At 72.2% G+C, this 55,420-nt stretch carries 53 protein-coding genes (2 of these 53 only partly in view); 27 read left to right on the top strand and 26 right to left on the bottom strand.

Going from position 1 to position 55,420, the window contains the following annotated elements; all coding sequences use genetic code 11:
- A protein-coding gene (locus FVE25_RS43955; protein ID WP_157253467.1) for an NAD(P)/FAD-dependent oxidoreductase crosses the window boundary here: on the top strand, window positions 1–271 show its 3' end. The gene continues 1,379 nt to the left of window position 1, outside the view; the window shows 271 of its 1,650 coding nt (coding positions 1,380–1,650); the start codon falls outside the window, past its left edge; it ends in the stop codon at window positions 269–271.
- Window positions 268–1,755: an ATP-binding protein gene (locus tag FVE25_RS43950; protein ID WP_157253466.1), complete on the top strand. Its 1,488-nt coding sequence runs from the start codon at window positions 268–270 to the stop codon at window positions 1,753–1,755. Before FVE25_RS43955 ends, FVE25_RS43950 begins: the two co-directional genes overlap by 4 nt.
- Here the strand turns inward: FVE25_RS43950 and FVE25_RS43945 are convergent.
- The 4 genes from FVE25_RS43945 to FVE25_RS43930 all read right to left on the bottom strand — a co-directional run bounded on the left by FVE25_RS43945 (window position 1,752) and on the right by FVE25_RS43930 (window position 6,591).
- Window positions 1,752–3,458 carry a glycosyltransferase family protein gene (locus tag FVE25_RS43945; RefSeq protein WP_157253465.1) on the bottom strand — a complete coding sequence of 569 codons (1,707 nt, stop codon included), beginning with the start codon at window positions 3,456–3,458 and terminating at the stop codon, window positions 1,752–1,754. The genes FVE25_RS43950 and FVE25_RS43945 overlap by 4 nt on opposite strands.
- A gap of 62 nt (window positions 3,459–3,520) precedes the next feature.
- On the bottom strand, window positions 3,521–4,735 hold the full coding sequence (locus FVE25_RS43940) for an alpha/beta fold hydrolase (protein ID WP_246268410.1): 1,215 nt from the start codon (window positions 4,733–4,735) through the stop codon (window positions 3,521–3,523).
- Complete coding sequence (locus FVE25_RS43935) at window positions 4,701–5,651, bottom strand: LysR family transcriptional regulator (protein ID WP_157253464.1); 951 nt, start codon at window positions 5,649–5,651, stop codon at window positions 4,701–4,703. Before FVE25_RS43935 ends, FVE25_RS43940 begins: the two co-directional genes overlap by 35 nt.
- A 19-nt stretch (window positions 5,652–5,670) precedes the next feature.
- On the bottom strand, window positions 5,671–6,591 hold the full coding sequence (locus tag FVE25_RS43930; RefSeq protein WP_157253463.1) for a carbon-nitrogen hydrolase family protein: 921 nt from the start codon (window positions 6,589–6,591) through the stop codon (window positions 5,671–5,673).
- A 67-nt stretch (window positions 6,592–6,658) separates the two neighbouring features.
- Here FVE25_RS43930 and FVE25_RS43925 point away from each other — a divergent pair, with 67 nt between their 5' ends.
- The gene (locus tag FVE25_RS43925) at window positions 6,659–7,714 is read left to right on the top strand and encodes an LLM class flavin-dependent oxidoreductase (RefSeq protein WP_157253462.1); all 1,056 of its coding nucleotides are present in this window, start codon (window positions 6,659–6,661) and stop codon (window positions 7,712–7,714) included.
- Window positions 7,715–7,765: 51 nt separating this feature from the next.
- Window positions 7,766–9,286: an AMP-binding protein gene (locus FVE25_RS43920; RefSeq protein WP_157253461.1), complete on the top strand. Its 1,521-nt coding sequence runs from the start codon at window positions 7,766–7,768 to the stop codon at window positions 9,284–9,286.
- Here FVE25_RS43920 and FVE25_RS43915 read toward each other — a convergent pair.
- Window positions 9,271–9,861: a TetR/AcrR family transcriptional regulator gene (locus FVE25_RS43915; RefSeq protein ID WP_246268408.1), complete on the bottom strand. Its 591-nt coding sequence runs from the start codon at window positions 9,859–9,861 to the stop codon at window positions 9,271–9,273. The genes FVE25_RS43920 and FVE25_RS43915 overlap by 16 nt on opposite strands.
- Window positions 9,862–9,938: 77 nt before the next feature.
- Between FVE25_RS43915 and FVE25_RS43910 the strand changes: the two genes are divergently transcribed.
- Complete coding sequence (locus FVE25_RS43910) at window positions 9,939–11,069, top strand: cytochrome P450 (RefSeq protein WP_157253459.1); 1,131 nt, start codon at window positions 9,939–9,941, stop codon at window positions 11,067–11,069.
- Here FVE25_RS43910 and FVE25_RS43905 read toward each other — a convergent pair.
- The gene (locus tag FVE25_RS43905) at window positions 11,066–11,950 is read right to left on the bottom strand and encodes a cyclase family protein (RefSeq protein WP_157253458.1); all 885 of its coding nucleotides are present in this window, start codon (window positions 11,948–11,950) and stop codon (window positions 11,066–11,068) included. The two genes, FVE25_RS43910 and FVE25_RS43905, sit on opposite strands and share 4 nt — an antisense overlap.
- 29 nt (window positions 11,951–11,979) lie before the next feature.
- Here FVE25_RS43905 and FVE25_RS43900 point away from each other — a divergent pair, with 29 nt between their 5' ends.
- On the top strand, window positions 11,980–13,188 hold the full coding sequence (locus tag FVE25_RS43900; protein ID WP_157253457.1) for a serine hydrolase domain-containing protein: 1,209 nt from the start codon (window positions 11,980–11,982) through the stop codon (window positions 13,186–13,188).
- A gap of 13 nt (window positions 13,189–13,201) precedes the next feature.
- On the opposite strand, the gene FVE25_RS43895 is transcribed toward FVE25_RS43900, so the two are convergent.
- From FVE25_RS43895 to FVE25_RS43885, 3 genes are read right to left on the bottom strand one after another with little or no spacing between them, the layout of a single operon-like run.
- Window positions 13,202–13,996 (bottom strand): SDR family NAD(P)-dependent oxidoreductase, encoded by a 795-nt coding sequence (locus FVE25_RS43895; RefSeq protein ID WP_157253456.1) that lies wholly within the window; start codon window positions 13,994–13,996, stop codon window positions 13,202–13,204.
- Window positions 13,997–14,036: 40 nt separating this feature from the next.
- A complete protein-coding gene (locus FVE25_RS43890; protein ID WP_246268407.1) occupies window positions 14,037–14,627 on the bottom strand; it encodes a cysteine hydrolase family protein in 591 nt (196 codons plus the stop codon).
- A 50-nt stretch (window positions 14,628–14,677) separates the two neighbouring features.
- Window positions 14,678–16,264 (bottom strand): BCCT family transporter, encoded by a 1,587-nt coding sequence (locus FVE25_RS43885; protein WP_157253455.1) that lies wholly within the window; start codon window positions 16,262–16,264, stop codon window positions 14,678–14,680.
- A 110-nt stretch (window positions 16,265–16,374) separates the two neighbouring features.
- Here FVE25_RS43885 and FVE25_RS43880 point away from each other — a divergent pair, with 110 nt between their 5' ends.
- The 6 genes from FVE25_RS43880 to FVE25_RS43855 are packed head-to-tail and all read left to right on the top strand — an operon-like array spanning window position 16,375 to window position 23,003.
- The gene (locus FVE25_RS43880) at window positions 16,375–18,015 is read left to right on the top strand and encodes a serine/threonine-protein kinase (protein ID WP_157253454.1); all 1,641 of its coding nucleotides are present in this window, start codon (window positions 16,375–16,377) and stop codon (window positions 18,013–18,015) included.
- A 45-nt stretch (window positions 18,016–18,060) separates the two neighbouring features.
- Window positions 18,061–18,276, top strand: a complete 216-nt coding sequence (locus tag FVE25_RS43875) for a Zn-ribbon domain-containing OB-fold protein (RefSeq protein WP_157253453.1) — start codon at window positions 18,061–18,063, stop codon at window positions 18,274–18,276.
- Window positions 18,273–18,596, top strand: a complete 324-nt coding sequence (locus tag FVE25_RS43870) for a VOC family protein (protein WP_246268401.1) — start codon at window positions 18,273–18,275, stop codon at window positions 18,594–18,596. The genes FVE25_RS43875 and FVE25_RS43870 overlap by 4 nt, the downstream gene beginning before the upstream one ends.
- Window positions 18,597–18,612: 16 nt before the next feature.
- Window positions 18,613–20,142 (top strand): class I adenylate-forming enzyme family protein, encoded by a 1,530-nt coding sequence (locus FVE25_RS43865; protein ID WP_157253452.1) that lies wholly within the window; start codon window positions 18,613–18,615, stop codon window positions 20,140–20,142.
- Window positions 20,135–22,267: an acetate--CoA ligase family protein gene (locus FVE25_RS43860; RefSeq protein WP_343046183.1), complete on the top strand. Its 2,133-nt coding sequence runs from the start codon at window positions 20,135–20,137 to the stop codon at window positions 22,265–22,267. Before FVE25_RS43865 ends, FVE25_RS43860 begins: the two co-directional genes overlap by 8 nt.
- Window positions 22,254–23,003, top strand: coding sequence for a glucose 1-dehydrogenase (locus FVE25_RS43855; RefSeq protein ID WP_157253451.1), 750 nt, complete (start codon window positions 22,254–22,256; stop codon window positions 23,001–23,003). Before FVE25_RS43860 ends, FVE25_RS43855 begins: the two co-directional genes overlap by 14 nt.
- Window positions 23,004–23,023: 20 nt before the next feature.
- Here FVE25_RS43855 and FVE25_RS43850 read toward each other — a convergent pair whose 3' ends face one another.
- A complete protein-coding gene (locus FVE25_RS43850) occupies window positions 23,024–23,707 on the bottom strand; it encodes a GntR family transcriptional regulator (RefSeq protein WP_157253450.1) in 684 nt (227 codons plus the stop codon).
- An 81-nt stretch (window positions 23,708–23,788) separates the two neighbouring features.
- Window positions 23,789–24,421 (bottom strand): PaaI family thioesterase, encoded by a 633-nt coding sequence (locus FVE25_RS43845; RefSeq protein ID WP_157253449.1) that lies wholly within the window; start codon window positions 24,419–24,421, stop codon window positions 23,789–23,791.
- A gap of 236 nt (window positions 24,422–24,657) precedes the next feature.
- Between FVE25_RS43845 and FVE25_RS43840 the strand changes: the two genes are divergently transcribed.
- Window positions 24,658–26,628, top strand: a complete 1,971-nt coding sequence (locus FVE25_RS43840; RefSeq protein WP_181019906.1) for a CHAP domain-containing protein — start codon at window positions 24,658–24,660, stop codon at window positions 26,626–26,628.
- A 2-nt stretch (window positions 26,629–26,630) separates the two neighbouring features.
- On the opposite strand, the gene FVE25_RS43835 is transcribed toward FVE25_RS43840, so the two are convergent.
- Genes FVE25_RS43835 through FVE25_RS43825 form a run of 3 tightly spaced genes read right to left on the bottom strand, consistent with a single transcriptional unit; the run spans window position 26,631 to window position 29,466 of the window.
- Window positions 26,631–27,452, bottom strand: coding sequence for a TIGR03619 family F420-dependent LLM class oxidoreductase (locus FVE25_RS43835; protein WP_157253447.1), 822 nt, complete (start codon window positions 27,450–27,452; stop codon window positions 26,631–26,633).
- Window positions 27,449–28,372 carry an acyl-CoA dehydrogenase family protein gene (locus tag FVE25_RS43830; RefSeq protein WP_157253446.1) on the bottom strand — a complete coding sequence of 308 codons (924 nt, stop codon included), beginning with the start codon at window positions 28,370–28,372 and terminating at the stop codon, window positions 27,449–27,451. The genes FVE25_RS43835 and FVE25_RS43830 overlap by 4 nt, the downstream gene beginning before the upstream one ends.
- On the bottom strand, window positions 28,369–29,466 hold the full coding sequence (locus FVE25_RS43825) for an acyl-CoA dehydrogenase family protein (RefSeq protein ID WP_157253445.1): 1,098 nt from the start codon (window positions 29,464–29,466) through the stop codon (window positions 28,369–28,371). The genes FVE25_RS43830 and FVE25_RS43825 overlap by 4 nt, the downstream gene beginning before the upstream one ends.
- A gap of 57 nt (window positions 29,467–29,523) precedes the next feature.
- Between FVE25_RS43825 and FVE25_RS43820 the strand changes: the two genes are divergently transcribed.
- The 3 genes from FVE25_RS43820 to FVE25_RS43810 are packed head-to-tail and all read left to right on the top strand — an operon-like array spanning window position 29,524 to window position 30,563.
- Entirely contained in the window at window positions 29,524–29,712 is a 189-nt protein-coding gene (locus tag FVE25_RS43820) for a hypothetical protein (RefSeq protein ID WP_157253444.1), read from the top strand.
- Entirely contained in the window at window positions 29,687–29,920 is a 234-nt protein-coding gene (locus FVE25_RS43815; RefSeq protein WP_246268399.1) for an SDR family oxidoreductase, read from the top strand. The genes FVE25_RS43820 and FVE25_RS43815 overlap by 26 nt, the downstream gene beginning before the upstream one ends.
- Window positions 29,921–29,951: 31 nt before the next feature.
- Complete coding sequence (locus tag FVE25_RS43810) at window positions 29,952–30,563, top strand: VOC family protein (RefSeq protein ID WP_157253443.1); 612 nt, start codon at window positions 29,952–29,954, stop codon at window positions 30,561–30,563.
- On the opposite strand, the gene FVE25_RS43805 is transcribed toward FVE25_RS43810, so the two are convergent.
- The 3 genes from FVE25_RS43805 to FVE25_RS43795 are packed head-to-tail and all read right to left on the bottom strand — an operon-like array spanning window position 30,551 to window position 35,216.
- Complete coding sequence (locus FVE25_RS43805) at window positions 30,551–31,291, bottom strand: ABC transporter ATP-binding protein (protein WP_157253442.1); 741 nt, start codon at window positions 31,289–31,291, stop codon at window positions 30,551–30,553. The genes FVE25_RS43810 and FVE25_RS43805 overlap by 13 nt on opposite strands.
- Entirely contained in the window at window positions 31,291–33,975 is a 2,685-nt protein-coding gene (locus tag FVE25_RS43800; protein WP_157253441.1) for an ABC transporter permease subunit, read from the bottom strand. The genes FVE25_RS43805 and FVE25_RS43800 overlap by 1 nt, the downstream gene beginning before the upstream one ends.
- Window positions 33,972–35,216, bottom strand: coding sequence for an ABC transporter substrate-binding protein (locus FVE25_RS43795; protein ID WP_157253440.1), 1,245 nt, complete (start codon window positions 35,214–35,216; stop codon window positions 33,972–33,974). The genes FVE25_RS43800 and FVE25_RS43795 overlap by 4 nt, the downstream gene beginning before the upstream one ends.
- Before the next feature lie 110 nt (window positions 35,217–35,326).
- Between FVE25_RS43795 and FVE25_RS43790 the strand changes: the two genes are divergently transcribed.
- Window positions 35,327–36,418, top strand: coding sequence for an alcohol dehydrogenase catalytic domain-containing protein (locus tag FVE25_RS43790; protein ID WP_157253439.1), 1,092 nt, complete (start codon window positions 35,327–35,329; stop codon window positions 36,416–36,418).
- Between the two features lie 36 nt (window positions 36,419–36,454).
- Here FVE25_RS43790 and FVE25_RS43785 read toward each other — a convergent pair whose 3' ends face one another.
- Window positions 36,455–37,645 (bottom strand): serine hydrolase domain-containing protein, encoded by a 1,191-nt coding sequence (locus FVE25_RS43785; RefSeq protein ID WP_157253438.1) that lies wholly within the window; start codon window positions 37,643–37,645, stop codon window positions 36,455–36,457.
- A 181-nt stretch (window positions 37,646–37,826) separates the two neighbouring features.
- Here FVE25_RS43785 and FVE25_RS43780 point away from each other — a divergent pair, with 181 nt between their 5' ends.
- Both FVE25_RS43780 and FVE25_RS43775 read left to right on the top strand, forming a co-directional pair.
- A complete protein-coding gene (locus FVE25_RS43780; protein WP_157253437.1) occupies window positions 37,827–38,501 on the top strand; it encodes a GbsR/MarR family transcriptional regulator in 675 nt (224 codons plus the stop codon).
- Window positions 38,502–38,524: 23 nt separating this feature from the next.
- Window positions 38,525–39,367 carry a phosphotransferase gene (locus FVE25_RS43775; protein WP_157253436.1) on the top strand — a complete coding sequence of 281 codons (843 nt, stop codon included), beginning with the start codon at window positions 38,525–38,527 and terminating at the stop codon, window positions 39,365–39,367.
- On the opposite strand, the gene FVE25_RS43770 is transcribed toward FVE25_RS43775, so the two are convergent.
- Window positions 39,364–39,882: a TetR/AcrR family transcriptional regulator gene (locus FVE25_RS43770; protein WP_157253435.1), complete on the bottom strand. Its 519-nt coding sequence runs from the start codon at window positions 39,880–39,882 to the stop codon at window positions 39,364–39,366. The two genes, FVE25_RS43775 and FVE25_RS43770, sit on opposite strands and share 4 nt — an antisense overlap.
- Before the next feature lie 96 nt (window positions 39,883–39,978).
- On the opposite strand from FVE25_RS43770, the gene FVE25_RS43765 reads away from it, so the two are divergent.
- Together FVE25_RS43765 and FVE25_RS43760 are read left to right on the top strand one after the other, a co-directional pair.
- Window positions 39,979–42,189, top strand: coding sequence for an MMPL family transporter (locus FVE25_RS43765; RefSeq protein WP_157253434.1), 2,211 nt, complete (start codon window positions 39,979–39,981; stop codon window positions 42,187–42,189).
- Between the two features lie 24 nt (window positions 42,190–42,213).
- Entirely contained in the window at window positions 42,214–43,428 is a 1,215-nt protein-coding gene (locus FVE25_RS43760) for a Gfo/Idh/MocA family protein (protein ID WP_157253433.1), read from the top strand.
- Here FVE25_RS43760 and FVE25_RS43755 read toward each other — a convergent pair.
- Window positions 43,342–43,683 (bottom strand): hypothetical protein, encoded by a 342-nt coding sequence (locus tag FVE25_RS43755; protein WP_157253432.1) that lies wholly within the window; start codon window positions 43,681–43,683, stop codon window positions 43,342–43,344. The two genes, FVE25_RS43760 and FVE25_RS43755, sit on opposite strands and share 87 nt — an antisense overlap.
- Before the next feature lie 19 nt (window positions 43,684–43,702).
- Between FVE25_RS43755 and FVE25_RS43750 the strand changes: the two genes are divergently transcribed.
- A complete protein-coding gene (locus FVE25_RS43750; RefSeq protein WP_157253431.1) occupies window positions 43,703–45,277 on the top strand; it encodes an SMI1/KNR4 family protein in 1,575 nt (524 codons plus the stop codon).
- On the opposite strand, the gene FVE25_RS43745 is transcribed toward FVE25_RS43750, so the two are convergent.
- The 3 genes from FVE25_RS43745 to FVE25_RS43735 all read right to left on the bottom strand — a co-directional run bounded on the left by FVE25_RS43745 (window position 45,272) and on the right by FVE25_RS43735 (window position 49,473).
- A complete protein-coding gene (locus FVE25_RS43745; RefSeq protein WP_181019905.1) occupies window positions 45,272–47,218 on the bottom strand; it encodes a protein kinase domain-containing protein in 1,947 nt (648 codons plus the stop codon). The genes FVE25_RS43750 and FVE25_RS43745 overlap by 6 nt on opposite strands.
- Before the next feature lie 105 nt (window positions 47,219–47,323).
- Window positions 47,324–48,640: a serine/threonine-protein kinase gene (locus tag FVE25_RS43740; RefSeq protein ID WP_157253429.1), complete on the bottom strand. Its 1,317-nt coding sequence runs from the start codon at window positions 48,638–48,640 to the stop codon at window positions 47,324–47,326.
- Window positions 48,641–48,660: 20 nt separating this feature from the next.
- A complete protein-coding gene (locus FVE25_RS43735; RefSeq protein ID WP_157253428.1) occupies window positions 48,661–49,473 on the bottom strand; it encodes a TIGR03619 family F420-dependent LLM class oxidoreductase in 813 nt (270 codons plus the stop codon).
- A gap of 97 nt (window positions 49,474–49,570) precedes the next feature.
- Here FVE25_RS43735 and FVE25_RS43730 point away from each other — a divergent pair, with 97 nt between their 5' ends.
- Both FVE25_RS43730 and FVE25_RS43725 read left to right on the top strand, forming a co-directional pair.
- Window positions 49,571–50,818 carry an LLM class flavin-dependent oxidoreductase gene (locus FVE25_RS43730; RefSeq protein ID WP_157253427.1) on the top strand — a complete coding sequence of 416 codons (1,248 nt, stop codon included), beginning with the start codon at window positions 49,571–49,573 and terminating at the stop codon, window positions 50,816–50,818.
- A complete protein-coding gene (locus FVE25_RS43725; RefSeq protein WP_157253426.1) occupies window positions 50,815–51,663 on the top strand; it encodes a TIGR03619 family F420-dependent LLM class oxidoreductase in 849 nt (282 codons plus the stop codon). Before FVE25_RS43730 ends, FVE25_RS43725 begins: the two co-directional genes overlap by 4 nt.
- 12 nt (window positions 51,664–51,675) lie before the next feature.
- On the opposite strand, the gene FVE25_RS43720 is transcribed toward FVE25_RS43725, so the two are convergent.
- Both FVE25_RS43720 and FVE25_RS43715 read right to left on the bottom strand, forming a co-directional pair.
- Window positions 51,676–52,218 (bottom strand): hypothetical protein, encoded by a 543-nt coding sequence (locus FVE25_RS43720; RefSeq protein ID WP_157253425.1) that lies wholly within the window; start codon window positions 52,216–52,218, stop codon window positions 51,676–51,678.
- On the bottom strand, window positions 52,202–52,612 hold the full coding sequence (locus FVE25_RS43715) for an SRPBCC family protein (RefSeq protein ID WP_157253424.1): 411 nt from the start codon (window positions 52,610–52,612) through the stop codon (window positions 52,202–52,204). Before FVE25_RS43715 ends, FVE25_RS43720 begins: the two co-directional genes overlap by 17 nt.
- A gap of 63 nt (window positions 52,613–52,675) precedes the next feature.
- On the opposite strand from FVE25_RS43715, the gene FVE25_RS54680 reads away from it, so the two are divergent.
- Genes FVE25_RS54680 through FVE25_RS43700 form a run of 3 tightly spaced genes read left to right on the top strand, consistent with a single transcriptional unit; the run spans window position 52,676 to window position 54,457 of the window.
- The gene (locus tag FVE25_RS54680) at window positions 52,676–53,245 is read left to right on the top strand and encodes a TetR/AcrR family transcriptional regulator (protein WP_246268391.1); all 570 of its coding nucleotides are present in this window, start codon (window positions 52,676–52,678) and stop codon (window positions 53,243–53,245) included.
- Between the two features lie 10 nt (window positions 53,246–53,255).
- Window positions 53,256–54,068 (top strand): HipA family kinase, encoded by an 813-nt coding sequence (locus tag FVE25_RS43705; RefSeq protein ID WP_157253423.1) that lies wholly within the window; start codon window positions 53,256–53,258, stop codon window positions 54,066–54,068.
- Complete coding sequence (locus FVE25_RS43700) at window positions 54,065–54,457, top strand: DUF3037 domain-containing protein (RefSeq protein ID WP_157253422.1); 393 nt, start codon at window positions 54,065–54,067, stop codon at window positions 54,455–54,457. Before FVE25_RS43705 ends, FVE25_RS43700 begins: the two co-directional genes overlap by 4 nt.
- Here FVE25_RS43700 and FVE25_RS43695 read toward each other — a convergent pair.
- Window positions 54,416–55,420: the 3' end of a penicillin acylase family protein gene (locus tag FVE25_RS43695; RefSeq protein WP_157253421.1), read on the bottom strand. The gene runs 1,242 nt beyond the window's last position; 1,005 of the gene's 2,247 nt are visible here — the last part of the coding sequence; its start codon lies off the right edge, out of view; its stop codon occupies window positions 54,416–54,418. The genes FVE25_RS43700 and FVE25_RS43695 overlap by 42 nt on opposite strands.

The following is a 55,420-nucleotide window of genomic DNA, read 5'->3' as shown; positions in this document are numbered from 1 at the left end:
CATCGGGGCCGAGCCGTACACCGAGTGGATGGGCGAGGCGGTGGAGCGCGACCCGCGCGGCTTCGTGCTCACCGGGCCCGACCTGGTGCAGGGCGGCAAGCGGCCACGCAACTGGACGGCGCGGCGGGAGCCGTACTTCCTGGAGACGAACGTGCCCGGGGTGTTCGCGGCCGGCGACGTGCGTGCCGACTCGATCAAGCGGGTGGCCTCGGCCGTCGGCGAGGGGGCGATGGCCGTCTCGCTGGTGCATCGGTACCTGGAGAAGCAATGACGAACCAACACGGTGAACAGCCGGATGCGGGGTGCGGCGTGGTCGAGGGCGGTTACGGACCTATCGACATAGACGAGCTGCGCAAGCTCTTCCTGTTCGAGAAGCTCACGGACGGGCAGCTCACCAAGCTCGCGACCAGCGGCAAGGTGGTGGCGTTCGAGGCCGGGCAGGACGTCATCACGCAGGGCGAGCCGGCCGAGTGCTTCGCGGTGCTGATCTCCGGCGAGATCCAGATGATCCAGGAGACGGTGAGCGCGGGCACGGTCGCCATGCCGCGCACCTCCCAGCCCGGTGTGTACGGCGGCGCCACCTCGGCGTACCTGGCCGACCGGGCGCCGGACACCTACCAGCACACGCTGCGCGCCACCGCCCCCACGCACATGTTCATCCTGCCGGCCAAGAAGTTCGCGCACATCGTGACCGAGTGGTTCCCGATGGCGATGCACCTGCTGGACGGCGTGCTGTCCGGCGGCAGGATGCAGCGGGAGATCATCGACCGGCGGCAGCGGCTGACCGCGCTGGGCACGATCACCGCCGGGCTGACCCACGAGCTGAACAACCCGGCCGCCGCGGCGGTGCGGGCGGTGGGCGAGTTGCGCCAGCTCATCAAGGAGTCCCGCATGCAGCTCGCCCAGCTGGCCGAGGACGGGATACCGCCGCAGAAGCTGCGGACCATGATCGAGATGCAGGACGCGTGCGCGAGCGCCGTCGGCCGGCTCGCGCCGCGCAGCCCGCTGGAGATCTCCGACGCCGAGGACGAGCTGGGCGAGGCGCTGGAGGCGATCGGCGTGGACGACGCGTGGGACCTGGCGCCCGCGCTGGTCAACGCCGGGTTCGACCAGATGAACCTGGACAAGATCGTGCAGAAGGTGGGCCGGGAGCACGTGCCGGGCGCGGTCCGCTGGCTGGCGGACGCGGTCGAGATCTCCCAGATGCTCAACGAGGTGACCGAGGCCACCGAGCGCATCACCAAGCTCCTGGCCTCGGCCAAGCAGTACTCGCAGATGGACCGGGCGCCGTTCCAGATGGTCGACGTGCACGACCTGCTGGACAGCACGGTGACGATCTTCCGCGGCAAGATCGGCCCGGGGATCACCGTGGTCACCGACTTCGACCGCACGCTCCCGGAGATCCCCGCCTACGCCGGCGAACTCAACCAGGTGTGGACGAACCTCATCCACAACGCCCTGGACGCCATGGGCAGCGAGGGCACGCTCACGATAAGGACCGCCCACGACGAGGACGAGGCGATCATCGAGATCGGCGACACCGGCCCCGGCGTCCCCGACGCCATAAAGGACCGCATCTTCGAGCCGTTCTTCACCACCAAGACGGTCGGCCAGGGCACCGGCCTCGGCCTGGACATCTCCTACCGGATCGTGGCCGGCCGGCACGGCGGCGAGCTGAAGTGCCGCTCGGTGCCGGGCGACACCTGGTTCGAGGTACGGCTGCCGCTGAAGGAGACCGTCCAGACCCAGCCCTAGCAGGCCGACCAGGTCACCCAGCCCTGGCCGGCGCCGCTGACCCGCCAGCCCGCCGGGGGCGCGCCCGCCTCCGGCGCGGCCACGACCGTGCACACTCCCCGCGGGATGGGCTGATCGGGCAGGTTGACGCGTTCCAGCTCGGTCCAGTGGACGCGGTGGATCAGGTGCACCCAGGTCCTCCAGCTCACCCGCGTGTCCAGCGCGACCCGGCCGTGGCTGATCCGCGGTAGCCCGTCCTGGCCCGCCGCCGGGGCGGACTTGGGGGCCAGGCCGGCGGCGAAGGCCACGTTCGGCACCGCCAGGGCGGCGGCCGCCAGCAGGACGACGGCCTTTCTGCGCAGCACGGCGGCGGCGGTGATCCCGGTCAGGAGGACCAGCGCCGCGACCGAGGCGCCGCCCATGTCGAAGCGGTCGCGGACGCCGGTGAGGAAGGCCGTCTCGGGGAAGTCGAAGGCGATGTAGTGATAGCGGCTGAGCCGGTCACCGGCGTACCAGGCGGCCAGGCCGCCGCTGACGGCCAGCGTTCCGGCGGAGGCGGCCGCCGCGGCCAGGACCGTACGCCGCCGGGCCCGCACCAGCACCACCAGCCCGGCCAGGGTCCAGGCCACGGCGACGCAGGCCAGGTAGCGGCCGTAGACGTAGTTGCCGACGCGGTGCTCGTCCGGGAGGGCGGCCGACGAGGTGTAGGCGATGCCGAGGGTGAGCGCGAGGAGCGCCCCGGCCGGCACCGGCAGGGCACGCGGCCGCACGGGCGGCCAGGTCGCCTCGGACCCGCGGGCGCGGCGCAGGCTCCTGACCACCAGGACCACGGCCGCTGCGATGCCGATCCCGGCCAGCCCCCATGTGGCCGCGATCAGGTACCAGAGCTGGCCCAGGGCCCCGGCCACCGACCGGAGTTGCCCGTCGAGGCCGGTGAGCCGGTCGAGCGCCAGGCCGGACAGGTCCCGGGGGCCGCCGGGGTACAGCGCCGCCTTGAGGTGCCCGTTGAGGAGTGTCCCGGCGCCCGCGGTCAGCAGGCCGGAGCCCAGCGCCACCAGCCCGGGCCGTAGCGACCCGCGGCGCAGGGAGGCCAGGACGGTGACGGTGAAGACCCCCATCACCACCGTCCCGCGCAGGTGCATGGTCATCGCGAGCCCGGACAGCGCCCCGGCCACCGCCCCGGCGGCCCAGGAGCGCCGCTCCAGCAGGTCGTGCAGGGCCAGGAGCCAGCCCAGCACCAGCGTGGGGAGCACCGCGTCCACCAGGGCCAGCCCGGAGAACACCAGCACCGAGGGCGCCAGCCCGGCCACGAACGCCAGGGCGAGCGCCGCCCGGCGGCCCAGCGACAGCCTGCGCAGCACCAGGTACGCCAGGGGGAAGGCGAGGGCGGCGGCCAGGGAGCCGATCACGACGACCAGCCGGTAGACGGTCACGGGGTCGCCGGTCACCCAGTAGACGGGTGTCAGCAGCAGCGGATATCCACCCTGGTAGAAGGTGGAGCCCGAGTAGTCACCGCCGGGCCCGCCGGCCAGCAGGCGCGCCGCCAGCAGGTAGCCGACCTCGTCGGGGTTGGCGACGGGCCCGGTGTGATAGCGGAACATCCACAACCGCAGCAGCACCTGGGCGAGCCAGCCGCCGGCCAGCAGCCAGATGGGGCGGAGGGCACGGCGGCGGGGTTGCGGAGCAGGCCCGGTTGTCGGGCGATCGATGACAGACGACTGCATAGTCCGGCGATTCCATCGATCACCGCCTAACTCGCCTGTAACCCGATCAGGTTATGCGGGGGTTAGACCTGTCCCGCGATCATGTCCATGAGCCGGGCGGTGACCTTCTCGCCGTCGGCGCGGAAGCCGTTGTGCTCGTACTCGTTGGTGATCCAGGTCCGCACGTTCCCGACCCGGGCCGCGGTCTCCAGGGAGAACCCGGCGTCGACGTACATGTCGTCGTGGTAGACCACCGCGGCCACCGGCACCTGGTTGGCGGCCAGCCGTACCGGATCGTAGAGGGGACCCCAGGTGGCGTCGGCGGCGAGCGCGTGGGCGGTCTCCTTGTAGGGGCGCAGGGCGCGGATCTCGTCGAACATCCAGGGGTAGATCATCTCGCCGGTGAACGTGCCGGGCTCGTCGAGGTCCTTGGGGCGCAGCCGCTCGGCCGACCACGCGGTGGCGGCGCCCTGGGCGTAGGTGGGCTCGTGCATGAGGGCGTAGAGCGGTGACCCGATGAAGCCGGTGATGGCCATGACCTGGTAGAGGAAGACGTCGGAGAGCCGGTCGCCGTGCCACGCCTCGTCGAGCAGCCAGTGGACGCTCTCGTAGCCGTCGCTCATGCCGAACTGCTGGCCGAGCGTCTGGAAGCGGCGGTGGGTGAGGCGGTCGCCGTCGGGCAGCAGGACCTCGTTCGCCTCCAGGTGGTGCGCGATGCGCTCGACCTTGACGGCGTCCCCGGGGTAGCGGCGGTAGTAGGCGGCGGTCTTGTCGCACACGCGCGGGTAGGTGCGGGCGTAGACCTCGTCGGCGGTGGCGTCCAGCCCGGCCAGACCGCCGGTGACGTGGCACGCCCTGAGCCCTTCGGGGGCCAGCGACAGGTAGGTCAGCGTGATGAAGCCGCCGTAGCTCTGGCCCCAGGTGTCCCACTGGGGGATGCCGAGCGCCTTCCTGATGTGCTCGCAGTCGCGCACGATCGCGTCGGCGCGGAAGTGGCGGTAGTAGTCCGCGCCGGCGGGCTGCGCGGGGGTGCTGCGGCCGGTGCCGCGCTGGTCGAGCAGGAGCACGCGGTGGGTTTTCAGGATGTGCCGGAAGTGCGCCTGCCCGGACAGCCGGGGTGACTTGCCGCCGGGACCGCCCTGGAGGAAGACCGCCCACGGCAGGTCGTCGCCCGCCCTGGCCGGGTCCGCGATCTCGCGGGCGAAGACCCGGATCGAGGCCCCGCCGGGGTCGTCGTGGTTGAGCGGGACGGTGAACTCGTGGTCAACGGCCGTCAGGCCGGGCATCGTCACTCTCACGCCGTAACCCTAACCAGCTCACGTATCGGGGACGTTCCCGGGCATGCGCCGCGAAGATCTCCGCGCCCAGCCGCCGTACCTCCTCCGCCCGCGCGGCCACCTGCCCGTCCGGGTGCCACACCAGCAGGTGGCGCATGGTCAGCGGCGTCCCGGCCAGCGGCCTGATGACCAGCCCGGGGCTCTCCGCGAACGTGGCCCGGCACGGCGCGACGGCGCCGCCGTTGGTGACCATCTCCCGGATGACCCAGCCGTCGGAGGCCTTGTGCGGGGTGCGCGGGGCGAACCCGGCCCGCACGCAGGCCAGCAGGAAGCACTCGGGCCACCCGCCGCCGTCGGGCGGCGCCAGCACGAACGCCTCCCCGGCCAGCTCCGCCAGGCCGACCTCCTCCTGTACGGCCAGCCGATGCGTGTCCGGCAGCGCGATGAAGACCGGCTCCTCGGCGATGACCGTGGAGCGCAGCGGCTTCGGCGGCCGGAGTTCGTGCTCGCGGTAGTCGGCCACGACCGCGGCGTCCAGCCGGCCGGCGGCGACCAGGTCGCACAGCAGCCGGGGCGAGTCGTCGGTGTAGGAGGTGACCTGGCCGGCGCCGAGCCGGTCGACGAGTCCGGGCAGGATCGGGCCGGCGACGCCGCCCAGCCGTACCTCTCCGACGGGGCGGGCGGCGGCGCCGCGCAGGAGCTCGTCCATGCCCATGAGCAGGAGGCGCGCGCGTTCCAGGACGTACTCGCCGAGCGCGGTCGGCTCCACGCCCTGGTGGCCGCGGGCGAACAGCCTGCCGCCGAGGGCGCGCTCGATGCGCTGGAGCTGGGCGGTGAGGGCGGGCTGGGAGGTGCCGAGGGCGGCGGCGGCCTTGGTGAGGCTGCCGGCGTCGGCGATGGCGCAGACGACCCGCAGGTGGCGCAGCTCCAGGCTCATGGGATCACCGGTCCAAGGCTCAATCGGTGAAGTCGGCGGCGTTGAGGCGGCGGCGGCTCACCTCCAGGCGGAAGACGTCCGGCCGGTTGTAGTGGCCGGCCGGGTCGAAGTTCTGCCGTTCGCCGCGCACGAGCGCGGGGTCGAGGTCGGCGGTGACGAGGCGTTCCTCGCCGGAGACGGGCGCGACGATCCATGCGCCGTCGGGGCCGGCGACGGCCGAGCCGCCGTCGGCGCGCGAGCCGCGGTCTTTCAGGACGTCGTAGAAGGGGAAGTCCTTGGGCACGTCGGCGTAGGAGAACAGCGCGCCGGCGGCCAGCGAGTAGACGCGGCCCTCGCGGGCGATGAAGCGGGTGATGTCCTCGGTCAGGCTGGTGGAGCCGGGCCAGACGGAGACGTGCAGGTCGATGCCCTGGGCGTAGAGGGACTGCCGGGCGACGGGCATCCAGTTCTCCCAGCAGTTGAGTCCGCCGACCCGGATGTCCTTGAAGGTGTGGGCGCGCAGGCCGTGGCCGTCGCCGATGCCCCACACGAGCCGCTCCTCGAAGGTGGGCATGAGTTTGCGGTGGGCGGAGACGACGCCGTGGTCGGGCGAGATGGCGACCAGCGTGCAGTAGACGGTGCCGGCGACGCGTTCGGTGATGCCGAGGTAGGTGAAGACGCCGAGGTCGCGCACGGCCTCGGTGATCGTGGCCAGTTCCGGCCCGGTGAGCTCGACGGCGGCGTCGAGGTAGTAGGCGTAGGCGCGCTTCTGGTCGGCGTTGCCGAACTCGGCGCCGTTGGTCTTGTCCACCCAGAAGGGGTATCCGGACAGGAACGTCTCGGGGAAGGCGACCAGTTCGACGTCCTCCGCACGGGCCTGCTTGAGGACGTCGAGGACCTTGGCGGTGCCCTGCCGGGGATCGAGCCAGGGGCAGCGGACCTGGGCGGCGGCGATACGCATGGCGTGATCCTATAGCTCCTGATACGCTGCCCAAGCGAGCGCTTGGTTCACTGTGAGGGGCTGACGCATGAGGTTCTCGACCTTCCACCTCTTCCACCGGTTCGACGGCCAGAGCTTCAAGGACGTCTACGACTACCACCTGGAGCTCATCGAGCTGGCCGAGGAACTGGGCTTCGACGGGGTACGGCTGGCCGAGCACCACTTCCGCGACTACGGCGTCGTGCCCAACCTGTTCACCCTGCTCGCCCACGCCGCCGCCCGCACCACGCGGATCCGGCTGGGCACCGGCATCGTGGTGCTGCCCCTGCACAACCCGATCCACGTGGCCGAGGAGGCCGCGCTCGTGGACGTGCTCTCCGGCGGGCGGCTGGACCTCGGGATCGGCCGCGGATACCAGAGCTTCGAGTTCGAGGGGTTCGGCATCGACCTGGCCGAGGCGCGCGACCGGTTCAACGAGGCGCTGGAGGTCATCCTGGGCCTGTGGACCTCGCCGGAGTACCGGCACGAGGGCAAGTTCTACAAGACCGGCACCGAGGTCACGCTCACCCCGCGCCCGCTCCAGGCTCCGCACCCGCCCATCCACGTGGCCGCCGTCTCCCCCGAGACCGTGACGATGTACGCCGAGCGCGGGCTGCCGATCCTGGCCGATCCGGCGGCGCCGTTCAAGAAGGTCGTGGGCGCGGCAGAGCGCTGGCGCGAGACCGCCCGGCAGGCCGGGCACCCCGAGGACGCCGAGCTCGTGGTCGCCCGCAGCGTCTACGTGGCGCCCACGGTCGAACGGGCCCGCGCGGACCAGGCCCGCTTCGAGGCCGCCTTCGACCGCTCGCGCATCTTCAACGAGAAGAGCGCCCCGATCGACGCCAAGACCGGCAAGGCCGCCCAGGGCTTCGAGTACTACCAGGACCGCTACCTCAAGGGCGGCACGGTCTCCGCCGACTTCCGCTGGGAGCAGCTGGAGGTGATCGGCGACCCGGCGCGGGTGATCGAGCAGGTCACGCTGCTGCGCGAGGCCGGATTCAGCAACCTGCTGTGCGACTTCGGCAGCACGAGGCCGCTGCCGCTGGAGGAGATGAAGCAGGTCATGCGGTTCTTCGCCGCCGAGGTCATGCCAGCTTTCCGCTGATATTTCATGATGTACGGCAGGCGGTGCCGTACCGGATCACCAGGAGGCGCGATGATCCACGACCTGACCCTCTCCGACGTCCTGTCCGAGCACGCCCGCAGCCGCCCCGCGGCCACCGCGGTCGTGGACGGGGACCTGCGCCTGACCTACCCGCAGCTCGACGCGCGGGTCTCCCGGCTGGCCGGCGCCCTGGCCGGGCAGGGCGTGGCGGCCGGGGAACGGGTGCTCTGGCTGGGCCAGAACTCCCACGCGGTCCTGGAGCTCCTGCTGGCCTGCTCGCGGCTGGGCGCGATCTTCTGCCCGGCCAACTGGCGGCAGGCGGCCGGCGAACTGCGCTTCGTCCTGGCCGACCTGGAGCCGCGGGTCGTGGTGTGGGAGCACTCGGAGACGACCGCCGCCCTCGTGCCCGGGGAGGCGGCGGGCTTCGCCGAGGTCGGGCGGCCCGCCTCCTGGGTTCGGGCGGGCGAGGAGTACGAGGAGTTCCTGGCCTCCGGCGAGGTCCACGACTTCCCGCCGGTCGCCGACACGCTGCCGGTGCTGGCCCTCTACACCGCCGCCTTCGCCGGCCGGCCGAACGCCGCCCTGCTCAGCAGCGCCGCGCTGGTCGCGCACAGTTCCTCCCTGCTGGTGGTGCGGCAGATGGAGCCGGACTTCACGTTCCTGGCCAACGGGCCGCTGTTCCACGTGGGCACCATGATGTTCTGCCTGGCCACGCTGCAGATCGGTGGGACGAACGTGTTCATGCCCGCCTTCGACGCCGAGGAACTGTGCCGGCTCGTGGACGCGGAGAAGGTCACGCAGGCGTTCCTGTTCGGGCAGATGATCGACGCCGTGGTGGCGGCCAACTCGGGCGGCAAGTACGACCTGTCGTCCCTGCGGTTCGTCGCGCACTCGGCGGAGTGGGATGAGATGACCACGCCGGACGACTCGCCCTGGTGCCGCTCGAAGATGGGCGGGTACGGGCAGACGGAGGTCGGCGGAATGCTGACCTTCCTCGGGCTGGCGCCGGGGGCGGCGGGGTTCGCGGGGCGGCCGTCGCCGCTGGTGCAGGTGCGGATTCTGGCTCCCGACGGCACGGAGGTGCCGGCGGGTGAGGTGGGCGAGATCTGCGCGAGGGGCAAGAGCCTCTTTTCCGGATATTTCGCCCGGCCGGACTTAAATGCGGCTAAGTCGGCGTACGGCTGGCATCACACCGGCGACCTCGGCCGCCGCGAGAGCGACGGGACGATCACCTTCATCGGGCCCAGACTCCGGATGATCAAGTCGGGGAACGAGAACGTCTACCCGGCCGAGGTCGAGCGGGCGCTCAAGGCGCATCCGGCCGTGGCCGACGCCGCCGTCATCGGCGTGCCCGACGAGCGCCGGCACCAGGCGGTCAAGGCGGTGGTGGTGCCGAGGCCCGGCGAGACGGTCACCGAGCAGGACCTGATCGAGCACGTCAGAACCACGCTGGCCGGCTACAAGAAGCCCCGGGAGGTGGTCTTCGCCGAGGCCGTCCCGAAGAAGGGCTTCCTCCCCGACTACGACGCCCTCGACGAGCAGTACGGCGGCGGCAACTACCCCGGCGTGTAGTCCAGCGGCAGGCCGGCAGCGAGGTGGGCCAGCGCGCGGTCCAGCTCCGCCGGCCCGTCCATGTCCGGATCCTTGGCCCAGTCGAACCAGACGTTCACGACGACGCCGACGATCGCGCCGGTCAGGTTGCGGATCTCGGCATCGTCGGCCGCTCGCCCGGCCCGGTCGGCCAGAAGCCCCTGGATCGTCCTGATCGCCGTGCTGACGTTCTCCAGGCTCGCCGCCCACAACTCGGGCACGGTCAGCATGAGCTTCTCGCGCTCGAGCCCTTCGGCGACCTCCTCGTCGCTCTGCGCGGCGAAGACGGCGCGCATGGCCTGGCGCATCGCCTCGATCGGGTGCAGGTCGCGCGGCAGCGTGGTCAGCACGTCCGCGAACGGCGGGAACTGGTCGAGCAGCACCAGGTCTTCCTTGGTGGCGAAGTAGCGGAAGACCGTGCTGGGCGCGACCTCGGCGGCCTCGGCGACCTGCTCGACCGTGGTGGCCGCATACCCCTGCTCGCGGAACAGGCGCAGCGCCTCCTTCTGGATCAAGGCCCGCGTCTTGGCCTTCTTCCGCTCACGGAGCCCGCTCATGATCTCCATTCTGCCGCTCTTCGACGTTCGAGACAAAATGCTAGTCAACTCTGAAAAGAGAGTCTACTCTCGAAATCATGGAATTCCCTCAGACCTTCACGAACCGCCTCGAGCTGCCCATCACCCCCGTGGCGTCCTACGACGGCCACCCCGGCTGGCTGGTCACCCGGCACGCCACGGTCAGGCAGGTCCTCGCCGACCCGCGTTTCAGTGCCCGCCAGGAGCTCCGGCGCCCGATCTTCCAGCCCGTCCGAGTCAACGGACCCCGCGAGCCGGCCGCGCCCGGCTGGTTCTCCGCCATGGACGCGCCCGAGCACACCCGCTACCGGCGCCACCTGCACACCTGGTTCACCGCCCGCAACCTCAAGAAGCTCGAGCCGAGGGTCACCGAGATCGCCCGCGAGCTCCTGGACGCCATGGACGACCCGGCCGACCTGGTCCGCGACTACGCGCTGCCGCTGCCGTCCCGGGTGATCTGCGAGATCCTCGGCGTGCCGTACGCCGACCACGAGTTCTTCGAGGCCGAGACCGCGATCGTGGCCGCCTACGAGGCCGAGCCCGCCCGGGCCGCCATGATCCGGCTGGCCGCCTACATCCGCGAGCTGGTCGAGCGCGGGCCGGAGGACGGGGTGCTGGCCGAGCTGATCGCGAACGACAGCGGCCTCACCCACGAGGAACTGGCCAACATCGGCCTCGGCCTGCTGACCGCCGGGCACGAGACGACCGCGCACATGATCTCGCTCGGCGTGCTGGCGCTCCTGGAACACCCCGATCAGCTCGCCGCGCTGGCCACCGACCCGGAGCTGATGGGCACGGCCGTCGAGGAGCTGTTGCGCTACCTGTCGATCCTTCACCTGGGCGCGCCCAATCGGGTCGCGCTGGAGGACGTGGAGCTCGACGGCGTGCTGGTCCGGGCGGGCGAGACGGTGACCGTCAGCCTGCCGGTCGCCAACCGCGACCCCGAGGTGTTCCCCGGCCCGGAGCGCCTCGACCTGGCCCGTCCGGAGGCCCGCGAGAACCTCGGCTTCGGCCACGGCGCGCATCTGTGCCTCGGCCACAACCTCGCCCGGATGGAGATGGCCATCGCCTACCGGGAGCTGTTCGCGCGCCGGCCGACGCTGCGGCTGGCCGTACCCTCCGACCAGGTCGTGCTGCGCCTGGACGCGGTGGTGTTCGGCGCGGTCAGCCTCCCCGTGACCTGGGACTAGAGGATCGCGAGCGGGTTGAGCGGGCTCGCGGTGCCGCCCTGCAGCCGCAGCGGCGCCGCCACGAACACGAAGTCGGTACGGCCGGCCGCCGCGAGCTCCTCCAGCCAGAGCATCTCGGCCAGGTGGATGCCGTGGCGGTGCAGAAGGATCAGGTGGAGATCGTCCTCGAGATCCTCGTCCGCGAGCTGGCGGGAGTTGAGCCCGCCGATGGCGGCGTTGTCGGCGGCCACGACCGCCACGTCCCGCTCGGCCAGCCACCGCCCGGCCTCCGCCGACAGGCCGGGCTGCCCCGACCAGTACTCCTCCGGCGAGCGCCCCCACACCAGCGGCCAGCCGGTGCGGACGACCGCGACGTCGCCCGGCCCGACGTCGGCGATCGCGGCCAGCTCCGCGGCCGAGACCCGGTGGGCGGCGGGCAGGTGGTCCACGCCCAGGTGGCGCGGCACGTCGAAGAGCACCCCTCTGGCCACCACGCCGCCCACCTGGTCGATCCCGCATTTCTTGGCCCCGTAGGAGCGCACCTCGCCGGCCGGGTGCCCGTTGTACAACTCCTCGCCGGACCACATGTGGCACAGCGCGTCCATGTGGGTGGTGGTGCCGTGCGGGGAGACGATCAGCGCGTCGTCGGCCATGCGCAGCCCGGCGCCCACCGGCAGGGCGCCGGCGGCGAAGTCGGCGCCGTCGATGGACATGTAGTGCTGCGGCAGCGGACGGCCGCGCAGGTGGGGGCCCTTGCGGCCGATCGGTGCGGCCAGGCTGACCACCTGGCCGGTGACGGCGGCGCGCAGCGCGCTCAGCACGGCGGGGCCGTTGAGCAGGTTCAGAGTGCCGCGCTGATCGTCTGGGCCGAAGCGGCCCCAGTTGTTAGGCTCGGGAACCAAGTAAGCGCTTCCTTTCACGCGGAGGTCAGATGTACTGCGATCCCCGGTTCTCGCGGGTGCGTGAGGTGTTCGAGGGGCAGTTCGCCGACGGCGAGGAACTGGGAGCGGCCTTCGCCGTCTACCTCGACGGCGAACTGGTCGTGGACCTGTGGGCCGGTGTGGCCGACCGCCGCACCGGCCGCGCCTGGGAGGCGGACACGCCCGCCTTCGCCTACTCCTGCACCAAGGCGCTGACCGCCGCCGTGGCCCTCGGCGTGATCGACGACGTGACCTCGCCCGTCACCCGCTTCTGGCCGGAGTTCGCCACCCCGGCGACGACCGTGGAACACCTGCTCGCCCACCAGGCCGGGCTGCCCGTCGTGGAGGACCCGGTGCCGGTGGAGGAGTTCGCCGACCTGCCCGCGATCGCCGACCGGCTGGCCCGCCAGCGTCCCCTCTGGGAGCCGGGCACCGCCCACGGCTATCACGCGCTGACCTACGGGTTCCTGGTGGGCGAGGTGGTGCGCCGCATCACCGGCACGTCGATCGGCGACCTGGTGGCCGCCCAGATCGCCGGGCCGCATGACCTGGACCTGTGGGTGGGCGCCTCCGAGGAGGTCATCACCAGAGCCGCCCGCCTCACCACCACACCGCCTGAAGGCAGGGCTCCCGCCACCGGAGGTACGGCGCCCGCCGCTAGAGGTACGGCTCCCGCCGCTGGAGGTACGGCGCCCGCTGTGACTGGCGCGGCGCCCGCGGCCGCGATGCCCGCCGACAGCCCGGCCGCCCTGGCGGCGCTCGATCCCGGCAGCCTCATGAACCGGGCTCTCGGCAACCCCGGCATGCACCTGCTCAAGGGCGGCGCCAACCACCCGGTGATCCTGCGGGCAGGCTGGCCGGGGGCGGGGGTGGTGACCACGGCCAAGGGCCTGGCCGGCTTCTACCGGGCCCTGATCGGGGGCGAGCTCCTCCCCCACGACCGCCTGCGCGAGGCGGTGCGCCGCCGGGTGGACGGCCAGGACCGGGTGCTGCTCATGGACAGCGCGTTCGGCCTGGGCTTCGCCCGCCCGTCCTCGACCTTCCTGGCCCCGCCCAAGGCGGCCGAGGCGTTCGGCCACGGCGGCCTGGGCGGCTCCCTCGGCCTCGGCGACCCCTCCCGGGGGCTGGCCTGCGCCTACGTGATGAACCGCCTGGCCGGCAGCGTCACCGGCAGCCTGCGTGCGCACCGTCTGATCTCGGCCGTCTACGACGCGTTGTGACACCGGCGCGCCCTCAGTGCATCGTCACGCCGCCGCTGACCGAGAGCGTCTGCCCGGTGATGTAGGCGGCGCGTTCGGTGCAGAGGTAGGCGACCAGCCCGGCCACGTCGGCCGGTTCGCCGAGGCGGCGCAGCGGGATGCTCTTGGCGATCTTGTCGACCAGGCCCGGCTTCTCCGCCTCGACCCGGCGCAGCATGGGCGTGTCCGTGGGCCCGGGGCAGACGACGTTGGAGGTGACGTTTCCCTTGGCCGCCTCCCTGGCCAGGGTCTTGGCCAGCCCGAACAACCCCGCCTTGGTGGCCGCGTAGGCGCCTTCGCCTCCGGATCCGGCCTTGGCCCCGTCCGAGGAGATGAACACCAGCCGCCCCCAGCCCCGCTCCACCATCCCGGACAGCAGGAGCTTGGTCATCAGCATGGGCGCCCTCAGGTTGACCAGCCACATGAGGTCCCAGGACGCCGGGTCGCTCTCGGTGAACGGCTCCACGACCGACACCCCGGCGTTGTGCACGAGCACGTCCACCGCGCCGGCCCCCGCGCAGAACTCGGTGATGGAGGCGGGGTCGGCCAGGTCCACCCGGCGCGCCTCGGCCCGACCCTGGCCTTCCGACCAGGCCGTGCCCCCGGAGTCCACGACCCAGGGAAAGGTGTGGGCCAGCCCGGCCGCCACCTTGTCGGCCGCCTCCTGCTCGACGTCGGCGACGATCACGTGCGCCCCCAGCGAGACCAGGTCCGCGCAGATCGCCGCGCCGATGGCGCCGCCGCCCCCGGTCACCACCGCGGTCCGGCCGTCCAGCCGCAGCCCGTCCATCGTGCTCACCCCTTCCGGATCAGCCCGTGCCCGCACGGGCTCACGTCCACGCCGCGACGAGCTCGGCCGTGCTCACGCGGGTGGCCAGCAAGCTCAGTGTGTGCCTCAGTACGGCTGCCGCATAGTCGTCCGGCACTCCGGCGACGGCGTCCTTGACCACGGTGACCCGGTAGCCGAGGTTGACCGCTTCGAGGGCGAGCCCGGGGATGCCGAGGTTGAGCGAGACCCCGGTGGCCACGACGGTGGTGACGCCGAGCGAGCGCAGGGTCGTGTCGAGGGAGGTGCCGGTGAACGGGGAGAAGCCGTGGTAGCGGCGGCTCTCCAGGTCGCCGGGTGCGCGCAGGCCGTCGAGCACGTCCACGGCGGGGGTGCCGTCCAGCATGTGCGCGGGGTCGCGCAGCAGGCCGGCGATGAAGGGGCAGTTGCCGGTGTGGGAGCCGATCCGGTCGGCGCGGAAGGCGGCGGTGCAGTGGATCACCGGGATGCCGGCCGCGCGGGCGGCGTGCAGTACGGCGGCGGTGTTGGGGATGACGTCGTGTTTGTCGCAGGCGCCGACGAGTTCCGGAAATTTCGTGAGTTCGCCGATGACGCCCCGCTGCATCTCCATCACCAGCACCGCCGTACCGCCCACCCAGACCTCCAGCCAAGCGCTTGCTTGCTGAGCCAGCGTAACACCCGGCCTCACTCCCGCGGCAGCGGCGAGGACGGCGCGTCCTCGTCCCCCACCACGCGCTTGATCGCCACCCACAAGCCGTACGGATGCCCGCGCACCGGCAGCGGCCCCGCGCCGGGATCGGCCCGCAGTTCCTTGACCAGCGCCGCGCACATGAGCACCATCACCACCACGAACGGCAGCGCGATGATGATCGTGGCCTGCTGCAACCCGGTCAGCCCGCCCGAGATCAGCAGCACCACCGCCACGGACCCGATGAGCACGCCCCAGACGATCACCAGCGGGCGCGGGGGGTGCAGCGAGCCGCGGGTCGAGAGCGAGCCGAGCACCAGCGAGGCCGAGTCGGCGCCGCTGACGAAGTACAGGGCGATGAGGATCACGGCCACGACGGTGGTCACCGCGGCCAGCGGCAGGTGGTCCAGCAGCGCGAACAACGCGGACTCGGCGCCCTGGGCGATGGCAGGGGCGAAGTCGGCGCTGCCGTTCCGCTGCATGATCAGCGCGCTGCCGCCGCTCACGCAGAACCAGATGACGCTGACCGCGCTCGGCACGAGCATCACGCCGACGATGAACTCCCGGATCGTGCGCCCGCGCGAGATGCGGGCGATGAACGCGCCGACGAACGGCGCCCAGGACAGCCACCACGCCCAGTAGAAGATCGTCCAGGTGCCCAGCCAGTCCTTGCCGATGAACGCGCCGGTCCTGGTGGACATCGAGATCAGGTCGCTCAGGTAGCCGCCGACGGTCGCCGGCACCAGGTCCAGGATGGCCACCGTGGGGCCGAAGACGAAGATGACGACGGCCAGCGCGATCGCCAGATAGACGTTGACCGTGCTCAGCCACTGCACGCCCCCATGGACGCCGGTAGCCGCCGAGATCACGAAGCACAGGGTCAGCACGATGATGATGACCACCTCGGCCTGCCGTCCGCTGAAGTCGAACAGCTCGTTCAGCCCGTGCTCCACCTGGAGCGCGCCGAGCCCGAGGCTGGTGGCGGTGCCGAAGACCGTGGCCAGGATGGCCAGCAGGTCCAGCACCCTGCCGACGCCCTTGCGGTGGCCGAACAGCGGCTCGAAGGCGGCGCTGAACTGGTTGCCGCGGCCCTTGCGGAAGGTCGAGTACGCCAGGGCCAGGCCGGTGATGGCGTAGATGGCCCACGGATGCAGCGTCCAGTGGAAGAGCGTGTACTCCATCGCGGTGCGCGCGGCGTCCGGGGTGCCGGGCCGCACGCCGATGCCCTGGGGCGGCTTGAAGTAGTGCGTCAGAGGCTCGGCCACGCCGTAGAACATGAGGCCGATGCCCATGCCGGCGGCGAACATCATGGCCATCCAGGCCAGCGTGGTGAACTCGGGCGTGTCGTCGTCGCGGCCGAGCCGTACCTTGCCGTAGCGGCCGGCGGCCAGCACCAGCGCCAGGACCAGGAAGAAGTCGGCGGCCACCACGAAGACCCAGCCGCAGTTGGCCAGCACCCATCCCAGGGCGCGCTCGCCGACGGCGTTCAGCGAGTCGGCCGCGACCGCGCCCCAGACCACTACGGCGAGCAGCAGGGTCACGGCGATCGCGAACAACGGAAGATCGGGCTTGTCACTCTTCATCACGCAACGTAATACCCCATTAACGGAGGGCGAAATATCCCGGGCCGTGACAACCGGAACCGTGGATGAGACCGTCGATACGGAGACGGCCGTGTCCTTGGGGGTTCGCTTTGGTCCCTGGTTACCGCGAAGTTCGCCAGCTCGGCGCCGGCCGCACCGGCCGCGTGTTCCTCGCCACCTACCAGGCCACCGGAGCCTATGTGGCGATCAAATACCTCAACGCCACCCTCCGCCGCGACGAGGAGTTCATGGCCCGCTACCGGGCCGAGACCCCCCGGCTGGTCGAGATCGGCGACCCGGCCGTGGTCACGTTCTACGAGTACGTCGAGACCGCCACCCGGGCCGCGGTGGTGATGGAGCTGGTCGACGGCGTCTCGCTGCGCACGCTGCTGACCGAGCACGGCCGCACCAGCCCCGAGGCGGCGCTGGTGGTGCTCAAGAGCATGCTGCAGGGCCTGGCCGCCGCCCACGAGAAGGGCCTGGCGCACCGTGACGTCAAGCCGGAGAACGTGCTGGTGCAGGCGGACGGCGCGGCCAAGCTGACCGACTTCGGCATCGTGGTGCACGCCGAGGAGCCCGGCGTGCCGCCGGGCAGCCCGCCGTACATGTCGCCGGAGCTCTGGACCGCGGGTACGGCCGGCGTCCCCGCGGACCTGTACGCGGCGGCGTGCGTGTTGTTCGAGTGCGTGAGGGGGCGTGCGCCGTTCCGCGCGGAGGACGTGGCGGCGCTGCGTGACAAGCACCTGGTGGCGCCGGTGCCCATCGAGGTGGTTCCGGACACGCTGCGCGACCTGCTGCGGCGGGGCCTGGCCAAGGATCCGGGGGTGCGGTACGCCTCGGCCCGGCAGTTCGCGGCGGAGCTGGAGGAGGACGCGGTCGCCGGATACGGGCCGGAGTGGGAGCAGCGGGGCCGCCGCCACCTGGCGGAGCTGGCCACGCTGCTGGCGCTGCGATTCCCGCTGGCCAAGCCGGACGGCGAGGATACGGCTCCGGCCGCGCGACGGGAACGGCGCCGGATCGCGGTGCCCAGCATGCCGCCGCACCTGTGGGTGGCGGGCGCGACGGTGGCGGCGGTGGCGATCGGGCTCGTGCTCTCCGGCGGACGGCTGCCGCCCGGCCCGGCCACGGTGCTGGTGCCGCCGGAGGAGACGCCGCAGGGGCTGGCCCACAGCCCGGCCACGCAGCCGCCTGCCCGCAGGACCACGCCGACGCCGGCCGCCACCCGCCCGCGCACCACGGCGGCGGGCTCGCCGACGCCCCGCACGCCGGCGAGCAGCCCGCCCCTGCCCACGGGCAGCTTCCCGCCGCCGCCCATGCCGACCGGGACCGGGCGGCCCCCGACCACCGCTGCGCCCCCGCAGCCCACGGCCACCCCGCCGCCACGTGCGCAGGCGGTGCGATCGGCCAGCATCGTGGGGTGGAGCGGGTCGGCGGGCGCGGTGCAGGTGGCGGCGTCGGGTCCCGGCCCGGTCCGGCTCACGGTCTCCTACACGCGCAGGGAGGACGGCGAGACCTCCCAGGTGGTGCACCGGGAGACGACCACGCTCAGCGGGCAGACCTCCTACACCTCGGGGTTCACGCGCGACCTCGGGGACGTGCCGTGCGGCCGGCGGGCCTACTTCGGCGTGCTGGTCCTGACGACGCCGGCCGCGGCCAACGGCCCGCAGGTCAGCGAGGTCGCCATGGACGGCCCCGCCTGCCCGTCCCCCTCCGCGAGCGAGTCCGAGGCCACGCCGTCGCCCACGGAGTGAGCCCGCCTCTTGTTGGCGTACCAAGCGTGCGCTAGCTTGGGGCCGATGGAACATCCAGCCATCTGCACGTTCACCGTGGTCCACCGCTCGTTCGTGCCCGGGTTCGGGGACCGCGAGCCGTACGTGCTGGCCTGGGTGGACCTGCCCGGCGGCACCCGCGCCTTCGGCGAGGTGACCGGCTGCCCGCCCGAGAGCGTGCACGTCGGGATGCCCGTCCGGATGACCACCGTCGGCGACCTGATCCACTGGAGGCCAGCGTGAAGCTGGGCAACGTGTTCATCCCCGTCCACGACCTCGACGAGGCGATCGCCTTCTACGGCCTGCCGGTCACGTTCCGCGACGGCGACCGCTTCGCCGCGCTCGACGGCGGCGGGGTCACGCTGGCGCTGGCCGCGCCGGCCGAGCACGTCACCGCCGCCTGCGCCCCGTCCTACAAGGTCGGCGACGTACGGCAGGCCGTACACGACCTGGAGGCGCGCGGAGCCACGGTGCTCACGCCGCCCGAGACGGGACCCCACGAGACCCGGGCGGTGCTGCGCGACCCCTCGGGCAACGTCTTCGTGCTGTACACGTCCTTCTGAAGCGGAGGCATCCCCCATGGCGCGATCGCCCTACGGAAACTACGGCCACGCGATCCTCACCGCCGGAGCGCTGCGTCACCCCGGCCGGGTGGCGCTCACCTATTGCGGCGAGCAGAGCTTCACCTACGACCAGCTGAACCGGAACGTCAACCGCCGCGCCCACGCGCTGCTGGCCGCCGGGATCGCGCCGGGGCAACGCGTGGCCGCGCTGCTCAACGAGACACTCCAGGTGGCCGAGGTGTACCTGGCCCAGGCCAAGATCGGCGCGATCACCGCGGCGCTCAACCCCTACTGGCCGATCGAGACGCTCCAGGCGGTCGTCGCGCGCTCCGGCTGCACCGCCTTCGTCTACGACGCCACGGTCGCCGAGACGGTCGAGCGAATCCGGCCGGACCTGCCCGCGATCACCACCTGGATCGACGCCGCCGGCCTCGAGCACGACGACGACGGCGAGCCCCCGCTCGGCGGCGGCCACGACGACCCCCTCGCCCTCTACTACACCTCCGGCACCACCGGCCTGCCCAAAGCGATCGTCCACACCCACGCCTCCTCCCTGGCCACCGCCCAGATCTGGCTGGACGTGCCCCGCTCCGACGACTCCGTCTTCGGCACCGGCGCCATCATCTGGGGCATCGGCTTCCCCGCCATCGCCGGCCCCGCGCTGTACGCGGGCATGCGGCTGGTGCTCGAACAGGACTGGGGCCCGGCGAACTTCCTCAAGGTCGTGCCCCGGGAGAAGGTCACGCACGTCTCGCAGATCCCCTCCTTCTACGCGGCGCTGCTCGGCGGCGACGACCACGCCGACGCCGACCTCTCCTCCCTGCGCGTGATCATGCTGGGCGGCGAGCCGCTGACCGCGCCCATGCTGGCCAAGATCAAGGACCGCCTGCCCCGCGCCGGGGTCTACTCCTACTACGGCCAGACCGAGGCCCCCTACACCTGCATGGGCCGCGTGGACGACGCCTCCACCCCGCTCGGCGCCTCCGGCCGGGCCCGCACCGGCAACGCCGTACGGATCACCGGGCCCTCCGGCGAACGCCTCGTCGACCGGATCGGCGAGATCAACCTGGCCGGGCCGCACCGGATGGCCGGCTACGACGGCGAGCCGGACAAGACCGCCGAGGCGCTGCGCGGCGAGTGGTACGTCGGCGGCGACCTGGGCACGCTCTCCGCCGACGGGATCCTGCGGGTGCTCGGGCGCCGCGAGGACGCCATCCTCAAGGGCGGCCAATGGACCCAGCCGGCCACCGTCGAGGAGGCCGCCGCCGCACTGGACGGCGTGGCCGAGGCGGGCGCGGTCGGCGTCCCGGAAGGGGCTGCGGACCAGCGCGTCCTGCTGGCTCTGGTGCCCCGCGCCGGGCAATCCCTGGACGCGGCCAAGATCGAACTGGCCCTCGCCGACACCCTTCCAGCCCATCAGCGGCCCGACGCCATCGTCATCGCCGACGCACTTCCCCACGCCCAGGACGCGTCCGGCGGACCGGGCAAACTCCTGCGCCGCGAGATCCGCGACGCCTACGGGCACCTCGCCGAGCCCCGTGACTGAGCCGGAGCCCAGAGCGCCGGGTGAGCCGGAGCCCAAGGCGCCGACTGAACTCACGGCCGATGCGCTGACTGAGCCGGATGCCAAGGCGCCGGCTGAGCCGGAGGCTCAAGCGCTGACTGAGCCCGCGGCCAAGGAGTTGCTGGCGGCGGCCGGGGTCGTGGTGCCGCGCGGGGTCGTGGTGGCGGGTCCCGGCTTCGCGGCCGCGGCGGAGTTGCGCGCGCCGCTGGTGCTCAAGGGGATCGGGCCGCTGCACAAGTCGGACGTCGGCGCGGTACGGCTCGGCCTCACGCACGCGAATCTGCCTTCTGCGGCTGCGGACATGGCCGAGCGGGCCCCCTTGTCCGGATATTTGGTGGAAGAGCAGGTCGAGGCGGGGGTTGAGCTGATCGCCGGGCTGGTCCGGGATCCTGGGTTCGGGCCCGTGCTGCTGGCCGGGCTGGGCGGCATCTTCACCGAGGCGCTCCGGGACACCGCCGTGCGGCTGTGCCCGATCACCGCCTCCGACGCGCGCCGCATGCTGGCGTCCCTGCGGGGGGCGCCGCTGCTGCACGGGTACCGCGGGGCCGCCCCGGTCGACGTGGACGCCGTGGTCAAGCTGCTGCTGGCGCTGGGCGGGGACGGAGGGTTGTGGGAGCGGCTGGAGCTGGGCGAGTTCGAGGTGAACCCGGTCATCGCCACAGCCTCGGGCGCGGTGGCGGTGGACGCCCGGTACATCCCCGGGGCCGCTCCGGATGATCGGGCCGTCGCTGCGGCCTCGGACTTCCTGCCGCTGTTCGAGCCCAGGGCGGTGGCGGTCGTCGGCGCCTCCGCCACCCGGCCGAACTTCGGGAACATGTTCCTGGACTTCTACAAGGCCGCCGGGACGCCCGTCGTGGCCGTGCACCCTTCGGCCGCCGAGATCTCGGGGGTGCCGGCCGTACCCTCCCTGGATGCCGCGGACGTGGACTACGCCCTGGTCGCGGTCCCGGCCGCGCGGTGCCCCGACGTGGTACGGCAGGCCGGGCGCGTGCCGTACGTGCAGGTGATGAGCGGCGGGTTCGGCGAGACCGGGGCCGCCGCGCTGGAGGCGGAGCTGGTGGCCGCCGCCCGTGCGGCGGGCACCCGGCTGCTCGGGCCCAACTGCATGGGGGTCTACTGCCCGCGCGGGCGGCAGACGTTCGTCGGCGGCGGGCTGGGCGCGCCCGGCGGGATCGCGCTGGTCTCGCAGAGCGGCGGGCTGGCCGGGGAGGTCATCAAGGTCGGCGAGCGGCGCGGGCTGCGGTTCAGCCGGGTGGCGACCGTGGGCAACGCCGCCGACGTCTCGCCCGCCGAGCTCGTGCGCTGGCTGGCGGCGGACGCCGAGACCACGGCGATCGGGTTGTACCTGGAGGACCCACGCGACGGGCGGGCCCTGGCCGCGGCGCTGGCCGGGTGCGCGAAGCCGGTGGCGCTGCTGGTCGGGGGCCGTAGCGACCAGGGGCGCCGGGCCGCCGCCTCGCACACCGGCGGCATGGTCGGGGACGAGCGGATCTGGCGGGCGCTGGCCGAGCAAACGGGCGCCGCCCTGGTCGGCAGCCAGGACGATCTGATCGGCGCGCTGGCCTACCTCCAGGCGCACTCCGGGCGTCCGCCCTGCTCCGGCGGGGTGCTCGTCGTGGGGCCCAGCGGCGGGGCGAGCGTGCTGGCCGCCGACGTCCTGGACCGGGCCGGGCTGCGGCTGGACCCGCTGCCCGGCGCCGCCCTGGACGAGCTGCGCAGGCTCGGGGTGGGCGTGGGGAGTTCGCCGGCCAATCCGCTGGAGATCCCGGTCGGGCCACGGGGGCGGCGGGAACTGGTCGGCGAGGTGATCGCGGCCATCGTGGGGCGGCAGCCGTACCGGGACGTCGTCGCGCACGTGAACGTGCAGAGCTTCTTCACCTACGGCACCCGGGCCGAGCCGCTGCTCGGCTACGCGGACGCGCTCGCCGCCGCGCAGGACGGCGTGGCGGCGCGGATCACGCTGGTCACCCGCAACGCCGAGTACGCGCCCGCCGGGGTCGAGGACGAGATCCGGGCGATCGCGGCGGCCGCCGGGATACCGGTCTACCGATCGATGGAGGCGGCCGCGGCGGCCGTCGCGGCAGGAGGACGTCATGGGTCTGCTTGACGGCAAGGTGGCGCTGATCACCGGCGGGGCTCGCGGGATGGGGGCCGCGCATGTACGGCTCTTCCTGGACGAGGGCGCCAAGGTGGTGCTCGGCGACGTTCTGGACGACGAGGGCAAGGCGCTGGCGGAGGAGACCGGGGCGGTCTACGTTCACCACGACGTGACCAGTGCCGTGGAGTGGTCGCGGGCGGTGGCCACGGCTGTGGAGGCGTACGACCGGCTCGACATCCTCATCAACAACGCCGGGATCCTGAAATTTGGGCGTATCGCGGATATGTCGCCCGAAGAGTTCGATCGCGTGATCGACGTGAACCTCAAGGGGACCTGGCTCGGCGTCAAATCGGTCATCGAACCCATGAAGGCCGCCGGCCGGGGCGCCATCGTCAACATCTCCTCCATCGAAGGCTTCATCGGCGCCGCCGGGCTGTCGGCCTACGCGGCCTCCAAGTTCGCCATCCGCGGCGTCACCAAGTCGGCCGCCAGGGAACTGGCCCCCTTCAAGATCCGCGTCAACTCCGTCCACCCCGGCGCCATCAACACCGCCATGGTCCAGGACCAGGACCTGATGCAGGAAGTGGACGCCGACGCCTTCGTCAAGTCCATGGTCATCAAGCGCTTCGCCAAGCCGGTCGAGGTCTCGCACCTGGTCGCGTTCCTGGCCTCGGACCGCAGCTCCTACTGCACGGGCAGCGAGTTCACCGTGGACGGCGGCCTGACCACGGGCGCCGGCTACTGAGGGCCCGGGCAGTCGAGCGCTCAGGCGGTGGTACGGCGCCGCCGCGTCCGGGTGGCGGCCACCGGATCCACCGCCGTCCAGGTGGCCGCCAGCTCCACCGACCGAGCCCGCCCGGCCCGGATGTGCCGCAGAATCCGCTCCCCGGCCCCCGCGTCGTCATGGGCGGCGATCGCCTCATACAGCTCGTGATGCTCGGCGCACTGCTGCTCCGGATCGTCGTGCGTCAACCGGAACAACCACCGCAGCCGCGCCTCCAGCGGCCGCATCATGTCGATGAGCAGCGCGTTGGCCGACAACGTCACCACCGTCGTATGAAAGGCGGCATTGGCCAGCGCGATCGCCCGCGCGTCCCGTCGTCGGGTGGCCTCGTCAGCCTGGTCCAGGACGGCCCGCAAGGCGATCAGCCCATCGGGGCCCGCCCGCCGCGCCGCCAGCCGGGCGGCCAGCACCTCCAGGCTCTCCCGGACATCGAAGAAATCCTCGACGTCGGCCGGGGTGAACGGCCGCACTAGCACCCCTTGCCGCGGCACCAGCACCACCAGCCGCTCGGCCTCCAATCGCCCCAGCGCCTCACGCACCGGAACCCGGGAAACCTGCAGCTCGGCGGCCAGGTCCCGCTCGATCAGCCGCTGGCCGGGGTGCAGGTCGCCCTCGATGATGCGCTCCTTGAGCGTGGCGTAGACCGCCTGCCTGGCCGTGACCATGCCCCCACCCTACGACCCCCACCCCAAGGCCCCGGCCCCGCGACCTCCCCGCAACCGGCCAGACCAAGAGTCCTGGGCGGACTATGGCTCCGGTGACGCCACCGGGCGGGTGGGCCAGGTGGTGGGGGTGATGAACAGGCCGGTGGCCTCCACGAGGGGGGTGCCGTCCTGGGCGGCGATGCGGCCCTCGGCCCACGACTTGCGGCCCTCCGCTCGCGTGTGTTCGGCGGTGGCCAGCAGGGCGGTGCCGTACGGGACGGGCTTGAGGTAGCGCATCGTCAGCGAGGCCGTCATCCCCGCGAACCCGGCGGCGGCCGCGGCCTGGCCGAGCAGGTGGTCGAGGATCATGGCGCTGATCCCCCCGTGCACCGACCCGGGCGGGCCCTCGTGCAGGGGACGGAAGCGCACGTCGGCCCGTACGGCGGTGCCGTCGCGCTCGACGACGAGGGGGAGCGCGTGGGGGTTGGCGGCGCCGGTGACGGCGTTGCCCAGGTGGCGCAGGCTGCCGTCGGGGGCGAATTCGAAGGGCTGCGGGGCGGCTCGCATGGCGGCCCGCAGGCGTTCCGCGGCCTCGGTGAGGGTGGCGGTGACGGCGGTCAGCTCGGCTTCGGGGACGTCGGTGAGGGTGGTGGCGTCCATGAGCTCGCGTACCTGCTCGGCCAGCTCGCACAGCGCCTGGAGCCGGGTTTCCCCGGTGGTCTCCCGGATCGTCATGCCCGGCAGTTTACCGAACTTTATTCGGTAGATCTTTCCCCCAATCCAGACGATTTCGGGAAATTTCTGGCGGCCTTCTGACCTGCATGTTTGCTGCGGAGCTGCACTTGGGGCTTTCTTGGCCGGTGCTTGACCTGGCCTTTTAGTTAGGTAGCCTCACTCCTCACGGAAGACTACAGCCCCCGCTGTCGTCACTAGCGTCCCGGAAGGTCCGCAGCACGTACATGACGCCAGAGATGAAGAAGTTCATCGATCTCCTGGAGAGCGAGCTCGGCTACAAGGAGAAAGCCGACGACTACACCAAGTTCGGCGACTGGTACGGCAAGAACATCGAGTTCGACGCCGATTACAGCTCCGCTCCCTGGTGCGACATGTACCTTTCCTGGGCCGCAGCCAAGCTGGGTTACGAGGACTTCGTGGGCCAGTTCGCGTGGACCGTGGCCCACGCCAAGTGGTTCCAGGAACAGGACGCCTGGGGCAAGACGCCCAAGGTGGGGGCGCTGGTCTTCTACGACTGGAAGGGCGGCGACGACGTCGACGGCATCGACCACGTCGGCATCGTCACCCGGGTCGAAGGCAACACGATCTACACGATCGAGGGCAACATCGACGGCGGCGTCGCCAAGCGCAAGGAACGCGACACCAGCAAGGTCGTCGGCTACGGCTACCCCGACAAGATCAAGGCCCGCCTGGAGAAGGAAGCGGCGCAGCAGAAGGCGGAGGAGGAGACCAAGGCGTCCACCGGCCTCCCCACGGACGCCGACGGGACCCCGGCCGACATCGGCGGCCTGACGGCCCTGATCCCTCAGACGGCCCCAGAAGAGGCGCACCCGCCCATGGCCGCTCCCGCACCCCGGAACACCTCCAAAGGCCCCGTAGCCCCCAAATCCGACGCGCAGAAGCCCGTCACACAGAAGCAGACCACCAAGCCCCGCACCGAGTCCCCGGCGCCCGAGGCGACTCCCAAGAAGGGCAAGCACGCCAAGCCCGCCACCGCCGACACGAGCGCCGCCACCACCGCGCCGCTGCCCGTCGTCGTGGACGCCAAGCCCGCCGCCACGGACACCGTCCTCGGCACCCCCGCCCTGGTCGGCTCCGCCCTGATCGCCGCCCTCGCCGTGCTGGCCGTCGCCAAGACCCGCGCCATCCGGGTACGGCCCGCCGCGGCCGTCCCGGCCAAGCCCGCTCCCAAGCGCGGCCGCCGACGCCGCCCCCGCCGCGGCCTCCTCACCCCGGCCCTCGCCACCACCCGCCCCGCCGAGGCCCTGGACCTGTCCCCCACGGGCACCGACCTGACCACGTCCGACCTGACCACGTCCGACCTGATCGGCGCAGAGCTGAAGGCCCTGGCCAACGCCGAACTGATCGCGACAACCGGTGCGGACCTGGCTACGACAACCGGTGCGGAACTGGCCGGGTCGCACCGGGCCGGGCGTCCGCTGGAGTCCGGGGCGGTGCTGGACACGCCGCGTGGCACCGTGGCCGCGCAGATGGAGGCCAAGGCCGCGGGCCTGGACCGGTTCGGGACGCCGCTGGACCTGACCGCCCTGAGCAGCGCCTCCGGCGAGGACGCCGTCTGGACCAAGGGAGCCGGTCAGGCCCTCAACGCGGCGCTCCGCCGGGAGGAGGGCCTCCCCGCGGAAGCCCCCCGGCGACCCGGCCGACGCCGCCGCCACGCCGAAACGCCCGTGCGGCATGAGACGCCCGTGCACCACGAGACGCCCGCGTGGCACGAGACGCCCGTGCGCCACGACGCCGCCCAGCCGAGCACCGGGGGCACCGTCCACCCGGGAACGTGGCCCGAGCAGCCCGTGGAGACCTCGCACTACGTGTTCTCCGAGGACACCGGCGCCCTCCCCCGCTTCACCGACCCGGTCGAGCCGGACCTGGAGCAGCTCACGACCATGGCGCTGGAGAACCTCGACGCCGCGACCGCCCGTGCGTTCGCCCCGTTCGACCCGTTCACCCCGTCGAGGAAGGCGAGCGCCCAGTACCACGGCCGGCGCCGCCGCCAGGAGATCCCCGCCGGCCTGGACGTCACCCAGACCGCCCCAGCCCGCGGAAGGCGGCACCGCTCGTCCATCCCCACGGTGGTGATAGGCGACATCCTGGACACCCCGGAGGCGTTCATCCAGGACGCCCCGCTCCGCGGCCGCCGCCACCGCCACGGCGAGGCCCCGGTCCTGTCCGGCAGCCGGCACGCCTGATCTCAAAGGCCGTACTCGGCGGCGAAGGCGGCGAGGCGGGCGACGGCCTCGCGGGTGCGCGTCCATGGCCGGACGATCAGCCGGTCCACCCCCAGCCCGGCCCAGGCGGGCACCTCGGCGGGCGAGGCCAGGCCGAAGGCGTGCACGGTGACCGAGAACTCCCGGTCCTCGGGCGGGTCCAGCCGGTTCAGCTGGGGCCGGATCGACTCCAGGGTGTGGGGCATGCTGATCCAGCCGTCCCCCAGCGTGCGGGCCCGGCGGAGGGCGGCGGCCGATTCGCCGCCGCACAGCACCGGCAGGCGGCTCTGCACGGGTTTGGGGTTGAAGGCCAGCTCGGGGAAGCGGTAGAAACGGCCCTCGTGGCGCACCACGGGCTCGGTCCAGAGGCGCCGCGCGACCGCGATGGCCTCGTCTAGGCGGGCTCCGCGCTCCGCGAACGGCACCTGGGCCGCGTCCCACTCGCCCCGGTACCACCCCGCCCCCACCCCGCAGACGGCCCGGCCGCCCGAGACCACGTCCAGCGTGGCGAAGGCGCGGGCCGACACGAGCGGGTGCCGCAGGGCGAACAGGTGTACGGCGGTGCCCAGCCGGACCCGGGTGGTGCAGGCGGCCAGGAAGCACAGGTAGGCGGGCGCGTCGAACAGCGGCGTCTCCGGCCGGATGCCGGGGTCGGCGCCTCCGGGGTAGGCGGCCGTGGTCAGGTCCGTGGTGAACACGAGGTGCTCGGGCAGCCACACCGACTCGAACCCGAGCTCGTCGGCCGCCTGTGCCACGTCCTTCCAGGCGGCTGGATGGATGAGCCCGAGCGGCACGCCGTACCTCATGGGAACCTCGCGGCGCCGGGCAGCGCGTCCCGTACGGCGGCGCGGTGGGCGGCCGCGCCGCCGTACGCCGCCGACAGCGACCAGGCGCGGTGCAGCCAGAAGCGCAGGTCGAGTTCGTGGGTGTATCCGATGGCGCCGTGCACCTGCGAGGCGGTCCGCGCGGCCAGGGCGGCGGCCTCCCCGGCGGCGGCCTTGGCCGCGGAGACGTCCCGGCCGGCCTGGCCGGCGCCGACGGACAGCGCCGCCCGGTAGACCAGCGGCGCGGCGAACTCGACGGCGATGGCCACGTCGGCGAGCTGGTGCTTGACCGCCTGGAAGGAGCCGATCGGAGCGCCGAACTGGGTCCGGACCCCGGCGTAGGCCACCGAGGTGTCGAGCAGGTGCCGGGCGACTCCCAGGAGCTGGGCGGCGGTGGCGACGACGGCCCGGGGCAGGGCCCTGTCCCAGGAGCCCGGCAAGGGCGTGCCGGTCAGCGTGACCTCGAACATCCGGCGGCACGGGTCGATCCCGGGCACCTCGGCCAGCCGTACCCGCTCACGGGTGGCCACGAGGTCACCGGAGACGACGAGGTCGGCGAGGTCAGCGTCCGGGGCGAGCGTGCCGGGGGCGGCGCTCACCACGAGCGTGCCGAGCTTGGCCAGGTCGGCCAGGCCCTCCAGCAGGTACGGCGCGGCCACGGCGGTTTCCACGACGGGTCCGGGCAGGCAGCCGCGGCCGGTTTCCTCCAGGGCGGGGATCAGGTCGATCAGGTCCAGCCCGAGGCCGCCCGCGGATTCGGGGACCAGCGAGACGAAGCAGCCGGCCTCGGTCAGCGCGGGCCAGGCGGAGGCGCGGTGAGAGGGGGACGGGCGGTGTGCGCGCAGGATGTCGCGTACCGTCGCGGCCAGGGCGAGTTGGTCGTCGGTGAAGGCGAAGTTCATCGGGGCAGCCCCAGGACGCGTTCGGCGATGATGGTGCGCTGGATCTCGTTGGTTCCGGCGTAGATCGGGCCCGCCAGGGAGAACAGGAAGCCGTCGTACCACGGTGTGGAGGCCGCGCGGTCGCCGAGGAGTTCCATGGCCAGGGTGTGCATGCGGAGGTCGAGTTCGGACCAGAAGACCTTGCCCATGCTGGCCGCGGAGCCGATGTCGTGTCCGGCCATGAGGCGGCGGGCGGTGGCGAAGGTGTGCAGGCGGTACGCCTCGGCGTCGATCCAGCAGCGGGCGGCGCGATCGGCCAGGACCGGGTCGCCGGCGGCCAGTGCCAGGAGGCGGTCGGCGGTGGCCAGGAAGCGGCCGGGGCTGCGCAGGGCGAGGCCGCGTTCGGAGGAGGTGGTGGCCATGGCGATGCGCCAGCCGTCGCCCGCCTCGCCGAGGACCATGTCGTCGGGGACGAACAGGCCGTCGAAGTGGAGTTCGGCGAAGCCGTGCTCGCCGTCCAGCTGGGCTATGGGGCGCACCTCCACGTGCGCCAGGTCGAAGAGGAAGTAGGTCAGGCCCTTGTGCCGGGCGCCGGAGGTGCGGAAGAGGCCGAAGCCGTGGGTGGCGTAGGCGGCTCTGGAGCTCCAGGTCTTGTGGCCGTGCAGCAGCCAGCCGCCTTCGGTGCGTTCGGCCCGGGAGGCGATCGCGGCCAGGTCGCTCCCGGCCTCGGGTTCGGACCACGCCTGGGCCCAGACGTCGTCGGCGCGGGCCATTCTGGGCAGCCAGCGGGAGCGCTGGGCGGGGGTGCCGAAGCGCATCAGCGTGGGGGCCAGGAGGAAGATGCCGTTCTGGGTGACGCGGCCGGGGGCTCCGGCGGCCCAGTACTCCTCTTCGAAGATCAGCCATTCGATCAGGGTGACGTCGCGCCCGCCGTACTCACCGGGCCAGGAGACGACGGAGAGGCGGGCCTCGGCCAGGAGCGCCTCCCACGCGCGGTGGGCGGCGAAGCCGTCGCGGGTGTCCATGGACGGCAGCACGGCGGGCACGTGGGCGCTCAGCCAGTCGCGTACCTCGGTGCGGAAGTCCTGCTCGGCCGGGGTGAAGTCGAGATCCACCCTCACCAACCTAGCGCACGCTTGGTAAACCGCAAAGGGCGGCCTACGATCACCATCATGCTGCTCGAGGGCAAGATCGCGATCATCACCGGCGCCGGGCCCGGCCTCGGCGTCACCCTGGCCCGGCTGATGCGGGAAGAAGGGGCCCGCGTCGTCACGGCGGCCAGGACCCCACTGCCTGGCCGACGAACTCGGGCCCTCCGGCGTCCGCGTCAACTGCGTGGCCCCCGGCTGGATCGCCAGTGATGTGCTCGACGCGTGGATGCGCAGCCGGGCCGCCGCCGAGGACGTGAGCTTCGAGGAGGTCCGCGACCGCGACGTGCGCGCCGTGGCGTTGCGCCGCATCGCCACGGAGGAGGACGTGGCGCGGGCCGTCATCTTTCTCGCCTCCGACGCGGCCAAGGCGATCACCGGCGCCACCCTCGACGTCAACGCGGGGCAGCTTTTCACGTGACGGGGAAAGTTGAAAGGCGTACGGTCAGAGGATGGCCGCCTCTGCTGACCCCGCCCACTGGCGGGGCTTGCACCATCTCGCCCTTGTGACCGCCGACATGGACGCAACCGTGCGCTTCTGGCACGGCGTCCTCGACGCCCGGCTGGTCGCCACCATCGCCGTCCCCGCCTTCCGGCACTACTTCTTCGAGGTGGGGCCGGGATGCTCGGTCGCCTTCTTCGAGTACGCCGGCCAGGAGCTCGACAGCTTCGCCAAACCGGCCGGCGTCCCCTACTCCCGCGCCGCCCAGTTCGACCATCTCGCCCTGCAACTGCCCGACGAGGACGCACTCAACCGCATGCGCGACCGGCTCAAGGCGCACGGCTGCGAGGTCACCGACGTGATCGACCACGGCTTCCTGCGCTCGATCTACTTCAGCGACCCCAACGGGATCGCGCTGGAGGCATCCTGGTGGGCGATCGACCCGACCGGCCGGGCCGCCGACCATGCCGACGAGCGCCTGTTCGGCGACCCCGACCCGGTGCCGGCCGTACGAGAGCTGCGCGAGAGCGGGCAGGTGGCCCACACCGTCAGCACCCGGCTCGTGGACGGGATCATCGAGGACCTGCGCCGCGAGGGCATCACGCTGGACTACCCCAGGTAGGCGGCCCGGACCACCGGGCTCTCGCGCACCTCTCGCGGCGTCCCGGTGGCGATGACCCTGCCCAGGTCGAGGACGACGATCCGGTCGCAGGTGTCCATGACGAAGCCCATGTCGTGCTCGACCAGCAGGACCGTGGTGTCCAGCGCGGACACGACCGCGCGCAGCCGTACCGTCTGGTCCTGGTCGAGACCCGAGGTCGGCTCGTCGAGCAGCAGCAACCGCGGGCGGTCGGCGATCGCCCGCGCCAGCTCGACCAGGCGGCGCTGACCGACCGGCAGCGACGCCGCGTAGGCGTCCCCGAGCTCGGCCAGCCCGCACAGCTCCAGCACCTCGGCCACGCGCGCGGCCCGCTCGCGCTCCAGCCTGCGCCGGGACGGCCAGCCGACCAGGTCGGCGGGCAGCCCGCCACCGCCGCCCCGCCAGTCGAGCGCGGCCAGCACGTTCTGCGCGACGGTCAGCCGCCCGAACACCTGCGTGCGCTGGAAGGTACGGCGCAGCCCGCCCCTGGCCCGCTGGAGCGGCGAGAGCGCGCTCACGTCCGCGCCGCCCACCCGGACCCGGCCGCTCAGCGGCCTGCGCAGCCCGCACACCACGTCGAACAACGTCGTCTTGCCCGCCCCGTTCGGACCGATGACGCCGCAGATCTGCCCTTCGGGCACCTCGAAGCCGACCTCCGACAACGCCCGGACCCCGCCGAAGGCGACCGACACGTCCTCGATGAGGAGCATCACGCCACCCCCAGGTACGCGGCGGTGAGCCGGTCGCCGTCCACCTCGGAGCGGGGGCCGGTCCAGGTGATGCGGCCCAGGCGCATGAACGCCACCCGGTCGGCCACCGCCAGTACCTCCGTCGCCTTCTCCTCAACCAGCACCAGCGCCACCCCGCGTTCCCTGAGCTCGGCGAAAATGTCGAACACCTGCTGCACGATCAGCGGCGCCAGCCCCAGTGACGGCTCGTCGGCGATCAGCACGGCCGGGGGCCGGACGAGGGCGGGGGCGAGCGTGAGCAACTGCTGCTCGCCGCCGGACAACGCCCCGGCCGCGAGGGTACGGCGGGCCGCCAGTTGTGGCATGCGCTCGTAGACGGCCTCCGGGTCGGGCAGCCAGGTGCGCAGGTTCTCCTCGACCGTGAGGCCCGGGAAGACGCCCCGGCCCTCGGGTGCCAGCAGAATGCCCTGGCCGACCCGGCGGTGCCCGGGCCAGCGGGTGACGTCCATGCCGTTGAGCAGGATCCGGCCCGCGGTGACGGGCAGGTCGCCGGCGGCGACGGCGCAGGTCGTGGACTTGCCCGCGCCGTTGGCGCCGAGCAGGGCGACCACCTCGCCCTCGTGCGCCTCCAGATCGACGCCCCGCAGGACGGTGGTCCCGGCGTACCCGGCCACGACGTTCTCCAGGCGGAAGATCGGGGCGTCGGCCCCCTGGTCCCCGGTCTCGGCGGCTTGGGGACGCGGGACCGCCACGGCACCGGAGGCTCCGGCCGCTTCCCGTGGAGCGGCTTCTTGGCGGGCGACGGCTTCCGCGCGGGCCCGGCGGCGTTGCCTGCGGCGGTGGCGTTGCTCGGCCAGCTGGGTCAGGACGCCGTCGGGGTGCTTGGCCAGGATCATGCCGCCCGCTCCGAACAGGATCGCCCCCACGTGCGCGGAGATCTCCCAGTTCGCCAGGATCTCGGGGAAGGCCGCGGCGATCAGCCCGCCGAGGACGGCCCCGCCGATCCGGCGTACCCCTTGGAGCACGACCACGGCCAGCCAGACGAACCCGGCGAAGGCCGGCAGGTCGGTGGCGGTGATCGACCCCTTGGAGACGGCGAACAACACCCCGCCCAGCCCGGCGATCCCCGAGGCGAGCGCGAACAGCATGACCTTGGTGCGCGGCGCCGAGATCCCGGAGGTCGTGGCGGCGGCCGGGGCCGAGCGCACGGCCAGGATGGCCCGGCCGGAGGCGGAGCGCCCCAGATTGCGCACCAGCAGCGCCACCAGCCCGATGAGCACGAGCAGCACGACCACGCGCACCCGCGGGTCGGAGGTGTCGGCGAAGCCGAAGCCGAGCGCGGGCAGTTGCCAGCCGATGGTGCCGTTGCTGAAGGCGTCCACCTGGAAGAGCACCTGGTCGGCCAGGAGCGCCAGCGCGAGCGTGGCCAGGGTGAGGATGCGCCCGCCGAGCCGGAGCGCGGGCAGCGCCACCAGCATCCCGACGGCGGTGGCGGCCAGCACCCCGAGCAGGATCGCGACCGCGAACGGCAGCCCGGAGGCGAACGCCCACCCGCAGGTCAGCGCGGCCATGGCGGCGAAGGCGGCCTGGGCCAGGTTGACCATGCCGCCGATCCCGGTGACGACCACGAACGAGCAGAAGACGAGCGCCAGGACGAGGCCGTGGGCGGCGATGCCGACGTAGTACTCCTGGGCGGTGAAGGTGAAGACGGCCAGCCCGGCCAGGGCCAGCGCCCAGGGCAGCCGGCGCCGCCAGGCGGGGATGCCCGCGAGGTAGTCGGGCGGCGGCGCGTCCTCGGCCGTGCTGCCCGCGACGCGTTCCCGGGAGCGGTTGAGCAGGATGAGCCCGGCGAACAACAGGATGACCGGCACCGCCGTACGCAGGCCGGTGATCTCCGACAGGAAGTCGGTGTACCCGGCGACGAGGTTCTGCACCACGCCCAGCCCGAGCCCGGCGGCGAACGTCCACGGGATGGAGCTCAGCCGCCCGAAGACCGCCGCCGTGGCCGAGGCGAACAGCAGCACGGTGTAGGCGGTGGCGTCCAGCCCGACGATGGCAACGGCCAGCACTCCGGCCAGGCCCGCGAGGCCGGAGCCGAGCATCCAGGCCAGGGCCGAGGTGGCGTCGGCGTCGATGCCGCGCAGCGTGGCCAGGCGCCGCCGGTCGACGGAGGCGCGCATCCGCAGGCCGTACGGCGTGTGCCGCATGAACGCCCACAGCCCGAGCGCGGCGACGGCGGCGAAGCCGAAGGTGATGAGCTGCATGGAGTCGAGCGGCACGCCGAGCACGGTGAACGTGGCGGCCGGGAAGGGGCCGAGGCCGCGGGGCAGGGAGGTGGCGTCGGCGCTGGGCAGGCCGAGCAGGTCCACGAGCAGCAGTCCGAGGGCGGGCAGCGCGATGGTGAGCCCGATCGTGCCGACGATCTGGGCGGTCTCCCCCGCCTGCGCCAATCCCCGAAACATCGCCCGATGCAGGAAATATCCCAGTAAAGGCGCAAAAATCCCGGCGGCCACCACCGCGCACACCCACGTCGGCAACCCGAGCGCCACGTTCAGCTCGTAGTACACCAGCGCGGCCAGGAACCCGACCGCCCCGTGCGCGAAGTTGAACACCCCGGTCGCCGCGTAGGACAGGGTCAGCCCCGCCCCCATGACCGCGAAGATGGCCCCGGTGACCAGCCCGCTGAGGATGTAGCCCAGGATCATTTCAGCGGCACGTTGTCGAAGCACTTCATGTTCTTGGCCACCTGGAAGGCGCCGCCCTCCAGCTTGACCAGCGCGCCGCAGCCGTTCGGCTCGTTGTGGTCCTTGGGGTAGCGAACCCTGCCGAACCCGGCGTTCTCATAGGTGTAGGAGCCGTTGCCCACGTCGAGCACCTTCTGCCGGGTGAGGTCCTTCCCGGCCTTGGTGATCATGTCGAGGAAGATGTCGGCCGACCAGTAGCCGATGGCCAGATGCTGGGTGAGCGGCGTGCCGGGGGCGACCTTCTCGACGTCGGCCCGCAACTGGGAGACCTCCGGAGCCGACGACTCGAAGGGCTCGAACATCGGCGCCGCGACCACGCCCTCCATCGCCGCGGCGGTGGCCGGGTCCTTGAGGATGGCCACGTCGTAGCTGGTGGCGTCACTGAGCACGCCCTTGTAGCCGGCCTTCTTCAGCGCGGTGTAGAGGCCGACGTTGAACTTGGTCCCGGCGATGATCGAGACCACGATGTCCGGCGCCCTGCCGCCGTTGGACGTCATGATCTTGTTCACGTACGGCAGCCAGTCGGGGGGCGGGGCAGCCGCCGGCAGCGCCGAGTTGAGCCCCACGAGGGTGAACCCGGCCGCCTCGAACGACTGGGAGATGGTCGTGCCGCCGTACTTGCTGCCGCTGGAGTCGGAGGTCTGCACGTAGACGGTCTTGCCCTGGGCGCCGCCGAGCAGGTCGGCCATCTGCCGCCCCCACCAGGTCTGCGAGCCGGAGCCCGGCTTGGGCGCCAGGCAGCCGTTGTAGCCGAAGCCGGTCTTGGTGCCGCACCACTGGGGCCCGGTGGCCCAGCCGTACCAGGGGACGCCCTGCTGCTCCAGGAAGGCCGCGCCGCCGAAGTTGGGCGCGTGCACCGGGAGCACGGCGAAGACCTGGTCCTTCTGCACGAGCTTCTTGGCGGCCGCGTCGCCCTTGGCGGCGTCCTGGCCGTCGTCCTCGGCGCCGGCGAACTCGATCGTCCGGCCGTGGACGCCGCCCGCCGCGTTGGCCCGCTCGAAGCGCGCCCTGGCGCCGATCTCGGCGTCCTTGGTCGAGTATCCGCTGGCGCTGGTCTTGGTCAGCACGCCGCCGACCTTGATGCTCGTCTCCGTCACGCCTGGTACGGCGCCGCCGGCCGTACCGGATGCCTTCTGCTGGGCCGCGCATCCCGCGAGCGCCACCAGAACCGCCGCCATGATCCCGAGTTCCCGTCGCAACATGGCCATCATCGCTCCACTTTGGCCTAGCGCTCGCTTGGTTTCGGTCAGAGTAAGCAGCGGTTTGGTGCTCGTCAATGTTCAACCAAGCATTTGCTTGCTACCGTGTGCGCATGCTGATGCGCGCGGCCATCCTCACCGAGTACGGCAAGCCCATGGAGATCCGCGAGGCCGAGATCTCCGACCCCGGGCCCGGCGAGGTCAGGGTTCAGGTGAGGGCCTCGGGCGTGTGCGGCTCCGACCTCAAGGCCATCGACGGCAAGAGCCCGGTCGTCACCCGCCTGCCGTACATCCTCGGCCACGAGAGCGCCGGAATCGTGGAAAGCGTCGGCGCCGGGGTGAGCGCGGTCCGCCCCGGCGACCACGTGATCATCTCGATGAGCGGCCCATGCGGCAGGTGCGCCTTCTGCGGAGCCGGCCGCTTCCACCTGTGCTCGGGCCCGGAACGCCTGCACACCATCATGGGCGGCCGCCCCCGCGTGCACCTGGACGGCGTCGAAACCCGCCGCTTCATCGGCATCGGCTCCTTCGCCGAGTACGCGGTGGTCCGCGAGACCGCCTGCGTCAAGATCTCCAAGGAGGCGCCCTTCGACGCGATGTCCCTGCTCGCGTGCGGCGTCATCACCGGCGTGGGCGCCGTCCTCAACGTGGCGGAGGTACGGCACGGCGCCTCCGTCCTGGTCGTCGGCTGCGGCGGCGTCGGCCTCAACGTCGTCCAGGGCGCCGTCCTGGCCGGCGCCACCACGATCATCGCCGCCGACGTCGCCGAACAGAAGCTCGACCTGGCCGCACGCTTCGGCGCCACCCACACCCTGGTCCCCGCGGACCTGCCCGCCCAGGTGGCCGAGATAGTGAGGGGCGGGGTGGAGTACGCCTTCGACGCCACCGGCGTCCCGGGCGTGCTGGCCACCGCCTTCGCCGCCACCCAGCCCGGCGGAACCACGGTGATGGTGGGCAGCCCGCCCCAAGGCCGGCCCGCCGAGATCGACCCCGCCCTGCTGTTCGCCTCCCGCCGCCTCATGGGCACCCAGGGCGGCGACAGCGCCCCGCACCGCGACCTGCCCATGCTCGCCGCCCTGGCCCAGCAGGGCCGCCTCGACCTGACCGGCCTGATCACCGAACGCCTGCCCTTGGACCGCGTCAACGAGGCCGTGGACCACGTCCGCGAGGGCACGGTCGCCCGGACGGTCATCACGTTCGACTAGCGGCGACAAGCACGGCCGCGCCAACGGGCGGGCCGGCTATGGGGCCGGCTTGGCCTGCCCGCCGCAGAACACCTGCGCGAGAAGGTTGTCCCGCGCCTTCGGGAACGCCTGTGCCAGGTCGGGTGCGGCCTCGCCGTACGTGATCGAGGCGGTCAGGGTCTTCTTGCCGTCGGGCGTGCTGTACATCACCGACACGTAGCCCCCCGCGGTGCTGCCGTTGTGATGCAGGACGGTGCCGCAGTCCGGGCCCAGGTTCTGCACGTAGGTCCCGAGGCCGTAGCCGCCGAAGGGGCCGTAGCTCTTGGGGTGCGGCTTGCGCATCTCGGCCAGCAGCTTGGGCGGCAGGAGCTTGCCGCCGTTCAGCGCGGAGAAGAACGTGTGGAGATCCCGGGTCGTCGAGATCATGTCACCGGCGGCGGCCGTCATGGAGGGGTTCTGGCGGGTGACGTCGATCACCTTCCACTGGCCGTCGTCTTCGTAGCGGAAGTAGCCATGGGGATGCGGGCGGGGGAGCTCCGGCGAGGCGCCCGGCAGCAGCGTGTCCTGCAGCTTGAGCGGACCCAGGATCCGCAGCCGCATCTCGTCGGCCATCGAGTGGCCGGTGACCTTCTCGATCAGTAGCTGGGCCAGGGTGTAGGCGGTGTTGGAGTAGCTCCACTTCTCGCCCGGCGCGAACCGCGGCCCCTTGGACAATCCGAAGCGCACCAGTTCCTCCGGCCGATAGGTCTTGAAGCGGACGTCCGCCCACTCCTTGCCCGTCGCGGGGATGCCCGGCTCGACCGACCCGTCGGGGCGGAACTCGCCGGTGTAGTTGTACAGCCCGCTGGTGTGCTGCAGCAGCATCCGCACCGTGATGTTCCGGTCCAGCTTGAACTCGGGCAGGTGGTCGGCCACCGGGCCGTCCAGCTTGAGCTTGCCCTTGGCCACCAGTTGCAGCACCAGGGTCGCGACGAAGGGCTTGGTGCTGCTGCCGATCCGGAAATGCCCGTTCGCGGGCGGCTTCGCGGCCGAGCCGAGCTTGCGCTGCCCGGCGCTGCCGGCCCACTCGCCCCGCTCGTCGTTCACGCGCGCCTGCACGCCGAGGAAGCCGGCATCGACGATCGCCTGGATGGCCTGCTGCAGTTCCGGGCGGTCCTGTCCGGCGGCGGCCCTGCCGTCCGTGATGGCCAGGCCGGGCACGACCGCCCCGGCCAGCAGCGCGGTCGCCAGCGCCGTGGCTGCACTCATGATGGATCCTCGTTTCGCGATAGTACGTGTTTTGTGTGACTCGAAAGCTATGTTGCATTCGACATACTGTCAATCATGAGAATGCGTATATGCAGGTAGAATGCCCAAATTGGAGCAATGACGCTGAGGGCGAACGCAAGAGTGTGTTGCAATGGATGATGGCGAAGACAATACTGGCGACATGCCAGGAGGACGACTGACCCAGCAGGACCGCGAGCGCATCGCGGCCGGGCTCGCCGACAAACTCTCCTATGGAGAGATCGCCAGGCGGCTCGACCGGCCGACCTCGACGATCACCCGGGAGATCAGCCGCAACGGCGGCCCCGCCGGCTACCAGGCCCAGCAGGCGCACCAGGCGACGATCCAGCGGGCCCGGCGCGGCACCCCGGCACCCCCGCCCGCGGCCATGCCGCCGGTCGCCGCGCTGGAACAGGAGATCCTCGAGATGGCGGTCAAAGCCGGGATGCCGAGAACAGCCGCGCGCGTGCACCACGACCTGGCGCTGTCCGAGGACGGCAAGCGCACCGCGGCCGAGCTGGCCCGCAGGCTCAAGGTCAGCCCGGCCTCCGTCTCCGTGGCCGTGAACTACCTGGTCCAGCTCGGATTCATCCGGCGCGAACGCGACCAGCGGCGCCGTCGCGACGTCTACGTGATCGACGACGACGCCTGGTACCACGCGATCATGACCAGCGAGCGGCAGACCCTCGAGACCGCGCGGGCCACGATGGCGGCGGCCGAGACCTACGGGCTCCACAGCCCCGTGGGACAGCGACTGGCCAAGACGGCGGCGTTCCTGGAACGCGTCAGCCTGGACATCATGGAGTCGGCCGACCGCTGGCGCACTCTCCTGGCATGATCGGCGGAAGCCACAATGGCGGTGTGTTCGATTCCGCGCAGGCCGTGGCCGCCGCTGTCGCCGTCGCCCGTGACCACGGGATCGCGGTCACGGACCCGGTGATCCTCAACGACTCCTACAACCTGCGCATCCACATGCACCCCGCCCCTATCGTGGCCAGGGTCCCGGCCGTCGTGTCCCTGGGCCGGCCGCGTCCCGCCGAGGCGATGGCCCGCGAGGTGGTGGTCGTCTCCTACCTGGACGGCCTCGGCTTCCCCGTGGTCCCGCCCAGCGACCTGCTCCCGCCGGGCCCGGTCGTCCGCGACGGCGTCCCGATCACGTTCTGGCGGCACGTCGGCCACGACCCGCGGCGCCGCCTCACCTCGGCCGGCATGGGCCGCGCCCTGGCCGAGCTGCACGCGGCGCTCCGCGGTTTCCCCGGCGACCTCCCGGTCCTGACCCCGGTGCTGGAAGAGACCGCCTGCCTGCTCGACGCCCTGGCCGCGGTCCTGAGTCCGGACGAGCTGGCCGAACTGCGCGCCGCCCGCGACGGCCTGACGCTCGCGGGCCCCCTCCAGGCGGTTCACGGCGACGCCCATCCGGGCAACCTGCTCATGACCGCGGGCGGCCCGCTCTGGAACGACTTCGAGGAGACCCACGCCGCCCCGGTCGCCTGGGACCTGGCCGTTCTCCTGGGCACCTCCCGGCTCGACGGCAGGAAGGCGGTGCTCGCCTACGGCGCCGACCCGGACGAGCTGGGCCCGTTCGTGGCGGCGCGCCGGTTTCAGGTCGTCTTGTGGATGCTGGCCAAGGCCACCCGCTTCCCCGGGGACATGCCGCGTGCCCGCGCCGCCCTCGACACCTGGCGTGCGGGCCGCCCGGGCTAGATGGCGCGGGCGAGGCGCAGGAGTTCGGCGCGGACCGCAGGCTCCGGCAGGTCCATGGTGTGGACGACGCCCCACTGCAGGGCTCCCAGGATGGCCCAGCCCCGGATGCGGTCCCGGTCCGAGGGCTCGGGGCCGACGAGGCGCTCGTAGATCGCGTCGCGGAAGGTTCTGATGGCCTCGCCGGGGGTGCCGGGCGGGGCGTCGTCGGCCGCCCCCAGGTCCTCCATGAGGAGCCGGATCACCGCGCGGTGCCGTACCACGCACTCGACCAGCGCCGGGAGGAAGTCGTGCGTACGGCCCAGCAGCCGGAACACGTCGTCGGCGGCGGGGGCCATGAGCTCGGAGGCCAGGCGGTCCTTGGGGTGGAAGTGGTAGGCGACGGCGGTCTTCGTCAGGCCCACCTCGGCCGCGATGTCGGCCAGGGAGGTTGCGGCGTAGCCGCGCTCGGCGAACAGGCGCTGGGCGGCGGCCAGGATTCGGCTCCTGGTGTCGTTGCCGTGCTCGAATGTGGTCATCGTCTCATTTCCCGGCCGACACGGGATTTCCGGAAATTTCCCGTTTAATCTCTGCAGCGTAGGCGGCTGTACGAGCGTACAGGACGGGCGTAAATCATGGCGAGATTTCTGGGTCTGCTGGGTGGCTGGTGTGCGCGGCACGGGCGGCTGGTACTGGCGTTATGGGTGATCGCGGCGGCGGGGCTCATGGCGGGCAGCATGCTGTCCGGCCGGCCGGTGAGCAACGACGTGAGCATCCCGGGCACGGACGCGCAACGCGCCCACGACCTGATGCGCGACGGGTTCGGCCCGGGGTTCGCGCCGGGCGGCACGGTCCAGCTGGTGCTGTACTCGGGTGACGGGCAGCTCGTCACCGAGCGCAGGAAGAGCGCGGTCGAGAAGGTCATCGACCGGCTTGAGGAGATGCCGCACGTCGAGGTGGCCGAGACGCCCTACCGGCGCGGCGGCATCGCCTCCAACCTGCAGATCGGGCTGATCACGGTCCGGATGGAGGGGCACGACAACGCCAAGCTCGCCGAGACCACGCAGGCGCTGTCGAAGGCGGCCGACCCGATCAGGGCCGAAGGCGTCGAGGTGGTACCGGCCGACAGCTCGACCCCGGCCGACAAGGAGATCAAGACCGGCCCCAGCGAGATCATCGGCGTGGTCTGCGCGCTGCTGGTGCTCGTGCTGGCGTTCGGGACGCTGGTGGCCGCGCTCGTCCCGATCTTCACCGCGCTGGTCAGCGTGGCCGCTGGGCTCGGCCTGATCGGGCTGCTCGGGCACGTGGTGGACGTCCCGAAGCAGGCGGGCATCATGGCCACGATGATCGGGCTCGGCGTGGGCATCGACTACGCGCTGTTCCTGCTCTCGCGCCATCGCAAACTCCTGGCCGACGGAGTGCCGGTCCTGGAGTCGGTACGGCGGACCGTGGCGAGCTCCGGCGGCGCGGTCGTCTTCGCCGGCGGCACGGTCATGGTCGCGCTCAGCGCGCTGGTGCTCGGCGGTTTCCCGCTGCTGCGCACCCTCGGCTGGATCACCGGCATCTCCGTGGTCTTCGCCGTCCTCACCTCGATCACGCTCGTCCCGGCGCTGCTGGGCGTCCTGGGCGAGAAGGTCAACGCGCTCAAGGTGCCCTTCCTCGGCCGGCGCAAGGAGGGTTCCGGCTGGGCCGGGCTCGGCGCCTGGGTGGCGCGGCGGCCGTGGAGCGTCCTGCTGGCCAGCGTCCTGGTGCTGGCCGCGCTGGCCGCGCCCGCGCTCGCGCTGAAGCTCGGCCCGCTCGACGACGGCTACGGCGACCAGGGCTCGGCGCCCCGGCGCGCCTACGAGCTGATGGCCACCGGCTTCGGCCCCGGCATCAACGGCCCCCTGGTCGTCGTGGCCGAACTCGGCCAGAAGGTCGCCTCGGCCGATGCCCCGATCGTGAAGACGCTGGTCAAGGACGTCGAGGACGTGGCCGGCATCGCCCACGTGGCCCCGGCCAAGCTCAACGACTCCGGCCGGTCGGTGATGATCCAGGCCATCCCCGACTACGCGCCCAGCGACGAGCGCGCCCCCGGCGTCGTGGCCGCGGTCAGGGCGCTGGACCGGCCCGGCGTGGACGTGCACGTGGGCGGCGAGGTGGCCGCGCTGTCGGACGCCGCCGGCCGCATCTCCGACCGCACGCCCCTGGTCATCGGCGTGGTCGTGCTGCTCAGCGCCCTGCTCCTGCTGCTGGCCTTCCGGGCCCCGGTGATTGCGCTGAAGGCGGCGCTGATGAACCTGGTCTCGCTGGGCGCCGCGTTCGGCGCGCTCGCGCTGGTCTTCTCCTACGGCCTGGGCAGCCGCCTGGTCGGCATGGACCCGCCGGCCGACGCCTCGTACCTGCAGACCGTGTTCTTCACCGTGCCCATCGAGAGTTATGTGCCGCTGATGCTGTTCGCGGTGCTCTTCGGGCTGTCGATGGACTATGAGGTCTTCCTCCTGACCGCGGTACGGCAGGCGTATCTGAAACACGGCGACAACCGCCGCGCGGTCGCCGAGGGCCTGGGCTCCACGGGCCGGGTCATCACCTCGGCCGCCCTGATCATGGTGGCCGTCTTCGTGGCCTTCATCGCCTACCCGGATCCGCTGGTCAAGACGTTCGGCGTGGGCCTGGCGGTGGCGATCGCGGTGGACGCCACGATCATCCGCGGCTTCCTGGTGCCCGCGACGATGGTCCTGCTCGGCCGGGCCAACTGGTGGTGCCCGCGCTGGCTGGACCGGCTCCTGCCCAACCTGTCGATCGAGGGCAACGAGCACGACGAGGAACCGGTCAGGATACGCGAACGGGAGAAGTCCATGATCTAGGTCGTCTTGGTAGCGTCAAGCGGCATGACGCTCACACTCGCCGTGGTCGGCGCGGGTTCCCGCGGGGCGGGCTACACCCGCCACCTCGGAGGCCGGGCCCGCGTGGTCGCCGTCGCCGACCCCGTGCCGAGCCGCCGCGCCCGTTTCCCGCAGGCGGCCCAGTATGCCGACTGGCGCGACCTGGCCGCCCTCCCTCGCCAGGCCGACGCGGTGATCATCGCTACCCAGGACGCCGGCCACGTCGAGCCCGCGGTCCGCTTCGCCGAGCTGGGCTACCACATCCTGCTGGAGAAGCCGATGGCGGTCACCGAGGAGGACTGCCGCACGATCGTGGCCGCCGCCGAGAAGGCCGGCACCGTCTTCGCCGTCTGCCACGTGCTGCGCTACACCGCCTACACCCGGGCGCTGAAGACGCTGGTCGACAGCGGCCGGATCGGCGAGATCGTCAGCGTGCAGCACCTGGAGCAGGTCGGCTGGTGGCACCAGGCCCACTCCTACGTGCGCGGCAACTGGCGGCGCACGGGCGAGTCCGCCTTCATGCTGCTCGCCAAGTCCTGCCACGACCTCGACTGGCTCGTGCACATCCTGGGCGAGAAGGTCACCCGGGTCTCCTCCTTCGGCGGCCTGAAGCACTTCCGCCCCGAGAACCGCCCGGACGGCGCCGCCGACCGCTGCCTGGACTGCGCCGTCGAACCCACCTGCCCCTACTCCGCCCCCCGCCTCTACCTGCCGATGGCCGGGCGCGAGGCATGGCCGCTGGACACCATCACCGAGGACGTGTCGGAGGCGGGCGTGCGCGCGGCCCTGCGCACCGGCCCGTACGGCAGATGCGTCTACGCCTGCGACAACGACGTGGTCGACCATCAGGTGGTGAATATGGAGTTCGAGGGCGGCGCCACCGCGGCCTTCACCATGACCGCCTTCACCCCGCTCGGCCACCGGCAGACCCGGATCTTCGGCACCCACGGCTCGGTCGAGGGCGACGGCGTGCGCCTGACGGTGACCGACTTCGTGACGGGCCGGCCGTACGTCATCGACACCTCCGTCACGGGCGACGGCACGGCCGCCGGCGGCCACGGCGGGGGTGACGCGGGGCTGATGCGCGCGTTCCTCGACGCCGTCGAGACCGGGGACCGCTCGGCCGTGCTGTCCTCACCCGGCGAGAGCCTGCACAGCCACCTGATCGCCTGGGCGGCCGAGCGTTCCCGCCTCGACGGCGTCACCCACGAGGTGACCTGAGCCCCGGGCGGCCTCGGCGACCTCCACGATCGCCTGGACGAAGGCGGGGATGGAGGCGTGGTGGAAACGCAGGTACAGGCCCGGCTCCACGAGTTCGAGCTCGGTCAGGATCGGCTGCCCCGCGGCGTCCTCGGCCATGTCCACCCGGGCGTAGAGCAGCTTGTCCACGTCGGGCACCGTGCTCAGCACCTGCTCGGCCAGCGCGCGTTCGGCCGCCGCCGGCCGTCCCGGTGGCAAGGGCCGGCTCGGGATCACCTGGGCTAGGGTGCTGGGGGTGAATCCTCCCTTACGCGTGCTCAGCGCCGTCTTCGCGCTGGCGCTGCTGGCCAGCGTGACGGTACCCATCGCCTACGTGGCCGCGGTCGAATACTCCTCCTGCTTCGGCGTGAACGACCATTACTCGTGCTCCGACCCGGAGTACGAAGCCCAGCTCAAGGCGCAGGCGATGACCCCGGAGGAGGCCAGATCCGTCGGCTGCGCGCCGATCTACATCGGCGACGACAAGCCCCCGGCCCAGCCGCCGGCCGAGGTCCTCTACCTTCCGGAAGACGAGCCGACCGCCCCGCCCCGGACGGTCGATCCCGCGTTGTCGGCCCGGGTCAACGGCGCCTGGGAGCGGATCGAGCGCTGGCTGGGCGCGCACGCCTCGGCCACGCTGCGCGCCCTCAAGCATCCCGTCGACTTCGGGCTCATCACGCGCTGGGAGAAGGACGCCAGGCTTCCCGACGACCTCTACGCCTCGCTTCTGCGCCACGACGGCGCAGAGGGCAACCTCGGCAAGGGATTCCAGCTCCCGCCGGACATCGGCCTGGCAGACCTGTCCAGCTCCTTGAACTGGTCCAACTGCCTGGAGCTCGTCCTGGACGGCTCGATGGACAAGGCCAACACCGAGGACGGGCTCTGGCACGGCAGCCTGATCCCGTTCGGCTCCAACGGCCACGGCGACGAACTGTTCGTCGATCCGCGCACCGGCCGGGTCGGCGACAAGCGCAACCAGGAGCACATCGACTACTCCCGGGGATGGCCGTCCTTCGTGGCCATGCTGGAGGCGGTGGCCGCCTCCCTGGAGGGCGGTACGCCGCTGCGCGACCGCTATCCCAGCGTGACGGCCGGGTGCGAGCTGCGCTGGGCCAAGGAGAAGCCCGGCCCGCCGCCCGCGAACTGCGCCGGGCCGCCCCGCCCGTCCCCCACGCCCACCCCGACCCCGGAGCCCCCCAAACCGCTCACCGCCGCTCAGAAGGCCGAGCGCGGCTGCGCGCCGCCCTCGCGAAAGCCTCCGGTCGTGAAATATCCGCCGGTGAAGGTGCAGGCCGAGGTGGACCGCGCCTGGCGGCGCATCGAGCGATGGCTGGCCCGCAAGGCGCCCAAGACCCTCCGCACGCTGAACCCGCCGGCCGATGCACGGGAGATCGCCCGGGCCGAGCGCGCGATCGGCCAGTCCTTCCCCGACGACCTGCGCGCCTCCCTGCTGCGCCACAACGGCGTCAAGGACTGGGGCTTCAGCTTCGTCCCCTTCTACGAGCCCGCTTCCGTACGGGAGATCCAGCGGGAGTGGACGATGATGTGCGGGATCATCACCAAGGCGGGCTGGGAGTACATGCCCGACTGGTGGCATGGCAGGGTGATCCCCTTCGCCCCCACGAACGACGGCGGCCACCTCTACATCGACTCCGCCACCGGCACCGTCGGCGACTACTACAACGAGGACGGCCTGAGTCCGGACGAGTACCCCTCCTACCTCGACCTGCTCCGGCAGACCGCCCGCGACCTGGAGAAGGGCAAGAGCGCGGGCGGCTGGGTGGTCAAGGTCGTCAAGGGCGAGCTCGACTGGGACTTCAAGCGGTCATGACGACGGGGTGGGCGTCGGGTCCGGATCGGGTTCGCCCGGGTCGGGGGTGGTCTGGCCGGCGACGCCCACGGTGATGGTGACCGTACGACCGGGTTTGGCGCAGCCGCCCGGCGCCACGCTCTGCACGAGCACCACATCCACCTCGCCGGGATCGGTCACGATCTGCGCCCGCTGCTCCACGGCGAAGCCGGCCGCCTTGAGCGCGGCCAGCGCGCTGTCCCGGCTCTGCCCGGTCACCGCCGGCACCTTCGTCCCGTGCCGGGACACGACCAGCGCCACCACGCTGCCGCCCGTCACCCGCCTGCCCGCCGAAGGGGTACTGGACAGCACCTGCCCGGCCGGCTCCGGCGAGCAGATCCGGCTGACCGCGCCCGCCGTCAGCCCCGCCCGGTCCAGCGCCTGCTCGGCCGCCTTCCGCGTCAGCCCCTTGAGCGCGGGTACGGCGAGGCCCGCCGACACGTCGAGGTCCACCTTGGTTCCCCTGGCCACCAGGGACCCGGCGCCCGGCCGGCTGATCAGCACCTGCCCGATCCGCTGCCCGGAATCGACCTCGTTGACGTCGCCCGCCTCGAGCCCGGCCCTTCTGAGCGCCTTGACGGCCGCGGAACGATCCAGCCCCACCAGGCCCGGCACCCCCACGCCCACCGGCTCCACCCGGGGCGGCGGCACCGGTTCCGTGGGCTCCTCGCGCCCTCTGGTCTCCTGCCGTTCGCGCGGGGAGGGCGACTCGGCGGGCTGGGGCCGCTCCAGCGCGGGCTGGGACCCGCTGGGACCGGCCGCCTGGGGCGCGGGCGCGGCGCCGGTTCTGAACCCCGGCACGAACACCGCCACCAGCGCCGCCGCGCTCACCAGCAACGCGCAGGAGACGGCCAGCCCGGCCCGGTTGGCGGCGCTGGCCCGCTGGCCGGCGCGCACGTCCTGGGTGTCCTGGCTCCGCCCGCCGGCCACCACCGGCCCGTCCTCGCTCCGATCCGCGCCCCATGGGTACGGCCCGCCGTAACCGCCGCCTCCGGACGGGACGGGCAGGCCGGGCGCGGGCAGGTGGTAGACGTCCGGGGCCGTGCCGGTGATCTCCGGGTCGGCCAGCGGGGCCGCTTCCGGCAGGTGCGGCGGAGGTGAGCGCAGCACCTCCGCCGGCACCCCGTCCGAGTCCCCCAGCAGCGCGTAGAGCAGTTCCCGGCTGGTGGGCCGGTTGCGCGCGTCCTTGTCGAGGCAGGCGGCGACCAGTTCACGCAGGTACCCGTCGAGGCGGCCCAGCTCGGGCGGCGCGGTGAGGATGCGGTGCAGCACGGGCGCCACCGAGTCCTGCCCGAAGGGGGCGATGGCGTTGGCCGCGAAGCACATGGTGGCGCCCCAGGAGAACACGTCGGCGGCCCCGGTGACCAGCGCGGCGGTGATCTGCTCCGGCGCCATGTAGGCGGGGGTGCCGACGCCCCGCCCGCTCTGGGTGGCCGCGGCGTCGAGCACGCGGGCCAGCCCGAAGTCGATCACGCGCGGCCCGTCGGGGCCGAGCAGCACGTTCTGGGGTTTGAAGTCGCGGTGCACGATCCCGGCGCGGTGGATGGCGGCCAGCGCGGTCGCGGTCCCGACGGCCAGGCGTTCCAGCGCGCCGCCGCTCTTGGGGCCGGTGCGCATGACCTCGCGATACAGCGACGGCCCGGCCACATACTCGCTCACGATGTACGGCCGGCCCTCGTCGAACCCGGCGTCGACCACCTGCGCGGTGCAGAACCGCGCGACATGCTTGGCCAGCTCCACTTCGCGTAAGAACGCCGCCCGCTCATCCCCCACGGACCCGTGAAGCAACTTGATCGCGTGTCGTTCCTCGCCCCTCATCCCGAGGAACACCACACCTTGGCCGCCTTCGCCCAGCCGGCCGGTCAACGTGTAGGCGCCGAGTACGCGCGGGTCCCCCGATGTGAGCGGCTGCGTGTCAGGCACGGGGCCTCCCCTCGCCGCCACCCGGTACTACATTCCACTGAAAGCAACCAAGCTCGGGCAGTCAACGCGGCCCGCCCAATCGGCACACGACCGTGACACATCCGGTCAGGACGGGCGCGATACCTTGCCCGAATAGGTAACGGCCTGCTGTCCCGAGCGGTTCACCTCAATCACCGCCTGGTTCCCTCCGGCGTCGGGGAACATCCGGAGCGTGCCCGGGTAGCACTCCTTGCCCTTGACCTCGTCGAGCCCGTAGACGTGCACGCTGGAGGTCTTCACCAGACGGCCGGAGCAGTGCAGGTCGGCGCCCCAGCGCATCGTCGAGGTCCCCTCGGCCGCCAGCCGGATCTCCACCGGGAAGACCCGGTCCGCGCTCGGGTGGTCGGCCGATCCGGTCCACGTACCGGTCAGGTCGCCCTGGCCGCTCTGCCACCACAGCACGAACCCCGCCACTCCGGCCAGCAGCCCGGCGACGCCGACCGCCACCTGCCACTTGGGCACCCGCCGCTTGGGCGCGGGGGCGGTGATCGTCTCGGCCGCAGGGGTCAGGTCCAGGTGGGGTTCCGTGGTGCCGATCGCGGCGCGGGCACCCGAGCTGAGCATGTCCGCTCCGGCCTGCCGCCCGAGCAGGTAGCCCAGTGTGTCCTCGGCCGTGGGGCGGGCCGCGGGATCCCTGGCCAGGCAGCCCTGGACGACGTCGCGCAGGCGCCCGCTCAGCGTGCCCAGGTCGGCCCGGCCGTACAGGATGCGGGCGAGGATCTCCTGGTAGGTGTCGGCCCGGTAGGCGTGGCGGCCGTTGGCGGCGTAGGCGAGGGTGAGGGCCCAGGCGTACAGGTCGGCGGGCGGGCCGGCCGCTTCGCCCTCGATGCGCTCGGGCGCCAGGTAGGCGGGGGTGCCGACGGGGGCCTTGCCGACCGTGGCGGTGGCGTCCATGAGGCGCGAGATGCCGAAGTCGATGACCCTCGGCCCGTCCATGCCGAGCAGGACGTTGCCCGGCTTGAAGTCGCGGTGCACCACTCCGGCGCGGTGGATGGCGGCCAGGGCGGTGGCGGTGCCGATGGCCAGCCGGTCGAGCGAACTGCCGGTTCTGGGGCCCTTGGCGATGATGTGGTCGCGCAGCGAGACTCCGTCCACGTATTCGCTGACGATGAAGGGCCGGTCGCCGTCGAGGGAGGCGTCCAGGACCTGGGCCGTGCAGAAGGGTGCGACCCTGCGCACGGCCTCGACCTCGCCCAGGAAGCGCCGCCGTACCCCGGGATCGGCCGCGACGTGGGCGTGCAGCAGTTTGACCGCGACCTGGCCGCCCGCCGGGGTGTGGCCGAGGAAGACCGTCCCCTGGCCACCTTGCCCGAGCCTGCCCGCCAGCCGGTAGTCCCCGAGCCGGTGAGGATCATCCGCCCGAAGATCCGCCAATCTTGACATAGGCCGCCAGTATGGCAGCGTTAGAAGAACGTTTCCGCATAGGAGTCGAGCACCGGGAGCACGGCGTCCGCGGGTGCGCTCGGCAGCGTGGCCACGACCTCCTCGATGCCCAGTTCGGCGAAGTAGTCGAGTTTCTCCCGGGTCGGCCGGGTCCCGATCGGGATCACGCGGGCCATGGGGCGCTCGGCCTTGTCGCAGGCTTCGCGCAGCGCGGGCAGCGCCGCCTTCACGCCCTTGCCGCCGATGGGCATCCAGCCCTCGGCGTACTCGGCGACGTGCGCGAACAGCTTCGGCCCCGCCGCGCCGCCGACGTAGACGGGCGGCCCGGAGACGGGCTTGGGCCAGGACCACGACGGCTCGTGCCCGTCGAACTCGGCCACCTCGTCGCGCCACAACGCGCGCATCGCCAGCACGTTGCGCCGCGCGATCTCCCGCCTGTTCTGGTACGGCACGCCGTGGTTCTCGATCTCCTCCACGTTCCAGCCGAACCCGATCCCGAGCACGACCCGGCCGCCGGACAGGTGGTCGAGGGTGGCCACGGCCTTGGCGGTGACGATGGGCTCGCGCTGGGCGGCCAGCAGGATCCCGGTGCCCAGCCGGATGGCGCTGGTGACCGAGGCGGCGGCGGCGAGCGCGACCAGCGGGTCCACGGTGCGTTTGTACTCCTCCGGCAGCACCTCCTGACCGGCGGCGGGCGGGGTGCGGCGGGAGACGGGGATGTGGGTGTGCTCGGGCAGGAAGAGCGAGGAGAAGCCGCGCTCCTCGGCCGCCCGGGCCAGTGCGGGCGCCGGCATGGCCAGGTCCGTGGAGAACATCGTGACGCCCAGCCGCATGGCCGACCTCCCAGCATGTCAACCAAGCGATTGCTCGGCTACGATTTCTAGAGTAGCTTGCCGGACAGAGAAACGCCCCGTGGAAAGAGGACTCCCGGTGAAGTTTTCCATCTTCCTGAACCCGCAGATTCCAGGCTCCGGATACGCCGCCGAGGAGAACGCCCGGGCCAGGCGGCCTATCGGGCGGGACACGGAGTCGTACCAGAAACTGCTGCACGAGGTGCGGGAGATCGCCGTCCACGCCGACCAGATCGGCTTCGACGCGCTGATGATGACCGAGCACCACTTCCACTCCGAAGGCATGGAGTTCTCGGTCAACCCCCTGATGTTCCTCACCGACCTCGCGGCACGCACCGAGCGCATCCTGCTGGCCCCGCTCGGCATGGTCCTGCCCGCCTGGGACCCCATCCGGGCCGCCGAGGACGTGGCGCTGCTCGACCAGTTCTGCAAGGGACGGCTGCGCCTCGGCGTGGCCCGCGGCTACCAGAACCGCTGGATGAACGTCCTGGGCCAGCGCTGGCACGCCGCCGCCGCCCGCTCCGACGGCTCGGCCTCCGACACGCGCAACTTCGACGTGTTCGGCGAGGTCCTGAAGATCATGAAGATGGCCTGGACCCAGGAGACGCTGCGCTACAAGTCCGACGTCCTGGACTACGAGGTGCCCTTCCCCTACGACGGCATCGAGGGCTGGCCGGCCGTGGAGTGGACCAAGACCTTCGGCGCCCCGGGCGAGATCGACGAGGACGGCAAGGTCCAGGCCGTCTCGGTCTGCCCGCGGCCCTACCAGAACCCGCACCCGGAGCTGTGGCAGCCGTTCACGATCTCCGACCGCTCGGTGATCCGCGCCGCGCAGGAGAACATCCTGCCCTGGATGTTCACCCCGAACCCCGACGACCACGCCGCCAAGGCCAAGCTCTACCAGGAGGAGTCGGCCCGCCAGGGCCGCGACTACAAGCTGGGCGAGCACACCGGCATCCTCAAGATCGTCGGCATCGCGGACACCACCGAGGAGGCCATCAACACCTTCGGCCGCAGCATCCCGAAGGACTTCGCCGCCTTCTTCGGCCCGTTCGGCTACCTGGAGGTGCTGCGCAAGAAGGAGGACGAGAAGCACAAGCCCATCTCCCCCGAGAAGGGCGACGCCAAGCGCATGAACGACGTCGAGATGGCCCTGTTCGGCACCCCCGACGACGTCAAGCGCGGCATCCAGCGCATGCTCGACCGGATGCCCGACCTGGAGTGGTTCGGCCTGTACATGCAGGGCCAGCAGGGTGTGCTGCCGCTCGACACGGTCAAGCGCAACCTCGAACTGTTCGCCACCAAGGTCATCCCGGAGTTCCAGTGAAATTCTGGCTGGGGGCCTCGTTCGTCCCCGCCGACCAGTTCCTGGAGCTGGCCCGGGCCGCCGAGCGCCTCGGGTTCGACACGCTGACGCTCTCCGACCACTTCTTCTACGCCGACTTCGCCACGCCGTACCCCTATTCCAGGAGCGGCAGGCCGCGCTGGAACGCCGAGACGCACTGGCCGGACGCGTGGGTGACGATCGGGGCGATGGCGGCGGTGACCAGCACGCTGCGCTTCTCCCCGAACGTCTACATCGCCCCCGCCCGGGACCTGTTCACCGTGGCCAAGCAGGTGTCCACGGCCGCGGTGCTGTCGGGTGAGCGGGTGACGTTCGGGGTGGGCGTGGGCTGGTGCAAGGAGGAGTTCCAGGCGACCGGCCAGGACTTCCACACGCGCGGGCGGCGGCTGGACGCCATGATCCCCGTCCTGCGGGAGTTGTGGTCGGGTGCGCCGGTCAAGCTGGAGGGGCTGCCGGAGCTGTCGATCAGCCCCACCCCATCAGGAGATATCCCGATCTACGTGGGCGGGGACAGCGAGGCCGCGCTCACCCGCGCCTCCCGGCTCGGCGACGGCTGGATCGGCAACCGGATCTACACCGAGGAGCAGCTCGACCCGGTGCTGGCCGAGCTGCCCAAGGACCGGCCCTTCGAGGTCATCGCCCCGCTGGCCGTCATGCCGGACGCGGCCGTCTACCGCAGGTTCGCCGCCAAGGGCGTGACCGGCACCATGGCCGCCCCCTGGTGGCTGGCCACGCCCGAGGAGAAGAAGAGGTACGGCGAAGCCACACTGGAACTCAAGATCGCCACCATGGAGCGCTTCGCGGAGGAGGTCATCGCCAAGATGTGACCCCGCCCGGGATCAGGTCTTGGTCGCGACCCTGGCCTTCACCGTCGCCAGGATGACCCGCCGCACCAGCCCGCTGCCCAGCCGGATCACCCTCCAGTACCGCAGGAAGGCCCGGCGGGCCTCCGGGCTGGTGGCCGCCACCCTGGTCTCGGTCACCAGCCTGACCCGCCCCGCCCCGGCCTCCTGCAGCAGGAAGCTGAACGTGGCCTTGGCGAAGCCGGGCCGGTCGAAGTCCTCGAACTCGCGGGCGGAGCCGACCGCGAGGCTCTCGGCCGCCCCGAGCCGCCACCACTGCCCCACGGTGCCCAGCACGACCTCCCGCCCCGGCTCCTCGGCCAGCGGCGCGAAGGCGGGCAGGTCCCGCTGGGCGTGTCCGTTCACCAGCCGGGAGACCAGGTCGCGCGCGGCGAACAGCGGCTTGATGAGCGGGATGTCCCGCGCGGACGCGGGCTGCCTGACCGCCTCCCACACCCGCTCCGGCGGCGCGGCGATGACGATCGCGTGCCGCTCCGACGCGTCCGGCGCCGGGATGAACCGCTCAGCCAGCGTGGGCACGCGTGACCTCGCGTTCGAGGTTGTCGAGAAAGCCTTCGAGCGCCTTGTCGTGCGCCCGCCGGATGACCAGCGGCCACAGCAGCGCGAACAGGCCGCCGAGCCGCCCCTTGAGCTGGTGGCGCACCAGCGTGCGCCCGCCCTCCGCGGGGAAGAGCTCGAACCCGTGCCCGCCGCTGATCGCCCGCCCGACGTCGAACCAGAGCTTGCGGCCCGGCTCGACCACCGCGACCCGGTACGTCATGCCGTCGTGCCGGACGGGCGCGCCCACGTAGAGCCCGTCCGGCAGCGCGAACGTCCCGCTGCTCGCCGGATACAGCCGGCTCACGTCCGCGAGCACGGCCCAGACCTGTTCCGGGGTGCCGGGGACCACGCGTTCGTGCACGTTGTGCACCATGTCGCCACCTCCATACGGTTGCGTATGGTTCGACTATACGACACCGTATGGCAGGCTGTCGGGGTGGGTAGGTTGAACGCGGACGACTGGGCGCGGGCCGCGCTGGCGGCCCTCGCGGAAGGCGGCCTGGCCGCCGTCGCGGTGGAACCGGTGGCGGTACGGCTCGGCGTCTCGAAGGGCAGCTTCTACTGGCATTTCGCCAACCGCCAAGCCCTCGTGGAAGCGGCCCTGGCCTTCTGGGAACGCGACACCGAGGCGGTCATCCGGCACCTGGAGGAGATCGCTTGCCCGCGCGAGCGCCTGCGCACGCTGCTGGAGCTGGCCTTCTCCGACGAGACGGAGGCCGCCGTCTCCTTCCGGCTGATCAGCGAGGCCGACGACCCGGCCATCGCCGAGGTCGCCCGCCGGGTCAACGAACGCCGCCTGGCCTTCATGACCCAGACCGTGGCCGAGATCATCGGCGCCGAGGAGGCGGGCAACCGGGTCTTGGCCGGATACGCCGGCTATCTGGGCCGGGCCGCCCTGCGCCGGCTCGGCATCGTGGACGGGGAGACCGGCGCCATGGTCGAGCTGGCCCTGTCCGAGCTGCTGAACGACCAGGAGCCGGGCGGGAGCCGTACCGGGGAAAGATAGGCTCGGGGGCGTGCTGGAGAGAGTGGCGGCGACCCGATACGTGACGCCGTTGAGGGAGGGCGGGTCGCTGCCCGGCGTGGTCGAGGCCGACGACCTCGGCACCTACGCCGTGAAGTTCCGCGAGGCCGGGCAGGGCCGGCGGGTGCTCGTGGCCGAGATCATCGGCGCCGAGCTGGCCAGGCGGCTCGGGCTGCGCACGCCCGAGCTCAAGCTCATCGACCTCGACCCGCAGTTCGGCGACCGCGAGCCCGACGAGGAGGTTCAGGAGCTGCTGCGCAAGAGCGCCGGGCTGAACCTCGCCGTGGACTTCCTGCCCGGGGCACTGGGCTTCGAGCCGCTCGCCTGGCCGCCCGACCCCGCCTTCGCCTCCCGCGTGGTGTGGTTCGACGGCCTGATCCACAACATCGACCGGAGCTGGCGCAACCCGAACCTCCTGGTCTGGCACCACGGCGTCTGGCTGATCGACCACGGCGCCGCCCTGTGGTTCCACCACAACTGGAAGAGCGCCGACCCGCGGCGCCCGTTCGACGCGAGCGATCACGTGCTGGCCGCGCACGCCACCGAGCTGGACGCCGCCGCGGCGGACCTCGCCCCGCGCATCACCCCGGAGCTGCTGCGCGAGGTGACCGCGCTGGTGCCGGACGAGTGGCTGGACGGCGAGCCGGGCTTCGGCTCGGCCGCCGAGGTGCGCGCCGCCTATGTCGATCACCTGGTACGGCGGGCCGAGGGGCCGGGCGACTGGCTGATCCACACCCGGCAGGAGCACAAACCCAAGACCGGCCCGGGCTCGGTCGGCGCGTTCTGGCGAGGGGACCGGTCATGAGCAGGGACGCCTACGAGTACGCGGTGATCAGGGTCATCCCGAGGGTCGAGCGCGGCGAGCAGATCAACGTCGGGGTGCTGCTGTACTGCCAGCCGCGCTCGTTCCTGTGTGCCCGCGTCGACCTGGACGAGTCCCGGCTGCGGGCGCTCGATCCGGCCGCCGACCTGCCCGCGCTCCGCCAGGCGCTGGCCGCCTACCAGCTGACCTGCGACGCCTCGTCCGGGCCGCTGAGCGCGCAGCCGCTGGGCGCCCGCTTCCGCTGGCTGACCGCGCCCCGGAGCACGATCGTGCAGACCGGGCCGGTGCACGCCGGGCTGACCGACGACCCGGAGGCGGAGCTCGACCGGCTAGTGGCGAGCCTGGTCCACGTCACACAGGCGGCCGGGTAGCCAGCGCTTGCCGGAGAACATGCGGGTCTGGCCGGCGTCCCGGTCGGATTGGCCGCTGGCCAGCAGCGTCCGGACCTCGGGGCAGCGCTTGCCGGAGAAGCGGACGGCCATCAGGAAGGTGGTGCCGTCGGTGACCACCGGATGCCCCGTTTCCGGATTTTTCGTGGTGTGGAGGAGGTTGTAGACGCCTGCGGTGTCTGGGCCGCCGTGGAGGGGGATGCGCCGGTTGTCGTGGAACACGTACTGGTGCTCGCCCAGCGGCGCCTCCGGGCCGATGTCCTCCTTGTCCAGGGCGGCGACGGCGTCGGCGAAGGCGGTGCGGATCCTGGCGTCGGCCGTGTCCAGGGTGTTCGGGGTGCCGATCGGGTCGGCCGGGTCGAAGGGGGTGCGCCACGGGTTGACGCCCGACTTCGTGACCCGTGCCCAAAAGCGGTCGAACAACAGCGCGCCCCGGCTCGTGGTGTCGTTGCGGCGATCCCAGGCGGCCACGGCCGCGCAGGCCCTGCGCACGTCCACCGTGGCGCCGGCCGAGGTCCTCGCCCTGCCTCCGGGGAACGACCGGCACATGGCCGCCGTGTCCGCGGCCGCCAGTTCGCCCGTCATCGAGCGGTTGCTCAGCACCAGGTTCCACGCGCCGGCGACGGTGAACCCGGCCGGGCCGTACCCGTCACCGCCGTCCAGGCGCTTGCGGATCAGGTCCAGGCCCATCCGGCTGCGCGCGGTCTGCGCCCGGCCCTCGTCGCCGAAGATCCTGGGCAGGCCGGTCAGCGGCCGTTCCCTGTTCGACAGCCACAGGGAGCCGTTGGAGTTGGTGAGGTAGTCCTTGGCGGTGCGCACCGGCATGCGGTGGTTGCCGAAGGTGCCGGGGACCAGGGAGTCCTTGTCGGTGCCCAGGGCGCAGCGGGTGCGGGAGCCGTCCAGGACCGGGAGGCGGTGGCTGTCCCACAGGGCATGGCCCAGCTC

The organism is Nonomuraea typhae (assembly GCF_009760925.1).
In the GTDB taxonomy this organism is placed as follows: Bacteria; Actinomycetota; Actinomycetes; order Streptosporangiales; family Streptosporangiaceae; genus Nonomuraea; species Nonomuraea typhae.
This window is presented reverse-complemented; position numbering and strand designations above follow the sequence as displayed.

What these genes read in the sequence shown, in the direction of transcription:
- FVE25_RS43915 (WP_246268408.1), bottom strand. Translation starts at nt 9,861, where the DNA reads ATGAGCGGGCTCCGTGAGCGGAAGAAGGCCAAGACGCGGGCCTTGATC.
- FVE25_RS43885 (WP_157253455.1), bottom strand. Translation starts at nt 16,264, where the DNA reads ATGAAGAGTGACAAGCCCGATCTTCCGTTGTTCGCGATCGCCGTGACC.
- FVE25_RS43945 (WP_157253465.1), bottom strand. Translation starts at nt 3,458, where the DNA reads ATGCAGTCGTCTGTCATCGATCGCCCGACAACCGGGCCTGCTCCGCAA.
- FVE25_RS43830 (WP_157253446.1), bottom strand. Translation starts at nt 28,372, where the DNA reads ATGAACTTCGCCTTCACCGACGACCAACTCGCCCTGGCCGCGACGGTA.
- FVE25_RS43875 (WP_157253453.1), top strand. Translation starts at nt 18,061, where the DNA reads ATGGAACATCCAGCCATCTGCACGTTCACCGTGGTCCACCGCTCGTTC.
- FVE25_RS43850 (WP_157253450.1), bottom strand. Translation starts at nt 23,707, where the DNA reads ATGGTCACGGCCAGGCAGGCGGTCTACGCCACGCTCAAGGAGCGCATC.
- FVE25_RS43790 (WP_157253439.1), top strand. Translation starts at nt 35,327, where the DNA reads ATGCTGATGCGCGCGGCCATCCTCACCGAGTACGGCAAGCCCATGGAG.
- FVE25_RS43715 (WP_157253424.1), bottom strand. Translation starts at nt 52,612, where the DNA reads ATGGTGCACAACGTGCACGAACGCGTGGTCCCCGGCACCCCGGAACAG.
- FVE25_RS43900 (WP_157253457.1), top strand. Translation starts at nt 11,980, where the DNA reads ATGTACTGCGATCCCCGGTTCTCGCGGGTGCGTGAGGTGTTCGAGGGG.
- FVE25_RS43865 (WP_157253452.1), top strand. Translation starts at nt 18,613, where the DNA reads ATGGCGCGATCGCCCTACGGAAACTACGGCCACGCGATCCTCACCGCC.
- FVE25_RS43845 (WP_157253449.1), bottom strand. Translation starts at nt 24,421, where the DNA reads ATGACGATCCGGGAGACCACCGGGGAAACCCGGCTCCAGGCGCTGTGC.
- FVE25_RS43835 (WP_157253447.1), bottom strand. Translation starts at nt 27,452, where the DNA reads ATGAGGTACGGCGTGCCGCTCGGGCTCATCCATCCAGCCGCCTGGAAG.
- FVE25_RS43820 (WP_157253444.1), top strand. Translation starts at nt 29,524, where the DNA reads ATGCTGCTCGAGGGCAAGATCGCGATCATCACCGGCGCCGGGCCCGGC.
- FVE25_RS43935 (WP_157253464.1), bottom strand. Translation starts at nt 5,651, where the DNA reads ATGAGCCTGGAGCTGCGCCACCTGCGGGTCGTCTGCGCCATCGCCGAC.
- FVE25_RS43840 (WP_181019906.1), top strand. Translation starts at nt 24,658, where the DNA reads ATGAAGAAGTTCATCGATCTCCTGGAGAGCGAGCTCGGCTACAAGGAG.
- FVE25_RS43785 (WP_157253438.1), bottom strand. Translation starts at nt 37,645, where the DNA reads ATGAGTGCAGCCACGGCGCTGGCGACCGCGCTGCTGGCCGGGGCGGTC.
- FVE25_RS43800 (WP_157253441.1), bottom strand. Translation starts at nt 33,975, where the DNA reads ATGATCCTGGGCTACATCCTCAGCGGGCTGGTCACCGGGGCCATCTTC.
- FVE25_RS43930 (WP_157253463.1), bottom strand. Translation starts at nt 6,591, where the DNA reads ATGCGTATCGCCGCCGCCCAGGTCCGCTGCCCCTGGCTCGATCCCCGG.
- FVE25_RS43760 (WP_157253433.1), top strand. Translation starts at nt 42,214, where the DNA reads ATGACGCTCACACTCGCCGTGGTCGGCGCGGGTTCCCGCGGGGCGGGC.
- FVE25_RS43765 (WP_157253434.1), top strand. Translation starts at nt 39,979, where the DNA reads ATGGCGAGATTTCTGGGTCTGCTGGGTGGCTGGTGTGCGCGGCACGGG.
- FVE25_RS43805 (WP_157253442.1), bottom strand. Translation starts at nt 31,291, where the DNA reads ATGCTCCTCATCGAGGACGTGTCGGTCGCCTTCGGCGGGGTCCGGGCG.
- FVE25_RS43735 (WP_157253428.1), bottom strand. Translation starts at nt 49,473, where the DNA reads ATGCGGCTGGGCGTCACGATGTTCTCCACGGACCTGGCCATGCCGGCG.
- FVE25_RS43770 (WP_157253435.1), bottom strand. Translation starts at nt 39,882, where the DNA reads ATGACCACATTCGAGCACGGCAACGACACCAGGAGCCGAATCCTGGCC.
- FVE25_RS43740 (WP_157253429.1), bottom strand. Translation starts at nt 48,640, where the DNA reads ATGTCAAGATTGGCGGATCTTCGGGCGGATGATCCTCACCGGCTCGGG.
- FVE25_RS43950 (WP_157253466.1), top strand. Translation starts at nt 268, where the DNA reads ATGACGAACCAACACGGTGAACAGCCGGATGCGGGGTGCGGCGTGGTC.
- FVE25_RS43780 (WP_157253437.1), top strand. Translation starts at nt 37,827, where the DNA reads ATGCCAGGAGGACGACTGACCCAGCAGGACCGCGAGCGCATCGCGGCC.
- FVE25_RS43700 (WP_157253422.1), top strand. Translation starts at nt 54,065, where the DNA reads ATGAGCAGGGACGCCTACGAGTACGCGGTGATCAGGGTCATCCCGAGG.
- FVE25_RS43925 (WP_157253462.1), top strand. Translation starts at nt 6,659, where the DNA reads ATGAGGTTCTCGACCTTCCACCTCTTCCACCGGTTCGACGGCCAGAGC.
- FVE25_RS43810 (WP_157253443.1), top strand. Translation starts at nt 29,952, where the DNA reads ATGGCCGCCTCTGCTGACCCCGCCCACTGGCGGGGCTTGCACCATCTC.
- FVE25_RS43910 (WP_157253459.1), top strand. Translation starts at nt 9,939, where the DNA reads ATGGAATTCCCTCAGACCTTCACGAACCGCCTCGAGCTGCCCATCACC.
- FVE25_RS43895 (WP_157253456.1), bottom strand. Translation starts at nt 13,996, where the DNA reads ATGGACGGGCTGCGGCTGGACGGCCGGACCGCGGTGGTGACCGGGGGC.
- FVE25_RS43920 (WP_157253461.1), top strand. Translation starts at nt 7,766, where the DNA reads ATGATCCACGACCTGACCCTCTCCGACGTCCTGTCCGAGCACGCCCGC.
- FVE25_RS43855 (WP_157253451.1), top strand. Translation starts at nt 22,254, where the DNA reads ATGGGTCTGCTTGACGGCAAGGTGGCGCTGATCACCGGCGGGGCTCGC.
- FVE25_RS43795 (WP_157253440.1), bottom strand. Translation starts at nt 35,216, where the DNA reads ATGTTGCGACGGGAACTCGGGATCATGGCGGCGGTTCTGGTGGCGCTC.